The sequence below is a fragment of the Streptomyces galbus genome (assembly GCF_005280195.1).
In the GTDB taxonomy this organism is placed as follows: domain Bacteria; phylum Actinomycetota; class Actinomycetes; order Streptomycetales; family Streptomycetaceae; genus Streptomyces; species Streptomyces galbus.
In genome coordinates this window covers 155524-213194 of record NZ_SZPR01000018.1, presented here as the reverse complement: position 1 = coordinate 213194, position 57671 = coordinate 155524, and the positions used below count along the sequence as shown (strand labels likewise).

Here is a 57671-nt window from a genome sequence, read left to right as displayed (position 1 = left end):
GGCAGGCCCGCCGCCAGGGCTAGTTCGGCGAGGCGCAGGGCCGTCAGGGGGGTCGTCTCGGCCGGTTTGAGGAGGACGGCGTTGCCCGCCGCGAGCGCGGGGGCGGTGCCCCAGGCGGCGATGGGCAGGGGGAAGTTCCAGGGCGCGATGACGCCGACCACGCCCAGCGGCTCCAGGATGGTGACGTCGAGCCCGCCCGCCACCGGGATCTGACGGCCGGTCAGCCGCTCCACTCCCCCGGCCGCGTAGTCGAGCAGGTCGCGGACGTTGCCCGCCTCCCAGCGAGCGTTGCCGAGGGTGTGCCCGGCCTCCCGGACCTCCAGCCGGGCCAGCTCCTCGAGGTGTTCGTCGACGACGGCGGCGAACCGGCGCAGCAGGCGGGCGCGGTCCGCGGGCGCCAGGGCGGCCCACGTCGTCTGCGCGCGGTGCGCCCGGGAGACGGCCGCGTCCACGTCGGCCGCGGTGGCGACCGGGACGGTGGCGAGGACCTCCTCGGTCGCGGGGTTCAGGACGTCGAGGGCGGGTGCGGGGGCGGCGGGCACGGGGGGCCTCACAGGCGTTCGAAGGAGCGGCGCAGCTCCCAGTCGGTGACCGCGGCGCCGAAGGCGTCCAGCTCGACGCGGGCCATGTTGTGGTAGTGGGCGACCACCTCGTCGCCGAACGCGGCCCGGGCGACGGGGCTGCCGGCCCACAGCTCGGCGGCCTCGCGCAGGGTGGTGGGCACGTGCGCGAAGTCGGCGGCGTAGGCGTTGCCGGCGCAGGGCTCGGGCAGCTCCAGCTCGTGCTCGACGCCGTACAGTCCGGCCGCGACCAGGCCGGAGACGGCGAGGTAGGGGTTGACGTCGCCGCCGGGCAGCCGGTTCTCGAAGCGCAGCGAGCGGCCGTGGCCGACCACGCGCAGCGCGCAGGTGCGGTTGTCGTGGCCCCAGGCGACGGCGGTCGGCGCGAACGAGCCGGGCTGGAACCGCTTGTAGGAGTTGATGTGCGGCGCGTACAGCAGGGAGAAGTCGCGCAGGGCGGCGAGCTGGCCGGCGAGGAAGTGCCGCATCACCGGGGACATGCCGTCCTCGCCGTCCCCGGCCATGGCGTTGCGGCCGTCGGCGTCGGCGAGCGAGAGGTGGATGTGGCAGGAGTTGCCCTCGCGCTCGTTGTACTTGGCCATGAAGGTGAGCGAGACGCCCTCCTGGGCGGCGATCTCCTTGGCGCCGGTCTTGTAGAGCGCGTGCTGGTCGCAGGCGACCAGGGCCTCGTCGTAGCGGAAGGCGATCTCGTGCTGGCCGGGGTTGCACTCGCCCTTGGCGGACTCCACGGTGAGGCCGGCGCCGGCCATCTCGTTGCGGATGCGGCGCAGCAGGGGTTCGATGCGGCCGGTGCCGAGGACGGAGTAGTCGACGTTGTACTGGTTGGCCGGGGTCAGGCCCCGGTAGCCGGCGTCCCAGGCCTGCTCGTAGGTCTCCTTGAAGACGATGAACTCCAGCTCGGTGCCCACCTGGGCGGTGAGGCCCAGCTCGGCGAGGCGCTCCAGCTGGCGGCGCAGGATCTGCCGGGGCGCGGCGACGACGGGTGAGCCGTCGCCCCAGGCGAGGTCGGCGACGGCCAGGGCGGTGCCCGGGTGCCAGGGGATGCGGCGCAGCGTGGACAGGTCCGGGTGCAGGGCGAAGTCGCCGTAGCCGCGGTCCCAGGAGGACATCGCGTAGCCGTCGACGGTGTTCATCTCGACGTCGACCGCGAGGAGGTAGTTGCAGCCCTCGGTGCCGTGGTGGAGGACCTCGTCGAGGAAGAAGCGGGCGGCGAACCGCTTGCCCTGGAGCCGCCCCTGCATGTCGGGGAAGGCCAGGACGACGGTGTCGAGCTCACCGCTCGCGACGAGGGCGTACAGCTCCTCGACGGAGAGCGGGGGTGTGCGGTCTGCCACGGGAGGGCCTCCTTCGGGGCTTCGGCTGCTTCCGCCGACCGGAAGCCATAAGGTATGGCGTGGAACCATTGCTTGGGAAGGGGGCGCGGCCGGATGCCCGGGGATGCGGGTGACACGGCGCCGGACCGGTTGACGCCGGTGCTGCGGCCGGTGCGGGCGGGCAACGGCTTCGAGGAGGCACTGGAGCAGATCCTGCAGGTGGTGCGGCTGGGCCTGGTGCCGGACGGCGGGCGGCTGCCGGCCGAGCGGGACCTCGCGGAGCGGCTGGGGATCAGCCGGGTGACGCTGCGGGAGGTGCTGAAGGTGCTCCAGGACCAGGGGCTGGTGGAGTCCCGGCGGGGCCGCTACGGCGGCACGTTCGTGCTGCCGCGCCCCCGGGGCGGCGCGGCGGGCGGCGAGGACGAGCTGCGCCGGCGGGTGGCCGGGGTCGACGTGGAGGACGTGCTGCGGTTCCGCGAGGTGCTGGAGGTCGGCGCGGCCGGGCTGTGCGCGGCCCACGGCACGGACGGGGAGCGGGCGGGGCGGCTGCGGGCGGCGCTCGCCGCGACGCGTGACGCCCCGCTGGCCGACTACCGCCGGCGTGACACCCTGCTCCACCTCACGCTGGCCGGACTGTCCGGCTCGCCGACGCTGGCCGCGCAGTACGCGGCGGTCCGGGCCACGGTGAACGACCTGCTGGACTGCATCCCGCTGCTGGTGCGCAACCTGGAGCACTCGCAGCGCCAGCACGACGCGCTGGTGGAGGCGGTGCTGGACGGCGACGCCGACGGCGCGCGCGAGATCATGCGCGAGCACTGCGCGGGGACGGCGGCGCTGCTCAGGGGGTTCCTGACGTGAGCCGGACGCACGCCGGCGCGGCCGTACGGGACCCAAAGGTTCACGGGCAGTCCATTACGGAGACAGTCGGTGCGGAGACAGTCCGCTGAGGCACCCTCGGGAGAGCGCATGGCCGGGCGACCGTTGATCGGTGTGAGCACGTACCTGGAGGCCGGGACCCGGTGGCGCGTGTGGCAGCTCGAGGCCGCGCTGCTGCCGGCCGGGTACCCACGGCTCGTGCAGCGGGCCGGGGGCCTCGCGGCGATGCTCCCGCCCGACGCGCCCGAGCACGCCGAGGCGGCCGTGGCCCGCCTGGACGGGCTGGTGATCGCGGGCGGTCCGGACGTGGAGCCGGTGCGCTACGGCGCCGACGCCGACCCCCGCACCGGGCCGCCCGCACGGGAACGGGACGCCTGGGAACTCGCGCTGATCGGGGCCGCGCTGGCGGCGCGGGTGCCGCTGCTCGGCATCTGCCGGGGCATGCAGCTGCTGAACGTCGCCCTCGGCGGGACGCTGGTGCAGCACGTCGACGGGCACGCGGAGGTGCCGGGCGTCTTCGGCAGGCACCCGGTCGAGCCGGTGCCGGGCACGGTGTACGCGCGGGTGGTCCCGGAGCAGACCGCGGTGCCGACCTTCCACCACCAGGCGGTGGACCGGCTCGGCCGGGGCCTGGTCCCGTCGGCGTACGCCGAGGACGGCACGGTCGAGGCCGTGGAGTGGGGCACCGGGGAGACGGGGCCGGCCGGGGAGGGCTGGGTCCTCGGGGTGCAGTGGCATCCGGAGATGGGGGACGACGTGCGGGTGATGCGGGCCCTGGTCGACCGGGCGGCCCGCTGGGGCACGCGCGCGTGAGGGCCGGCGGGCTCAGGTGCGGCTGAGGGCCACGCGCGCGTGAAGGCGCCCGCGCTCAGGCGCGGCTGCGGGGCACGCGCGTGGAGGCCGGTGGCGTCACGTGCGCGTGAAGGTTGGTGGCGTCACGTGCGCGTGAGCGTCAGCAGGTCTCGGGCCGGGCCCGTCGGGCGGTGGCCGGTCGGCCAGACCGCCCGCAGGTCCCGGGTCAGGGACAGGTCGGCCACCGGGACCGCCACCAGGCGCCGCACGGCCAGCTCCTCCCGGACCACCAGCTCGCTCAGCACGGAGGGCCCCGCGCCGCCGACCGCCGCCGCCTTGACCGCCGTCGTCGAGGACAGCTCGATCAGGGGACGGGCCAGCCCGCCGAGGGCCGCGTCCAGCACCTGGCGGGTGCCCGAGCCCTTCTCGCGGAGGATCAGGGGCGTGGCGGACAGCTCGGCGGCGGACAGGGGGGATCGGCGGCGGGCCCACGGGTGGCCCGGGGCCGTCACCACGATCAGCCGGTCGTGGGCGACCACGACCGAGTCCAGGCCCGCCGGGACCGTCAGCCCCTCCACGAACCCCAGGTCCGCCTCGCCCGTCAGCAGCCGCTCCGCCACCGCGGTGGAGTTCCCGGCCAACAGGGACACGGCCGTGTCGGGCCGCTGGGCGCGCAGCGCGAGCAGCCAGCCCGGCAGCAGGTACTCGGCGATGGTCATGCTCGCCGCGACCCGGAGCCGTGAGTCGCGCCGGTCGCGCAGCGCCTGGGCGCCCGCGTCGAACGCCTCCGCCGCCTCGACGACCCGCCGCGCCCAGTCCGTGACCAGCGCCCCGGCGTCGGTGAGCCGGGAGCCGCGCGGCGAGCGGTCCACCAGCGCCACCCCGAGCTGCCGCTCCATCGACCGGAGGCGGCTGCTGGCGGCGGGCTGGGTGATTCCCACCTCGCGCGCCGCCGCCCCGAGACTGCCCAGCCGCGCCACGGCCAGCAGCAGCTCCAGTGCGCCGAGGTCGGGGACGCGGTGCGCCAGCGAGCCGGCCGGCGGGCGCCCGGGCCCCGCCGCGCCGCCCGCCGCGGACCGGTGCTCGGTTCCGGCCGCTCCCGCCTGCCCCTCAGTCATAAGACCAGCTTATGCCCTCATAGAGACGTCCTCCCTGGTCGCGGAGCGATCGCGACGGCAGCGTGGAGGCATGGTCACCGCAGCCCAGCCCCTCGCCCCCTCTCCCGGCCGCTCCCCCGCCGTCCGTCCCGCCCCGCGCCTGCCCGCCCTGCGGCACCTCGGCCCGAACTGGTACGCGTGCGTGATGGGCACCGCGATCGTGGCCACGGCCGGCGCCGCGCTCCCCCTGCGGCTGCCGGGGCTGGGCACGGCCTGGGCGGCCGTCTGGGCCCTCTCCCTGGTCCTGCTGGTGGTGCTCCTCGTGGCGCGGGGACTGCACTGGGCCCACCACCGCGACCAGGCCCGCGCCCACCTCCTCGACCCGTCGGCCGCGCCCTTCTACGGCTGCCTCGCCATGGCCCTGCTCGCGGTCGGGGGCGGCGCGCTGGGCGTGGGCCGGGAGTGGATCGGGACCGGACCGGCCGTCGCCCTGGACGCCGTGCTGTTCGGCGCGGGTACGGCCGTGGGGCTCGCGGCCGCCGTCGCCGTGCCGTACCTCATGGCCGTACGGCAGCGGCCCAGGGCCGTCGAGCCGGGGCAGGCGACGCCGGTGTGGCTGCTGCCGCTGGTGGCGCCGATGGTGTCGGCGGCGCTCGGGCCGGCGCTGGTGCCGTACCTCCCGGCCGGGCAGGCCCGGGCGACGCTGCTGCTGGGCTGTGTCGCGCTGTTCGGGCTGAGCCTGCTGGCGACCTTCCTGATGCTGCCGCTGGTCTTCGCCCGGCTGGTCACCCGTGGCCCGCTGCCGCTCGCCCTCACGCCGACGCTGTTCCTGGTGCTCGGCCCGCTGGGCCAGTCCACCACCGCGGTGGGGCGCTTCGCGGACGTGGCGCCGGGTGTCGTGCCCGCCCCGTACGCCGACGGCTTCCGGGTGCTGGCCGTGCTGTACGGCGTCCCGGTGACCGGCTTCGCCCTGCTGTGGCTGGGCCTGGCCACGGCGCACGTGGTGCGGGCGCGGCGGCACGGCATGGGCTTCTCGATGACCTGGTGGGCGTTCACCTTCCCGGTCGGCACCTGCGTCACCGGCGCGGCGGCGCTGGCCCGGCACACCGGGCTGGTCGTCTACGGCGTGCTCGCGGTCGCGCTGTACGCCCTGCTGGTCGGCGCCTGGGGCGTCGCCGCCGTGCGCACCGCGGGCGGGCTGCTCAGCGGCGCGCTGCTCGCAGGGCCGCGCCCAGCACCCGGGGCGCCTCGGTGAGCGAGGGGCCGTACCAGGTCAGGTGCCGACCGCCGACCAGCGCGCAGGGCAGGCCGGGGAACGCCTCGGGCCCGTCGTCGGGGGTGAAGCGGTAAGGCTCGTCGGGGAGGACCACCAGGTCGGGGCGCGCGGCGCGCAGCTCGTCCAGCGGGACCCTCGGGTAGCGCTCCGCGTGGCCGGCGTACAGGTGGTCCACGCCCAGCCGGGCCAGCACGTCCCCGGCGAAGGTGTCGCGGCCCAGCACCATCCACGGCCGGCGCCAGACCGGCACGACGGCCGTCGTGCGGCGCGGGGGCGGGGCGAGGTCCGTCCAGGCCACCTCCGCCTCGTCCAGCCAGCGCGGGCGGCCGCCGGCGCCGCAGGCCCGCAGCACGCGCTCCAGTTCGCGGAAGGCCGCGGGGACGTCGCGCACCTCGGTCACCAGGACGGGCAGGCCCGCCGCGCGCAGGGCGGCGAGGTCGTCCGGGCGGTTCTCCTCCTCGTTGGCCACCACCAGGTCCGGGGCGAGGGCGGCGATGCGGTCGGTGTCGGGGTTCTTGGTGCCGCCGACGCGGATGACGTCGAGGCCGGCCGGGTGGCTGCACCAGTCGGTGGCGCCGGCCAGGGCCCCCGGCAGCGTCACGGCGATCGCCTCGGTCAGGGAGGGGACGAGGGAGACGACCCTCACCGGCGCTTGCGGTCCCGCACCGCCTCGATGTGCTCGGCGACGGCGACGACCACCACCCGGGTGTCCGCCACCGTGGCCCGCCAGCGGTGGCGGACCCCGCCGGTCAGGTACAGGGTGTCGCCGCGGCCCAGGCGGTAGGCGCGGCCCTCGGCCTCGATCTCCACGGCGCCGTCCGCGACGTACATCAACTGGTCGTTGCGGAACTGGAACTCGCGGCCCGCGTCGTGGTCGCCGGTGAACTCGGTGGCGTGCATCTGGTGGTGGCCGCGCACCAGGGACCGGGACTGCGGGTCGGGGCCGGGCTCGCCGATCTCAGCGCGCACGACGTCGACGCTGCACGCCGGGTCGGCGGCCGCGAGGAGTTCGACAGCCGTGGTGCGCAGCGCGTCGGCGACCTTCTCCAGGGACCCGCGGCTGGGGCGCGCCCGGTCGTTCTCGATCTGGCTCAGGAAGGGCACCGACAGGCCGCTGCGCTCGGCCACGACGGCGAGGGTCAGGTCGAGGGCCCGGCGGCGGCGGCGCACGGCCGCGCCGACCCGCAGGGGCTGTTCCTTGTGGTCGCCCATCGCTCCGGCTCCCTCCTTCGCCCGTCGCTGCGCGGTCCGAGTGCCCCGCTGCGCGGGTACCGCCTCTGCTCGGTTGTCTGCACCCTACGCATGTTCGGCAAACCGTTTCATGTGCCCGTCACATCGACGACACGACGGGTGACGTCCCAGCGGCCGGTTCGCGCCAGTGGATCATCCCCGAACGGTCGCCGGGGCGGGAACCCGGCGATGCGGTTGCCCTGATGACTTCAGCGTACGGACGGCTCTCCGTGTTCCGCTCCCGGGGTGCGAACCGCCGTCCGCACGCCCTACGCGCCCGAGTTCGGGTGACGACGTGGCTCTGCGTGGTTGGCCGGATCCTTGCCGTGCTGCCCCCGTACGCACGAGGCGGGCCGCACCGTACGTCGTCGTACGCCACGGCCCGCCTCCGGGCGGTGTCGGGTGGGTCAGGTCACCCGGCCGCCCTGCTGTCGGTCGCGGCCGCCGCCTTGCTGTCGGCCGCGCCCCCGTCGACCGGCGCCCACTTGTCGAGCAGGCCGGGGTGGTCGGCGAGCCAGGCGCGCGCGGCGTCCTGCTCCTTGCCCTTGCCGGCCTGCTGGATCCGGGCCTCGAGGTCGGTGAGCTGCTGCTCGGTCATGGAGAAGTCCTTCAGCCAGCGCCCGGCCTCGGGGTTGTCCTCGGCGAAGCCCCGGCGGGCGACCGTGTGCACGCCGTCGCCCTTGCCCCAGGCGCCCCGCGGGTCCTTGAGCTTCTTCAGGTCGTACCGGGCATAGGCCCAGTGCGGGGACCACAGGGTGACGAGGACCGGCTGCTTCTTGGCGTAGGCCCGCTTCAGCTCGGCGAGCATCGCCGGGGTCGAGCCGTCGACGACCTCGTAGGAGCCCTTCAGGCCGTACTCCTGGAGCACCTTGTCCTTGAGCAGGCCCATCATGCCCGCGCTGGGCTCGATGCCGACGATCCTGCCGTGGAACTCGGCGGACTTGTTCCTCAGGTCGGCCAGGGAGTTCACGTCCTTCACGTACGAGGGGACGGTGAGCTCCAGGGAGGTGGGGCCGTACCACCGGCCGAGGTCGTCGAGCCGCTTGCCGTACTTCTGCCAGTACTCGGCGTGGGTGGTGGGCAGCCAGGCGTCGGTCTGGACGTCGACCTGGCCGGTGGCGAGGCCGGTGTAGAGGGGTCCGGCCGCGTACTGCGTGGTCGTGACCTCGAACCCGCGCTGTTCGAGGATCTCCTTCCACAGGTAGGTGGAGGCGATGCCCTCGTCCCACGGGATGTAGCCGAGCTTGACCTCCTTGCCCCGGCCGACGTTCTCACCGGTGGCCTCGGCGGTGCCGGACGGGCCGCCGAAGACGCCCAGTCCGCCCGCCACCAGCGCGAGGGCGGCGACGCAGGCCACGGCGACGGCCGGACGCGGGCGGTGGGACCACGCGGTCGTACGGGCCTTGGCGGCGGCGCGCCGGCCCAGCGGGGACAGGCGGGTGCCGAGCGCGCCGGTGAGCCGGTCCAGGTAGACGGCGAGGACGACGATGCCCAGGCCGGCCTCGAAGCCGAGGCCGATGTCGAGCTGGCCGATGGCCTCGTTGACCGCGCCGCCCAGGCCGCCGGTGCCGACCATGCCGGCGATGACGACCATCGACAGGCCCAGCATGATCACCTGGTTCACGCCCGCCATGATCGTGGGCAGGGCGAGCGGCAGCTGGACGCGCAGCAGCGTGTCGCGCGGGGTCGTGCCGAACGCCTCGGCCGCCTCGACGAGTTCGGCGTCGACCTGGCGGATGCCCAGCTCGGTCATGCGCACGCCGGGGGCCAGGGCAAAGATCAGGGTGGCGACGACGCCGGCCGGCACGCCCATGCCGAAGAACAGGATGGCCGGGATGAGCAGGACCATCGACGGCATCGTCTGGAGCAGGTCCAGGACGGGCTTGACGGTCGCGCTGACCGCCCGGGACCGGGCCGCCCAGATGCCCAGCGGCAGGGACACGGCGAGCGCGATCAGCGTGGCGACGAGCACCAGGGACAGCGTGGACATCGCCTGGTCCCACAGGTCCAGCGAGTCGATCAGGGCGAAGCCGGCGAAGGACAGCACACCCGCGACGAGGCCGCGCAGCCACCAGGCGAGCACGGCGAGGATGCCCGCGAGCAGCAGTGGCTGCGGGGCGGTCAGGACGGCGTCGATGCCGTCGTACATGCCTTCGACGACGGCCTTGACCGCGTCGAACAGCCAGGACAGGTGGGCGACGAGCCAGTCGACGCCGGAGTCGACCCAGTCGCCGAGGTGGAGCCTAGGCATGCGCGGCCACCTTCCCGTCGGGGGCGTCGCAGGGCACCGGGTCGGCGGGCCCGTCGCCGAGGAAGCCGACCAGCCGCTGCTGCGGGACCACCCCGACCAGGCGTCCCGCCCCGTCCACGACCGAGACGCGGTGGGGCACCCGGGCGCTGATGGCGCACAGCTCGGCGAACGGCGTCGTGGGGCTCGCGGTCTCGCAGCGGCACAGCGGGGCGTCCGCCGTGACGGAGGTGTCCATGACGGCGCCGGCGGTGAGCACCCGGGAGCGGTCGACGTCCTGGATGAAGGAGGCCACGTAGTCGTCGGCCGGGCGCAGCAGGATGTCCTCGGCCGTGCCGTTCTGCACGATGCGGCCGTCGCGCATCACGGCGATGCGGTCGCCGAGGCGCATGGCCTCGTTGAGGTCGTGGGTGATGAACACGATGGTCTTCTTGAGTGTCTTCTGGAGCGTGAGGAGCTGGTCCTGCATGTCGCGGCGGATCAGCGGGTCCAGGGCGCTGAAGGACTCGTCCATCAGCAGCAGGTCGGCGTCGGTGGCGAGCGCGCGGGCGAGGCCCACGCGCTGCTGCATGCCGCCGGACAGCTCGTCGGGCCAGGACGTCTCCCAGCCGGCCAGGCCGCACAGCTCCAGGGCGCGGGCGGCGCGTTTCTCGCGCTCGGCGCGGGGCACTCCCTGCACGGCGAGGCCGTAGGCGGCGTTGTCGAGGACGCTGCGGTGCGGGAAGAGGGCGAAGTGCTGGAACACCATGCTGATCTTGCGGGCGCGGACCTCGCGCAGCTCGCGGTCGCCGAGCGCGGTCAGGTCGCGGCCGTCGAAGCGGACGTGCCCGGCGGTGGGCTCCAGCAGTCCGTTGAGCATGCGCAGCAGCGTGGACTTGCCGGAGCCGGACAGGCCCATGACGACGAAGATCTGGCCCGGGTCCACGGTGAAGGAGACGTCGATCACGGCGGCGGTGGTGCCGTCCGCGCGCAGCTCCTCCCGGTCGGCTCCCGCGCGGAGCCGCTCGACTGCCTCGCCCTGTCGTCTGCCGAACACCTTGAACAGATGGTCGGCCTCTAGCCTGGCGGACACACGTACCTCTCCGTTGGGGGACAAGAAAAGAGAACGGCCGCCTGCCGCACGTGGGGGGAACGTGTGGCCGGCGCCGATCCGACGCCGCGCCTGCCCGAGCGGCCGAAGGGCAAACACACAAGTGAGCGGGGTCACCATCGGACGTGCGCGCCTGTCGGTGCCGTGCGGCATGATGCGAGCGTGACCGGACGACTGATGCTCCTCGACACCGCCTCGCTCTACTTCCGCGCGTACTTCGGCGTGCCCGAGTCCGTGAAGGCACCGGACGGCACCCCGGTCAACGCGGTGCGCGGGCTGCTGGAATTCATCGACCGGCTGGTGCGCGACCACCGGCCCGACCTGCTGGTCGCGTGCATGGACGCGGACTGGCGGCCGCAGTGGCGCGTCGACCTCATCCCCTCCTACAAGGCGCACCGCGTCGCCGAGGAACACCCGTCCGGGCCGGACGAGGAGCAGGTGCCGGACACGCTGTCGCCGCAGGTCCCGGTCATCGAGGCGGTGCTCGACGCGATCGGCATCGCGCGCGTGGGCGTCGCGGGCTACGAGGCGGACGACGTGATCGGCACGTTCACCGCGCGGGCCACCGGGCCGGTGGACATCGTCACCGGCGACCGGGACCTGTACCAGCTCGTGGACGACGCGCGCGGGGTGCGCGTGCTGTACCCGCTGAAGGGCGTGGGCACCCTGCAGATCACCGACGAGGCGGTGCTGCGCGAGAAGTACGGGGTGGACGGACCGGGCTACGCGGACCTGGCGCTGCTGCGCGGCGACCCGAGCGACGGCCTGCCGGGCGTGCCGGGGATCGGCGAGAAGACGGCGGCCAAGCTGCTGGCGCAGTTCGGCGACGTCGCGGGGATCATGGCGGCCGTCGACGACCCCCGCTCGAAGCTCACCCCGGCCCAGCGCACGCGCCTCGCCCAGGCGCGGCCCTACGTCGAGGTCGCGCCGAAGGTCGTCCGGGTGGCCGGCGACGTACCGCTGCCGCCGGTCGAGACGGCCCTGCCGCGCACCCCGCGCGACCCGCAGGCGGTGGCGGACCTGGGCGCCCGCTGGGGCCTCGGCGGGTCACTGCACCGGCTGCTGACGACGCTGGGTGCCTAGCCTTTCCCAGCGCTTGAAGGTCGCGGAGCCCTTCCGGGTGCTAACTTAGGTGAACCTAACCAAAGTTTGGGAGGCCGCCATGGCAGAGCGTCCGGTACGGAAGCCCCGCAAGTCGCACTCCGCGCAGGTCGTCCGCACCGAGCGGCTGACCCCGCACATGCAGCGCGTGGTGCTCGGCGGCGACGGCCTCGCGGAGTTCGGCGCGGGCGACTGCACCGACCACTACGTCAAGCTGCTGTTCGGCGCGGAGGGCGTGACCTACCCCGAGCCGTTCGACCTGGAGCGGATCCGGGCCGAGTTCCCCCGGGAGCAGTGGCCCGTCACCCGTACGTACACCGTGCGCGCCTGGGACCCCGAACACCGTGAGCTGACGCTGGACTTCGTCGTCCACGGCGACGAGGGCCTGGCCGGTCCGTGGGCGGTGCGCGTGCAGCCGGGCGAGACCGTCCGCTTCATGGGCCCCGGCGGCGCCTACGCCCCCGACCCCGCGGCCGACTGGCACCTGCTGGCCGGTGACGAGAGCGCGCTGCCGGCCATCGCGGCCGCGCTGGAGTCGCTGCCGGGCGGTGCCGCGGTCCGCGCCTTCGTCGAGGTGTCCGGGCCCGAGGAGGAGCAGAAGATCGACTCCGACGCGGACATCGTCTGGCTGCACCGGGGCGAGCGCCCGGTCGGCGAGGCACTGGTCGAGGCCGTGCGGGCGCTGGACTTCCCCGAGGGCCGGGTGCACGCGTTCGTGCACGGCGAGGCCGGCTGCGTGAAGGAGCTGCGCCGGCTGCTGCGCGTCGAGCGGCAGATCCCCCGCGAGGACCTGTCGATCTCCGGCTACTGGCGGCTCGGCCACAACGAGGACGGCTGGCAGGCGTCGAAGCGGGAGTGGAACGCGCGCGTGGAGGCCGAACAGGAGCCCGTCGGCGCGACGGCCTCCTGACCGGGCCGCGCAGGGCCGCAGGCCCGCCCCGCGCGCCCTGGACCCTCAGTCCGCCGCGTCCTCACGCACGCGTGCGTGCAGGTGCATGTCGTGCCAGCCGTCCGGGTGCAGGACGGCGCTGCGCTTGGTGCCCTCCAGGGCGAACCCGGCCTTCGTGGCGACGCGGCAGGAGGACTCGTTGGCGGTGGCGTGCATCAGCTCCAGCCGGTGGAAGCCGATCTCGTCGAAGGTCCAGCGGGTGAGCGCGGCCGTGGCACGCACCGCGACACCCCGGCCGCGCGCGTCCGGCGCGGTCCAGTACGCCACCTCGGCCGACCCCTCCCCCAGCTCGATCGTGCGCAGGGCCACCCGGCCCAGCACCCGGTCGGTGTCCTCGTCGGCGACGGCCCACTGGGCGGTGCGCTCGGCGGCCCAGCTCTCCCGCCACTGCTCGATCCAGCCGGCGACCTCCTCCACCGAGTCGGACGACCGGATGTGCCACTGGTGCATCAGCGGGTCCTGGAAGACCGCGTGGACGGCGGGGGCGTCGTCCGCCCGCCAGGGGCGCAGCAGGAGCCCGTCGCCGGTGGCGAGGACGGGCTGCGCGGAGCGGGAGAGGGTGCCCGCGGGCAGGACGGGAGCGGTGGTGAAGGGCATGATCCGTATCCTGCCCACGCCGTCCGGGGCGCCCAAGTGGTTTTCGGCCGCCCCGGCGGGACCCGGCCGGTTCCCGCCACCCCCGTAGGCTGGGACGGTGCGACGCCGTACCCCTCCCCCGCCCTCCCCGCTGCCGCAGCGCGACGGGGTCGACCCGGTGCGGGTGCGGCTGCCCGGCACCGGGGACTGGGCGACCGTGCGGGACCACCTGGTGCAGCGGCTGAGCGGGGCCGGCGTCGGCGTGGTGGAGGCGCTGCTGGACGCCGGGCTGGTCGTCGGGGCCGACGGGACGCCGGTGGCGCCGGACGCCCCGTACCGGCCGGGGGCGTACGTGTGGTTCCACCGGGAGCTGCCCGCCGAGGTGCCGGTGCCGTTCCCGGTGCCCGTGGTGTACCGGGACGAGCACATCGTGGTCGCGGACAAGCCGCACTTCCTGGCCACCACCCCGCGCGGCAGCCACGTGGCCGAGACCGCGCTGGCCCGGCTGCGCCGCGAGCTGGGCGTCCCCACGCTGACGGCGGCCCACCGGCTGGACCGGCTCACCGCCGGGCTGGTGCTGTTCACGGTGCGGCCCGAGGAGCGCGGCGCGTACCAGACGCTGTTCCGCGACCGCCGGGTGCGGAAGGTGTACGAGGCGGTCGCGCCGTACGACCCCGCGCTCGCCCTGCCGGTCACCGTGCGCAGCCGGATCGTCAAGGAGCGCGGCTCGCTGGCCGCCCGGGAGGTCCCCGGCGAGCCGAACGCGGTGACCCGTGTCGAGCTGGTCGAGCACCGCGCGGACGGGCTCGCCCGCTACCGGCTGACCCCCGAGACCGGGCAGACCCACCAACTCCGCGTCCACATGAACGCGTTGGGCGTGCCACTGCTCGGCGATCCGCTGTACCCGGTGGTGGCCGACCCGGTGCCGCCCGGCGACTTCCGGCGCCCGCTGCAACTCGTCGCCCGCGAGCTGGAGTTCACCGACCCCGTCACCGGGGTCGCCCACCGGCTGCGCAGTGCGCGGACGCCCGGTGCCTGGACGGCGTACGCGCGGTGGGCCGGCGACGGGACCGGGCCGGCCGGGCCCGCCTGATCCCGGCCCGCTCCTCACGTCCGAGGGGGCGCCGGCTCAGTGGCCGCGCCACCAGCTCAGGAACCGCTGCCAGGCGTTGGGGCGCGGCTCCGGTTCCGGTGCCGTCTGCGCCGTCTGCGCCGTCGAAGGGGCGGATGCCGCCTCCTGGTGCGACCCGGCGCCCGCCGGACCGGCCACCGGCTCGGCGAGCAGCGGGCCGGCCGGCGGCGGGGTCCCGGTGGCCCCCGAGGAACGCTGCTCGGGCAGCACCCCGAGGCTCGGGCCGAGCACGACCTCCTGCTGCGGCGCGGGCGCGAAGCGCACCGGCAGCGCCACCAGGTGCCGCGAGGCGATGGAGGTCGTCCAGCGCAGCTCGCTCTCCTCCACGGCGAGTTGCACGTCGGGGAGCCGGGTCAGCAGCGCGTCGACGCCGACGTCGGCGATGGCCCGGCCGATGTCCTGGCCGGGGCATTCGTGCGGTCCGCCGCCGAAGGCGAGGTGGGAGCGGTTGCCCCGCATGCTCGCGGACCGGTCGGGCCGGATGCGCGGGTCGACGTTGCCCGGCGCGGGCGCGAACAGCAGGCCGTCGCCCCTGCGGATGCGCTGGCCGCCCAACTCGGTGTCCTGCTTGGCGAAGTAGCCGAGGATCGTGCTGAACGGCGGCTCGTCCCACAGGGACTGCTCCACCGCTTCGGGCACGGTCATCTGGCCGCCGTTGAGCCGCGCGTAGAAGCGGGGGTCGACGATGACCCGGCGCAGCACGTTGGAGAGCAGGTTGACGGTGGCCTCGTAGGCGGCGAACAGCACCAGCCGCAGGTGTTCGCGGACCTCGTCGTCGCTCAGCCCGGCGGGGTCGGTGACGAGGTGGCTGGTGAAGTCGTCGGCGGGCCGGGCACGTCGGCGGGCGGTGAGCCGGCTGAGCGCGTCCATGACGTAGGCGTGGCTGGCGAGGGCGGTCTCGGTGCCCTTGAGCGCGTCGCGGGCGGCGTGCACCATGCGGTCGTCGTACTCCTCGGGCATGCCGAGGACCTGGCAGATCACGGCCATGGGCAGGTGCTCGGAGAACTGGCCGACCAGGTCGGCGTGTCCGTCCTCGCAGAAGTCGTTCACCAGGCGCTGCGTGGCCCGGTAGATGTGCCGGCGCAGGCTGCGGTGGTCGATCGTCGCCAGGGCCGCCTTCACGGCGCCGCGCAGCCGCTTGTGCTCCTCGCCCTCGGCGTGGGAGCAGATGGGCTGCCAGGCGATGTGCGGCATGAGGGGGTGGTCGGGCCTGACCATGCCCTCGGCGAGCGGGGTCCAGACGCGGCTGTCCCGGGTGAACTGCGAGGGGGTGCGCACCATGTGCAGGTTCTCGGCGTGGCCGAGGACCACCCACATGGGGACGTCGTCGTGGAGCAGGACGGGCGCGACGGGGCCGTGTTCCTCGCGCAGGCGCTCGTAGAGCTGGTCGAGGTCCTCGGCGCCGGGGCCGTAGAGCCGCTGGAGCCCGCCGGGGCCGCGGCCGTGGGCGGGGCAGCCGGGCGGCGGGCCGGGGGTGGGGGCGTGCGTACCTGTCGTCGACTGGGGTTCAGGCGTCACGGGGGGTCGCTTTCGAACGGGGTGGACCGGGGTCCGGGACGGGGTCGTACGGCGGCGCGTGCGGGGCGGCCGTACGGCGGGTGCGGGGTGTCAGGTGAGGCTGCCGGTGAGCGTCAGGGAGTGCAGGAACCGCATCAGCGTCATCAGCACGTCCCGGCTGGAGGCGCGGCGGCGCACGTCGCACTCCACGATCGGGATCTCGGGGGGCAGGTCGAGGGCCGCGCGCAGGTCCTCCAGCGGGTACCGCGGGCCGTCGGGGAAGGTGTTGACGCCGACCACGAACGGCACCCCGCGCTCCTCCAGCCGGCCCATCACCTCGAAGCTGACCTCGAGGCGGCGGGTGTCGACCAGGACGACCGCGCCGAGGGCACCCTCGAACAGGCCGTTCCACAGGAACCAGAAGCGCTCCTGGCCGGGGGTGCCGAACAGGTACAGCACGACCTGGTCCGTGATGCGGATGCGGCCGAAGTCCATGGCCACGGTGGTGGCGGTCTTGGACGCGGAGCCGAAGTCGTCGTCGACCCCGACGCCGGCCTGCGTCATGGTCTCCTCGGTCGTGAGCGGCCGGATCTCGCTCACCGAGCCCACCATGGTGGTCTTGCCGACGCCGAACCCGCCCACGATGACGATCTTCGCCGCGGCCTCGGTGGTGGGCGGCAGCCGGTCCTCGGCCCGTGGGCCGGGGATCGTGTCAGAGGCGTTGGAGTCCATGCATCACCGCTTCGAGGAGGGAACGGTCGGGGATCTGCTGCCGGACGATCGGGGCGCGCGCCTGGACCAGCCGCGCGGTCAGCAGGTCGGTGATCAGCACCGTCACCACGCTGAACGGCAGCCGCAGGTACGCGGAGATCTCGGCCACGGACAGCGGGGCGGCGCACATCCGCAGCACCGCGGTCTGCTCCGGGGTGGCGCGGGAGGGGGCTTCGGCGCGCGCCACGATCAGGGTGACCAGGTCGAGCGGCACGCGCTCACCGTCGCCGGAGATGACGAACAGCCGCTCTGGCTGCTTGCCCTCGCCCTCCCGCTCCGCCTCGCCGGCCGGTTCGTCGTCGGCTGCTGCGCCGGGCGGGGGCGGCGGGACCGGTGGCTGGGGTGCGGGGTAGCGCCGTCGGCGTTTCGGAGCGGTCATACGGTCTGCCCGGTGTGCCGGGGCGGGCTGGTCAGGTGCGAGCCGATCCGCACGACGAGGTCGCGCATGTTCGCGCTCATGTGACCGGGTTCGCAGCGCACGTCGGCGAGGACGGCGAGGTAGGCGTTGGCGCCGGCCGCCATGAGGTAGAAGTAGCCGCCGTTCATCTCGATCACCACCAGATTCATCCCGCCGTCGCTGGTGGGGATCTCCTGGGCGACGGCGCTCGCGAGGCTCTGCAGTCCGGCGCAGGCGGCGGCCACGCGGTCGGCGGCGTCGGGGTCGCCGGCGTAGCGGGCGATGCGCAGGCCGTCCGCCGAGAGCACCACGATCATCTCGATGCCCGGGACGCCGTCGTACAGCTCCTTGAGCATCCAGTCGAAGTTGGCGCGCTGCTGGATCACGTGAGGTCCCCCTCGTCGTCGGCCTCGGGTCGGGCCTGCTCGTCGATCAGGTGCAGGTACTTGGTGGGGTTGCGGGTGAAGTCGGTCGGGTGCACACCCGGGTTGTCCTTCTTCAGCCCCTCCCAGAACGCCTCGACCCACAGGCCGGGCGCGGGCCGCTCCTCCTCGGACTGCTGCTCCTTCGGCGACTGCCGTTCCTCTGCTCGGGCCCAGATGTCCTCCTCGCCGCGCTCGGCGGCGGCCTGTGCGGCGTAGGCCTCGGTGATGCGCTGGACGAGGGGGACGGTGGCCTTGCTGCGGCGCTGGGGCAGGCCCTGCGGGGTCCACTCGGTGACCACCGGGACGTCGTCCTCCAGGGACACGTCGGCCGGGACCACCGGGTTGGTGGGCCGGCGCTTCTTCGGCTTGCGCCGGGGGGCCTCCACGTCGCCGAGGTGTTGCGTGGGCAGGGCGGCGGCGCCGATGCCGTGGGCGTAGAGGCTGGTGGGGCCGCCGGTGAGCATCTCGCTGGGGACGATCAGCACCGCGCGGACCCCGCCGTACGCGGAGGCGCGCAGCGCGACCTGCATGTTGAACGCGGTGCACAGGCGGCCCACGACGGCGAGGCCGAGCCGCGGGGTGTCGTTGATGTCCTGCAGGTCGACACCGGCCATGGCGGCCTCGAGCATGCCCTCGGCCTTGGTGCGGGTCTCCTCGCTGAGACTGACGCCGGCGTCCTCGATCTCGATGGCGACGCCGGTCTGCACCTCGACGGCGTTGATGTGGACCTTGCTGGTCGGCGGCGAGTAGCGGGTGGCGTTGTCCATGAGCTCGGCGCAGGCGTGGATGACCGGCTCGACGGAGATGCCGCGGATGTTGACCTTGGCGATCGAGTCGAGCTGGACGCGGCGGTAGTCGAGGATGCGGCTCATGGCGCCGCGCAGCACGCTGTACAGCGGGACGGGCTGGGGCCACTGGCGGCTGGGCCGGCCGCCGCCGAGGACACCGATGGAGTCGGCCAGGCGGCCGATCAGGGCGGTGCCGTGGTCGATGCGCAGGAGGTCGTCGAAGACCTCGGGGTTGCGGCCGTGGTCCTCCTCCATCTCCCGCAGTTCCTTGTTCTGCTGGTGGACGATGGCCTGGATGCGGCGGGCGACGCTGACGAAGGAGCGCTGGGAGGAGTCGCGCAGGTCCTGCTCGTGGTCGACGATCTCCAGGATCCGGTCGAACACGGCCTTCTGGGACTCGTCGAGCCCGCGGAAGCAGGGGTCCGTCCGCTCGTAGTGGGCCTTCACCTCCGAGGGTGTACTTCCCTTGCGCAGGTGCAGCACCGATGCGGGGATGTAGTCCTCGGCGAGCCGCAGGTTCTGCTCCGCGTACCCGGCGACGCGCTGTTCGAGGCGGGTCAGGTGCCGGCTGCGCTCAGCGCGCAGGTCGCTCAGCTCACGGCCGCGGCGCACCGCCTCGGCCGCCGTCGCGACCACCAGGACGGTGGCGACGGCCCCGCACACGGCGACGGCGAGCCGGGCCGCCTCCGGCACCGCGGCGACGGCGGCGGCGCTCGCCGCGGCCATCAGTATCGCGGGGGGCAACAGCACGCGGGCGTAGGGAAGTTCACGGCGACCGGGTGGGGACTGAACACGCACCATGTGGACCCTCTGTAGGGGGAATTGTCCGCATCTTCGGGATCATTGGGAACAAGCGCACGAATACCCATCAACTCGTGCGCTGTGGGGCGAGCTTAGTCCGACCGGATCATCGCTGTGTCATGTTCGGCAACCCCCTGAAACGGGCACCGCGGCAGGAGTAACCTCTTCCCCATTTGCACGCTGGGCCCCCGCTCGCACACCCACGGTGACGGAGTACAGGCATACGAACGCCCCCGCCTCGCGGAGACGGGGGCGTGCGGAGCGACCGGGGCTCAGCCCACGGACGAGTAGGCGACGACGCCCCGCAGGAGCTGGTCGACGGCCTTGCGGGCGGCCTTGGTGACCGTGGTGCCCTCGCCGGGTGCGGCGGCCGAAATCTGCCCCAGCACGTCGATGACCTGCTTGCACCAGCGCACGAAGTCGCCGGCGGGCATCTCCGCCTCGCGCAGCACCTCGTCCAGGCCCTTGCCGGACGCCCACATGTAGGCGGCCCAGGCGAAGCCGAGGTCGGGCTCGCGCTGGCCCACGCCCTCGGTCTGGCTGATCCGGAACTCCTCCTCCAGCGCGTCCAGCCGGCCCCAGATCCGCACCATCTCGCCGAGCGCGGCCTTGGCCTTGCCCGACGGCAGCTTCGGCGCCATCGCGTCGTCGCCGACCCGGGCCTCGTAGACCAGCGCCGAGACGCACGCGGCCAGTTCGGCCGGGCTCAGGCCCTCCCAGACACCGGCCCGCAGGCACTCGCTGGCCAGCAGGTCCAGCTCGCCGTACAGCCGGGCGAGCCGCTTGCCGTGCTCGGTGACCTCGTTGCCGCGCAGGTAGTCCAGCTCGGTCAGCAGGGCCACGATCCGGTCGAAGGTCCGCGCGATGGTGTTGGTGCGGCCCTCGATGCGGCGCTCGAGCTGCGAGGTGTCGCGCAGCAGCCGGTGGTAGCGCTCGGCCCAGCGGGCGTGGTCCTCGCGGTCGTTGCACCCGTGGCACGGGTGGGCGCGCAGCGCGGTGCGCAGCCGGGCGATCTCGCGGTCGTCGGCGGCCTGCGAGCGCTGCTTGCGGTGCCGCTCCGGCGCGATGTGCCCGGCCTTGGTGCGCAGCGCGGAGGCGAGGTCCCGGCGCGACTGCGGGGAGCGCGCGTTGAACGACTTGGGGATCCGCATCCGGTCCAGCGGCTCCACGGGCACCGGGAAGTCCATCGACGCCAGCCGCTTGACCTGCCGTTCCGCGGTCAGTACCAGCGGCCGGGGCCCGTCGTGGTGGTCGACGTGGCGGTGGCCGTCGGCACGCCCGGCGGACAGGCCGGGGTCCAGCACCAGGGCCAGGCCGGCGTACTTGCCGGTGGGCACGTGGATGATGTCGCCGGGCTTGAGCCGCTCCAGGGCGACGGTGGCCTCGGCGCGGCGCTGGGACGCGCCCTGCCGGGCCAGCTCGGTCTCGCGGTCCTTCAGCTCGCGGCGCAGCCGCGCGTACTCCTCGAAGTCGCCGAGGTGGCAGGTCATCGACTCCTTGTAGCCGGCGAGCCCCTCCTCGTTGCGCTGCACCTGCCGGGAGATCCCGACGACCGAGCGGTCCGCCTGGAACTGCGCGAAGGACGTCTCCAGCAGCTCGCGCGAGCGGTGCCGGCCGAACTGCTCGACCAGGTTGACCGCCATGTTGTACGACGGCTTGAAGCTGGAGCGCAGCGGATAGGTGCGGGTGCCGGCGAGACCGGCCAGGTGGTCGGGGTTCATGCCGCGCTGCCACAGCACCACCGCGTGGCCCTCGACATCGATGCCGCGCCGGCCCGCACGGCCGGTGAGCTGGGTGTACTCGCCGGGGGTGATGTCGGCGTGCTGCTCGCCGTTCCACTTGACGAGCTTCTCCAGCACCACCGAGCGGGCCGGCATGTTGATCCCCAGGGCGAGGGTCTCGGTCGCGAAGACGGCCTTGACCAGGCCGCGCACGAACAGCTCCTCGACGACCTCCTTGAACGTCGGCAGCATCCCCGCGTGGTGGGCGGCGATACCGCGCTCCAGGCCCTCCAGCCACTCGTAGTACCCGAGGACGTGCAGGTCCTCGCGCGGGATGGAGGCGGTGCGCTCCTCGACCAGGGCGCGGACCCGCTCCCGCGCGTCGTCGTCGTTGAGCCGCAGCCCGGCGTAGAGGCACTGCTGGACGGCGGCCTCGCAGGCGGCGCGGCTGAAGATGAAGGTGATGGCGGGCAGCAGGCCCTCGGCGTCCAGGCGCTCGATGACCTCCGGGCGGCCGGGGGTCCACACCCGGGAGCGCTGCCGGCGCTCGCGCTCGCGGTCGGCCTCGCGCATCGAGCGGCCCCGGCGCCGGTCCTGGTACGACGGCCGGCTCGCCTCCATGCGGGCCAGCCGGGTCAGGTCCGGGTTGACGGCCTTCTTGTGGCCCTCGGCCTCCTCGAACAGGTCGTACATCCGGCGTCCGGCCAGCACGTGCTGGAACAGCGGCACGGGGCGGTGCTCGGAGACGATGACCTCGGTGTCGCCGCGGACGGTGTCGAGCCAGTCGCCGAACTCCTCGGCGTTGGACACGGTCGCCGAGAGGGACACGAGCGTGACCGACTCGGGGAGGTGGATGATCACTTCCTCCCAGACGGCGCCGCGGAACCGGTCGGAGAGGTAGTGCACCTCGTCCATCACCACGTACCCCAGGCCGATGAGGGTCTGGGAGCCGGCGTAGAGCATGTTCCGCAGGACCTCGGTGGTCATCACGACCACCGGGGCGTCGGAGTTGACGCTGTTGTCGCCGGTGAGCAGGCCCACCTTCTCCGCGCCGTACCGCCGGCACAGGTCGGCGTACTTCTGGTTGGACAGCGCCTTGATGGGCGTGGTGTAGAAGGCCTTGCGGCCCTGCTGGAGGGCGAGGTGGACGGCGAACTCGCCGACGATCGTCTTGCCCGAGCCGGTGGGCGCGGCCACCAGGACGCCCTTGCCCGCCTCGAGCGCCTGGCAGGCCTCGATCTGGAAGGGGTCGAGGCCGAAGTCGTACATCTCGCGGAAGGACGCGAGCGCGGTGGCCTGCTCGGCAGCGCGCCTGCGCGCCGCCGCGTACCGCTCGGCCGGTGAGAGGTCCTGAGTCATCGTGCTTTCGAGCGTACCGGGCCCCACTGACAACAGGACGATCATTATCCGTATCAGCGTCTCGAAACCCGCGGTCCGCGCAGCTCAGGGACGTGGTGGGGCGGACGCCGCGGGCGTGCGCGCCGGAACGCGCGCACGCCGTCAGGTGACGTCGTCGTAGCCGTTCACGCGCTCGGTGCTCGCCTGCTCGGGCAACGCGCGCGGGGTGGACACCGGCTCGACCCTGCCGATGTCCTCGGGGGTCAGGTCCAGCTCGGACGCCTCGTCGTCGGCGGGGGCCAGGGCCTCGCGGCGGCGCCTGCGGCGGTCGTTGAGCAGGGAGAAGGCGACGGCGCCGAAATACAGCACCCAGATCGGTCCGGCCAGGGCCAGCATCGAGATGGGGTCGGTGCTGGGGGTGGCGACCGCGGCGAACACCGTGATGCCGATGATCATCGCCCGCCACCAGCCGGCCATCCGCTTGCCGGTGATGGCGCCGGTGAGGTTGAGCATGACCAGCAGCAGCGGCAGTTCGAAGGACAGGCCGAAGACCACGACCATGCGCGTGACGAGCTGGAGCAGGTCGTCGAGCGGCAGGAGGTTGTCGACACCGTTCGGCGTGAAGTCGATCAGTACCTTGGCGGTGGTCGGCAGGACCCGGTAGGCGAAGTAGGCACCACCGAGGAACAGCGGGACGCCGGTGCCCACGAAGGCGTAGGCGTACTTCCTCTCGTGCTTGTGCAGACCGGGCGCGACGAAGGCCCACAGCTGGTACAGCCAGACCGGCGAGGCGAACACCACACCGGCCATCAGCGAGACCTGCAGCGCCAGGGTGAAGGGCGCGAGCAGGCCGTTGATGGTGATGCGGGCGCACCGGTCGGGATCGCTGGACTGCGCCAGTTCCGCGAAGCTTTCCCTGCAGCCGACGGAGTCGAGGATCGGCTGGGTGAGGAAGTTGATGATGTCGTTGTAGAAGAAGGCGGCGACCACCGCCACCAGGACGATGGCCAGCATCGCCTTCGCCAGCCGGTTGCGCAGCTCACGAAGGTGTTCCGCGAGCGGCATCCGCCCCTCGGGGTCCTTCTCCTTCTTGCGGGCAGGCTTGAGCAACCCACGTTCCCATCTCGTGCGGCGGGCCGGAGGTCACCGGCCCTGCGTCAGCGCTTGGTGGTGTCCGTCGGCTCCGTCACGGGACGGGAGCTGGTCACGTCACCGGGGGACGCCTGGATGGTGCGCTGCACGGGGGGCTGCTCGCCGTTGTTCGGCGGGCCGGCCGGCGTGGTGGTGCTGTTGCCGTCTTCCTTCATCGCCTTGGCCTCGCTCTTGAGGATGCGCGCGGACTTGCCGAGCGAGCGGGCCATGTCCGGAAGCTTCTTCGCGCCGAACAGCAGGATGATGACGACGAGGATGAGAATGATCTCGGGGGCGCCGAGCCTTCCGAACATAAGTCTTTACCTTCTCACCGAGGCTGCGGGGTGGGGTGCTGTCCGATCTGCCGGACAGGTGTCCGAAGGATCGCGTTGACAGCGATCGTAACGCTCAGGGGTAAACGTGGGGCAATCCCTGGGCGTACTCCCGGTCGGCGGTCCGGGCCTCGTTCTCCGGGCCGCGACCAGCAGCGTACCGTCCGCCCCTGTCGGGGCGGGAGGGCGAAGCACCCCACGGCGCGAACGGCGCAGGTCTCACCGCGGGTGCCCGGTGCCCCTCACAGGGACTCCGCCGCCCGGGCCGCGCTCATCGACGCGCGCTCCAGGTCGTCGGCGGCCCGGCCGATCCGCGCGGCCGAGTCGCTCACCTGCCGGCCCAGCCGCTCGGCCTCCACGAACACCCGGACGGCCAGCACGGCCAGCACCGCGAGCCCCGAGAACCCCATCGCCACCGCGAACATCGCCCAGAACATGCCGTCGAGCCTAGACCGTCCCGGCCGCCGTGCCGACCGCGGGCGGGCCGGGCGCCCGCACCGGACCGCCCGGCGCACGGTCCGTCAGCCGGCGTCCTCGCGGTTCGCTACATCGAGTGCAGCCGCAGGGTGCGCACGCCGCCGCCCGTGAGGAGTTCCACGATGCGTTCGCCGGCCGGCTTGCGGACGGCCGCACCGCACTCGGGGCAGGTGAAGGAGTAGAAGGTGGTGCGGCTGGTGGCGCCGATGGCCAGCCGCAGGGCGCTCGCGGCGAGCTCGAAACGGCCCCGGCAGTCCGGGCAGCCCGCCCGGAACACCACCGGAGCCACGCTCCGCATGCCCGCGAACGCGGACGCCACCGAGATGCCCCGCGCACCGGACGTCGCCGATTCGCTCACAGCCCCTGCTCCTGTCCGTCGAACTGCCTGCTCAGCCGCCGCCCCGGCGCCACGCCCGGCACCCCGGGCCCGGCCTCCGCGCCGGCCGCGACGCCGGTGCCCTCACCGCTGCCGGCGGTGGCGCCGCCGACACGCGCGTCGAGGCCGTCGTACGCCGCGAGGGCCTCGCGGGCGGCGCGGCGGGCGCGGTCGGCGAGGTCCTGCGGCGCGACGATCCGGCCGTCGGGACCGAGGCGCAGGGCCAGGCGTCTGAGGGAGGCCGGATCGGGCGTGCGCAGAGTGATACGCAGCCCGCCGTCGGGAAGCTCATCGGCGCTGTCGTGCGGGTAGTACTCGGCGACCCAGCGGCCGCCGGGGCCGACCTCGATGACGACCTCGGGGTCCTCGGCGGCCGGTTGCACCAGCCCCTCCGAGAGGTCCCGCAGCTCCACCTCGGGCGGGGCGGACGGCTCGTCGAGGATCTTGATCTCGGCGACCCGGTCGAGGCGGAACGTGCGGCGCGCCTCGGAGCGGCGGCACCAGGCCTCCACGTACGTGTGCCCGACGCTCACCAGGCGGATGGGGTCGATCTCGCGCTCGGTGACCTCGTCGCGGGCCGGGGAGTAGTAGCGGATCCACAGCCGGCGGCGCTCGGAGATGGCCCGGTCGACGTCGGCGAAGACGCCGCCCTCGGACTCGAAGGTCACCGACAGCCGGGAGCTGGCGCCCGCCGCCTCGCCGGCCGCGGTCTCCACCTTGGCGGTGGCCCGCACCAGCGCCTGCCGGTCGCTCTCGCGCAGCCCGGGCAGCGTGGCCACCGCGCGGGCGGCGACCAGCAGCGCGGTCGCCTCGTCGGCGGCGAGCCGCAGGGGCTCGGCGGCGTCGGCGCCCAGGGCGGCCGGGTTGTGCCACCAGATGCGCTCGCCGTCGGTGTCGATGTCGAGGAGGTCGCCGCCGCGGAAGCTGGTGCCGCACATGGGCAGCACGTCGAGGTCGGAGACCAGCTCGTCCTCGGTGATGCCGAAGGCGCGCGCCACGTCCTCGATGCGCGCGCCGGGCCGCTCCCTGAGGTACGTCACCAGGGAGAGCATCCGCCGGGTCTGGTCGATCGCGTTCGCCGGCCTGACCGGTTTGCCTGCCACTGTCTCGCTCCGCTCCCCCTCAGCCCTTGGCCACGGCCCGCAGCCGGTCGACGACGTCGGCCCGCAGCTCGGCGGGCTCCAGGACGACCACGTCCGGCCCGAACTCCACGAGCCAGGCGTCCAGCCCGTGCCCGTACGGAATCTCCAACTCGTCCCAACCGTCGCCGAGTTCCCGCACGGCGGTGGCCCTCGCCCGCAGGGGGTACCCGGCGCCGCCGCGCAGCCGGATGCGCGCGCTGCGGTCGGCGGTCTCCCCCGCCCAGCCGGCGACGGTCTCGCGGACGGTGACCACGTCGGGCACGGGCGCGGTGAACCGGCCGCCCCGGGAGCGGACCTTGCCGGTGATGCGCGACAGGCGGAACACCCGCTCGGCGCCCCGGTCGCGGTCGAATCCCGCCAGGTACCAGTGGCCGCGCCAGCACTCCAGCGCCCACGGCTCGACGTGCCGGGGCTCGGGGTGGGCGGCGTTGGCCTTGCGGTAGTCGAAGACGACCGGGCGGCGGTCGCGGCAGGCGAGCATCAGCGGCTCGAAGGCCGCCTCGTGCACGGGGATGCGCGGCTCCAGCGCGCCGTGCGCCTCGTAGGGGTCGACGTCCTCGGGGAGTCCGGCCGCGCGCAGCTTCTGCAGGGCGCCGCTGGCGGCTCCGGCGAGGCGGGCCTGCTGCCACACCTTGGCGGCCAGGCCCAGCGCGGCGGCCTCCTCGGCGTCGAGGGTGATGGGCGGCAGGCGGTTGCTGTCGCGGCGGGCCAGGTAGCCGATCTCGCCGTCGAGGCTCTCCACGGTCTCGATGACCAGGCCGAGCTCCCGCAGGTCGTCCTTGTCGCGCTCGAACATGCGGTTGAAGGAGTCGTCGCCCCCCGCGCCCGAGCCGAACGCCTCCACATAGGCCTCGATGGACTCGCGCAGCTCCCGCTTGCTCAGCGGCCTGCGCGTCCCGAGCAGACACAGCGCCAGGTTCATCAGCCGCTCTGCCTTGGCAATGGCCATCGACGCCCTTCGCCTTCCTCATGGTCCTTACGACGGACGACCGTACCGCTCCGCGGTGCCGGGGCAAAGCCGAGGGCCCACGCCCGGACAGGCATGGGCCCCAGGTGATCGGGTCCGGTCGCGGAACGGTCGGCCCCCGGGTGGCGGTCAGACCCCGAGGAGGTCCACCACGAAGATCAGCGTCTCGCCGGGCTGGATGGCCGGGGTGGGGCTCTGGTTGCCGTAGGCGAGGTGCGCCGGGATGGTCAGCTGGCGGCGGCCGCCGACCTTCATGCCCTGCACGCCGAGGTCCCAGCCCTTGATGACCCGGCCGCCGCCCAGCGGGAAGCGGAACGGAGTGCCCCGGTTCCAGCTCGCGTCGAACTCCTCGCCGGTGCTGAAGGCGACACCCACGTAGTGCACGGTGACGGTCTGGCCCGCCTGCGCCACCTCGCCGTCGCCCTCCCAGATGTCCTTGATCTCGAGGTCCGCCGGGGGCTCGCCGCCGGGGAAGTCGATCTCGGGCTTCTCGATGCTCACGTCACTTGCTCCTGCTCGGTGTCGGAAAGGCAACGGGCACAGTCTCGCATCCCCGCACGCTCACATCTTCGCGAGGATGTCCACGGTGAACACCATCGTGGAGTCCTTCTCGATGCCGCTGCCGGCCGGCGGCTGGTCGCCGTAGCCCAGCGACGGCGGGATCACGATGAGGACGCGGCTGCCGACCTTCTTGCCGGTCAGGCCCTGCGCCCAGCCCTTGACGACCTGCTGCAGCCCGAACGACGTCAGCGCGCCCCGCCCGTACGTCGAGTCGAACTCCTTGCCGGTGTTCCACACGACGCCCTTGTACTGCACCAGCACGCTGTTGTCCGCCGCGACCACGTCGCCGTCGCCCTCGATGACGTACTTGGCGACGAGCCCCTTCGGCGGGTCGGCCTTTGGCACCTGCACGGAGGGCGCCTTGCCGTCGGTGTTGGTGCCGACCTTGGGCAGCTTGGCGTCGGTCTGCGGCACGTCCTTGCCCTTGGCGGAGCTCTTGGAGTTGAAGGTCTCCTGCAGGTCGACCACGAACACCAGCGTGTCGGTGCCCTTGATGCCCGCCTGCGCGTTGCCCTGCGCGCCGTACCCCCAGGTGGGCGGGACGGAGAACTCCACGCGGCTGCCGGTCTTCTTGCCGGTCAGCGCGTACCGCCAGCCGTCGATGATGCTGCCCGCGGCGAGCTGGATCACCAGCGGCGTCTTGCGGTCGTAGGAGTTGTCGAACACCTTGGCGGTGTCCCAGACCTGGCCGAGGTAGTTCGCCTGGACGTAGTCGTTCTCCGCGACGGTCTTCCCGCCGCCCGCGATCACCGTCTTCACCGCGAGCTGGTCGGACGGCTTGCCGCTGCCCTTGGCGACGGTCGGCTTCTCACCGAACTTCGTGCCCGCCGTGATGGCCGGCAGCGGCCCGTCGACGATCTTCGGCGCCGGCGCGGCGGACGTCTGCGACGCGGACGGCGACGCGCTGTCGCTCGCCTTGCTCGAGTCGGACTTGTCGTCGCCGCAGCCGGCGAGCGTGACCAGTCCAGCGGGGACGGCGGCGAGGATGAGGGAGCGTCGGCGCACGGTGGGGGCCTCGTAATCGGTCGATCTTGTGATGGCGTGCGCGCAACTCTACGGCGTGAGAAGGGCGCCGTACGGGAAACGTACGGCGCCCGTGTTGCGTTCCGAACTCATCTGCGGACGTCACCCGCAGGGCACGGCCCGGTCACGCGCCCGGCTCACATTCCGGCGATCAGCTTCTCCACCCGGTCGTCCACCGAACGGAACGGGTCCTTGCACAACACGGTCCGCTGGGCCTGGTCGTTCAGCTTGAGGTGGACCCAGTCGACCGTGAAGTCCCGGCGCTGCTCCTGCGCCCGCCGGATGAAGTCGCCGCGCAGCCGGGCCCGAGTGGTCTGCGGCGGCACCGACTTGCCCTCGAAGATCTTCAAGTCGTCGCAGATCCGCGCCGTCTGACCCTTCTTCTCCAGCAGGTAGTACAGACCACGACGACGGTGGATGTCGTGGTAGGCGAGGTCTATCTGCGCCACGCGCGGGTGCGACATCGTCATGTTGTGCTTGGCGCGGTACCGCTCCAGCAGCTTGTACTTGATCACCCAGTCGATCTCGGTGCCGATCCGGTCGAGGTCCTCCGCCTCGATCGCGTCCAGCGTGCGGCCCCACAGCTCCAGGACCTGCTCCACCGTGCCGGTGCGGATGCCCCGGCGCTCACAGAAGTCGACGGCCTTCTCGTAGTACTCGCGCTGCACCTCCAGGGCGGAGGCCTCGCGGCCGCTGGCCAGGCGCACCTTGCGCCGGCCGGTGATGTCGTGGCTGACCTCGCGGATCGCCCGGATCGGGTTCTCCAGCGTCAGGTCGCGCATCACCGTGCCCGCCTCGATCATGCGCAGCACCAGATCGGTGGCCCCGACCTTGAGCAGCATGGTCGTCTCGGACATGTTCGAGTCACCGACGATCACGTGCAGCCGGCGGTAGCGCTCGGCGTCGGCGTGCGGCTCGTCCCGCGTGTTGATGATCGGACGCGACCGGGTGGTCGCCGACGAGACGCCCTCCCAGATGTGCTCCGCCCGCTGGCTGACGCAGTACACCGCACCGCGCGGGGTCTGCAGCACCTTGCCGGCGCCGCACAGCAGCTGCCGGGTCACCAGGAACGGGATGAGGATGTCCGCCAGCCGGGAGAACTCCCCGTGCCGGGCCACCAGGTAGTTCTCGTGGCAGCCGTAGGAGTTGCCGGCCGAGTCGGTGTTGTTCTTGAAGAGGTAGACGTCGCCCGCGATTCCCTCCTCGTGCAGGCGGCGTTCCGCGTCGACCAGCAGCCCCTCGAGAATGCGCTCGCCGGCCTTGTCGTGAGTGACCAGTTCGGTCACGTTGTCACATTCGGGTGTCGCGTATTCAGGATGGGAGCCCACGTCGAGATACAGGCGGGCGCCGTTCCGCAGGAACACATTGCTGCTGCGGCCCCATGACACGACACGGCGGAAGAGGTACCGCGCCACCTCGTCGGGAGACAGGCGGCGCTGTCCCCTGAACGTACACGTGACGCCGTACTCGTTCTCCAGCCCGAAAATGCGGCGGTCCATGACTGAACATTACGCCCGATCCCCCGAGCTGAAACGGGGTTCGACGGCACGGTTCGGATCATTTTCCGACGACACCGCGACCACCGCGTGACCAGCGGGCGCCGCCATTACCCGTCCGGCGGCGACCAAAACCAGCAACGACACGGCACCCGCCGCACCCGGCACCGCGAAGCCCCACTGGGCCCCGCCCGCCTCGACGACCGGACCGGCCACGCCCGTCCCCACCGACGCGCCGACCGTGAACGTCGTCACCAGCCAGGAGAACGCCTCCGTGACCGTGCCGCTCGGCGCGTGCCGGTCGACGATCACGAACGCGCACGCGATGGCCGGCGCGAGGAACACCCCGGCCAGCGCCGTCAGCGCCACCATGGCGGCCGCACCCGGCATCAGCGTCAACGGCAGGTAGCACACCGCCAGCAGCGCCACCAGCACCCGCAGCCGCCGCTCGGGCGCCCCCGGCCAACTCCGCGCACCGTAGACCGAGCCGCCGAGCAGCGCGCCCAGGCCCAGGGCGGCCATCAGCCAGCCGTACACCGCGTCGCCGCCGTGGTCGTCGGCGTACGGCACCGACGCCACCGTGATCGACCCCAGCGCCATCCCGATGAACAGGAACGCGCCCAGCAGCACCAGCAGGCCCGGCGAGCGCAGCGCGCCCAGCCAGTGCGCCTCACGGGGCGCCGACCGCCACGCGCGCGAAGGGGCCGACACCACCACCGACAGCGCGCCGAGCACCCCGAGGACGTTCAGCACCAGCAGCGCCGCCCCGGCGGACCACAGGGACACGCACAGGGTGACCAGCAGCGGCCCGACCGTGAACATCACCTCCTGGGCGATCGCGTCCATGGCGTACGCCGTGTGCACCTGGTCCTCGCGGCGCAGCACCGACGGCCACAGCGCCCGCAGCCCGCCCTCCAGCGGCGGCGTGAACAGGCCGGCCGCGCCGACCGCGGCATAGGCGAGCGGCAGCGGGTCCACACCGGTGAACGCGAAGACGGCCATCGCGACGGCCGAGGCCAGCGCGGCCGGCAACTGCACCCGCGGCTGGCCGTGCAGGTCCACCAGCCGGCCCAGGACCGGCTGGCCGACCGCGTTGGCGACGCCGTACACCGCCGCCAGGGCACCCGCCAGGCTGTAGCTGCCGCCCTCGGCCCGCACGAACAGCACGACGGCGATCGCCGCGGTGGCGTTCGGCAGCCGCCCCACCAGGGTGCCGGCGAGCAGACGCGCGGCGTGTCGCGCCCTGAGGATCTCCAGGTATCCCGCGGCCATGCGGTGCGCCCCCATCGGCTCGACGCGAGTCACGGCGGCCGCCGCACCCACGAGGTTTTACGTATAACTAGACCGTCCATACGTACCATGTGCGCTGTTCACCAGTCCACACGAAAGAGCAGGCCCACGGTGGCACGAGGTAGCACCAGCACGCGCCCCACCAGCCGCGACGTGGCGCAGGCGGCAGGAGTGTCCCAGGCGGCCGTCTCCCTCGTCCTCGGCGACAAATGGCGCGGACGCGTCTCCGAGGCCACCGCCGAACGCGTCCGCGAAGCAGCCCGCCGACTCGACTACCGGCCCAACCTCGCCGCCCGCAACCTGCGCCTCGGCCGCACCCGCACCGTCCTCCTCGTCGTCCCCGCCCTCACCACCGAATTCTTCGCCGGCGTCTACACCGGCGCCGCCCGCGTCGCCGCCGACCACGGCTTCGGCGTCGTGCTCTACCCCTCCCCCGAAGGCATCGGCCCCGCCCGCGACCCCTTCGCCTCCGCCCAGGCAGCGCTCGACGGCGTCCTCGCCTCCTCCATGGCCGCCGACGCCCTCACCGCCATCCGCGGCGACCGGCTCCCCCTCGTCATGCTCGACAGCGACCCCCACGGCAGCCTCGGCGCCGCCACCGTCAACCTCGACATCGCCGACGGCACCCGCCAGGTCGCCGACCACCTCCTCGGCCTCGGCCACCGCCACTTCCTCCACGTCGCCGCCGACATCCCCTCCTGGACCTTCGACGTACGCGCGCGTGAACTCGCCGCCCGCGTACGCGCCGTACCCGGCACCACCCTGCGCACCACCCGCACCCCCATGACCATCGAAGGCGCCCTCGCCGCCGCCGAGACCGCCCTCGACACCCCCGGCCCCCACCCCACCGCCGTCGTCTGCGACGACGACAAACTCGCCGCCGGCGTCTACAAGGCCCTGCGCCGCCGCGGACTGCGCGTCCCCGACGACGTGTCCGTCACCGGCGTCGACGACATCGCCCTCGCCACCGCCCTCGACCCCGAACTCACCACCCTCCGCCTCGACGCCGAACGCTTCGGCGAACACGGCATGCACGCCCTCCTCGCCGTCCTGGAAGGCCGCACACCCGAACAGGGCGACATCCCCGTCCACCTTGTCGTCCGCGGCTCCACAGGCGCCCCCAGGCCCTCCTGAAACGCCCCGTGCCCCGGCCGGAGGATCGGCCGGGGCACGGACAGGGCGAACAGGCAGAACGAGGGACGCGCACGCCCGACGGATCAGTCGTCGTCCGAGGAACTCTCCGCCTCGGTCGACGGCCCACCGGACTGCAGCAGCCGCGACAACTGCGCACCCCCGATCCGCTTGAACTTCCGCTTCTGCGGACGCGTACGGTCCAGCACCGCCACCTCCAGCCGCTCCGCCGGGATCTCCCGCTCGGAACCGTTGGTGTCCCGCGACAGCGCCTGCACCGCCAGCTTCAACGCCTCCGCGAGACTCATACCGTCCCGGTGGCGCTGGTCCAGATAACTGCTGATCTGCTCGGCATTGCCGCCCACCGCGACCGAACCGTGCTCGTCCACGATCGAACCGTCGTGCGGCAACCGGTAGATCTGGTCACCCTCGGGCGTCTCCCCGACCTCCGCCACGACCAGCTCCACCTCGTACGGCTTCTCGGCCGCCGAGGAGAAGATCGTGCCCAGCGTCTGGGCATAGACGTTCGCCAGACCCCGGGCCGTCACATCGTCCCGGTCGTACGTGTAACCCCGCAGATCCGCGTACCGCACACCACCGATCCGCAGATTCTCGTACTCGTTGTACTTGCCGGCGGCCGCGAAACCGATCCGGTCGTAGATCTCGCTGAACTTGTGCAGCGCACGGGACGGGTTCTCGCCGACGAACACGATGCCGTCGGCGTACTGGAGCACGACCAGGCTGCGGCCACGGGCGATGCCCTTGCGCGCGTACTCCGCGCGGTCCGCCATCGCCTGCTGGGGTGAGACATAGAACGGCGTCGACACCGGCTATCCGTCCCTTTCTGTGGAAGTCACTGGATCACCTGACGGAAAACGGCGGCCGACTACAGCAGAGCGGCACGCGGGCCGTCCGGCTGCTCCAGACGGCGCTCCAGGATCGAACGGGCGATCGCGGAGGACTCGTCGTCGGTGAGCCGGCGGAAACCGTCCTCGGTGATCACGGTGACGATGGGGTAGATCCGGCGGGCGACATCGGGACCACCCGTCGCCGAGTCGTCGTCAGCCGCGTCGTACAGGGCCTGCACCACCAACGTGGTGGCCTCGGCCTCACTGAGGTCGTCACGGAACAGCTTCTTCATGGCGCCGCGCGCGAAGATCGAACCCGAACCCGTGGCCGCGTAGCCGTGCTCCTCGGAACGGCCACCCGTCACGTCGTACGAGAAGATCCGGCCCTTGGCCCGGTCCACGTCGAAACCGGCGAACAACGGCACCACGGCCAGGCCCTGCATGGCCATGCCGAGGTTGGAGCGGATCATCGTCGACAGACGGTTCGCCTTGCCCTCCAGGGACAGCTGCGCGCCCTCGACCTTCTCGAAGTGCTCCAGCTCGAGCTGGAAGAGCTTGACCATCTCCACGGCCAGGCCCGCGGTGCCGGCGATGCCCACCGCCGAGTACTCGTCGGCCGGGAAGACCTTCTCGATGTCGCGCTGGGCGATGACGTTGCCCATGGTGGCCCGGCGGTCACCGGCGAGGACCACACCGCCGGGGAACGTCACGGCCACGATCGTCGTGCCGTGCGGCGCCTCGATCACACCCTGCGTGGGCGGCAGTTGCCGGTTGCCGGGCAGCAACTCCGGCTGGTGCTCGGACAGGAAGTCCATGAACGAGGCCGACCCAGGCGTCAGGAAGGCAGCTGGTAGACGCCCGGTGCTACGAGTGTTGGCTTCCACGCGATTCCTTCCACGTAAGCAGCAGCCCGCCTTATGGCATCGGGCCGATCCTTGAACTGCCCCAGTGCGGCATTGCAGCTGAAGCACAGTACGCCACGGACCCTACCCGTCTTGTGGCAGTGATCCACATGCTCCGCCGGGGCGGCGAGACATATGCAGCACACTCCCCGCTGTTCGGCCACCAGCGCCTCCAGCTCCGCCGATGTGAGGCCGTACCTGCGCTTGAAGTAGCTGGCCCTGTTCCGCTCGGCCCTGCACCTCCGGCAGTAGCTCGCCCAGCCGTCCGAAGACGCCCTGTTGCGCTCCCACTCGGCGTGCGGCTTCACCAGCTCGCACTGGGGACACCGCTTGTGCCCCGGCGGCACGGCGACCTTCTCGCGGACCTTCTTCCCCCTTGCCTCCTGGCGCTGCCGGTAGTACTCGGCGGAGCACTTCCGGCAGTACGCCTGGAGACCGTCGGGCATGGACTTGTTGCTCGCGAACGCCTCACGTGGCAGATACGTCTTGCACCGTGAACAGCGTCTCGCTTCCGAGGCTTGTTTCACCCCCGAACCCGACCATCACCTTCGAATGAAAGGCAGCTTCACTCTCCGCCCTTCTGAACGAAGGACCTCACGAAATCCTCGGCGTTCTCCTCGAGTACATCGTCAATTTCGTCAAGAACGGAGTCGACGTCGTCGCTCAGCTTCTCGTGGCGTTCCTTGAGGTCGTCCGTCGCCTGCGCGTCCTGCGCCTGCTCCTCGACCTCCTCGGTGGACCGCGTGGCCTTCTGCTGCCCGCCGCCGGTGTCCTTGGTCGCCATAACCCTCACCCCGCTCAGTTCGCCCGACATGGTCGACAGGTCGGCTTTCCTGCCGATCGGTGATGATCAGACCCTACAAGCCGGGTCCGACATCGGCCCCGCAGTTCGATGATTCCCTGGCGCCGGGGTTTCCACCCCCGGGCCGGGGTCCGGCCGAGTACCCCCTCAGTTGCCCGACAGCACCCTGACCAGGTCTTCCGCGGTGCGGCAGCGGTCGAGGAGCTCCTTGACGTGATTTCGCGTTCCGCGAAGCGGTTCCAGGGTTGGGACGCGCTGCAGGGAGTCGCGGCCCGGCAGGTCGAAGATCACGGAGTCCCAGGAGGCGGCGGCGACGTCGTCGGCGTACTGCTCCAGGCAGCGGCCGCGGAAGTAGGCGCGGGTGTCCTCCGGCGGCTTGGTGACGGCCCGCTCGACCTCGGTCTCGTCCAGGAGCCGCTTGATGCGTCCGCGGGCCACCAGACGGTTGTAGAGGCCCTTCTCGGGGCGTACGTCGGCGTACTGGAGGTCGACGAGGTGGAGCCGGGCGGCGTCCCAGTCGAGGTCGTCGCGGCGCCGGTAGCCCTCCATGAGTTCCCGTTTGGCGACCCAGTCCAGTTCGCCGGCGAGGCTCATCGGGTCGTTCTCGAGCCGGGTGAGGGTGTCCTCCCAGCGGGCGAGGACGTCCTTGGTCTGTTCGTCGGCGTCGGCGCCGTAGCGTTCCTCGACGTACTTGCGGGAGAGCTCGTAGAACTCCATCTGGAGCTGGACCGCGGTGAGTGTGCGGCCGCTGCGCAGGGTGACCAGGCGCTTGAGGGTGGGGTCGTGCGAGACCTGGTGGAGGGTGCGTACGGGCTGGTCGACGGCGAGGTCGACGGCGATGAAGCCGTCCTCGATCATGGACAGGACCAGGGAGGTGGTGCCCAGTTTGAGGTAGGTGGAGATCTCCGAGAGGTTGGCGTCGCCGATGATGACGTGCAGGCGGCGGTACTTCTCGGCGTCCGCGTGGGGTTCGTCGCGGGTGTTGATGATCGGGCGCTTGAGTGTCGTCTCGAGGCCGACCTCGACTTCGAAGTAGTCGGCGCGCTGGCTGAGCTGGAAGCCGTGTTCGTGGCCGTCCTGGCCGATGCCGACGCGACCGGCGCCGGCGAAGACCTGGCGGGAGACGAAGAAGGGCGTGAGGTGGCGCACGATGTCCGAGAAGGGGGTCTCCCGCTTCATCAGGTAGTTCTCGTGCGTGCCGTAGGAGGCGCCCTTGTTGTCGGTGTTGTTCTTGTAGAGGTGGATCGGCTGGGCGCCGGGGAGCTGTCCGGCGCGTTCGGCGGCCTCGGCCATGATCCGTTCGCCGGCCTTGTCCCAGAGGACGGCGTCGCGCGGGTTGGTGACCTCGGGGGAGCTGTATTCGGGGTGTGCGTGGTCGACGTAGAGGCGTGCGCCGTTGGTGAGGATGACGTTGGCCAGCCCGATGTCCTCGTCGGTGAGCTGGGTGGAGTCGGCGGCCTCGCGGGCGAGGTCGAAGCCCCGTGCGTCGCGCAGCGGGTTCTCCTCCTCGAAGTCCCAGCGGGCCCGGCGGGCCCGGTGCATCGCCGCCGCGTAGGCGTTGACGATCTGGGACGAGGTGAGCATGGCATTGGCGTTGGGGTGGCCGGGGACGGAGATTCCGTACTCCGTCTCGATGCCCATTACTCGCCGTACGGTCATGCGGCCCTCCTTGCCCGGCGGCACCCTCGGTCGTGGGCGCCGCTCAAGTACCGCTGGTGCTCCGGTGCCCGTGCGGTGCCCGTCCCCGCACTGCGCGACCCGGCGGTACGGAAGAGCCTAGAACGCCTTTGCGCTGGTGGGGAGATCATTTGCGTCATTGCCTTGCTCGCCTTGTTCCGGCCGTGTCCGGAGAAAAGCGTCGGCTGCGGGTACCCCGTGAGGGCACCCGCAGCCGCCCTTTGTGTTACAGGTACTGTCCGGTATTCGCCACCGTGTCGATGGAGCGGCCGGTGTCGGCGCCCTGCTTTCCGGTGATGAGTGTCCGGATGTAGACGATGCGCTCGCCCTTCTTGCCGGAGATGCGGGCCCAGTCGTCGGGGTTGGTGGTGTTGGGCAGGTCCTCGTTCTCCTTGAACTCGTCCACGCAGGCCTGGAGGAGGTGGGAGACGCGGAGGCCCTTCTGGTTCTTCTCGAGGAAGTCCTTGATCGCCATCTTCTTGGCGCGGCCCACGATGTTCTCGATCATGGCGCCGGAGTTGAAGTCCTTGAAGTAGAGGACTTCCTTGTCGCCGTTGGCGTAGGTGACTTCCAGGAAGCGGTTCTCCTCGGATTCGGCGTACATGTGTTCCACGGCCGTCTGGATCATGTTCTGGACCGTGGCGCCCTTGTCGCCGCCGTGCTCGCCGAGGTCGTCGGCGTGCAGCGGGAGGCGCTGGGTGAGGTACTTGCCGAAGATGTCCTTGGCGGCTTCGGCGTCGGGACGTTCGATCTTGATCTTCACGTCCAGGCGGCCGGGGCGCAGGATGGCCGGGTCGATCATGTCCTCGCGGTTGGAGGCGCCGATCACGACCACGTTCTGCAGGCCTTCCACGCCGTCGATCTCGGCGAGCAGCTGGGGGACGATGGTGTTCTCCACGTCCGAGCTGACTCCGGAGCCGCGGGTGCGGAAGAGGGATTCCATCTCGTCGAAGAAGACGATGACGGGGGTGCCCTCGCTGGCCTTCTCGCGGGCCCGCTGGAAGACCAGGCGGATCTGCCGCTCGGTCTCGCCGACGTACTTGTTGAGCAGCTCGGGGCCCTTGATGTTGAGGAAGAAGCTCTTGCCGGCGGCCTGGCCGGTGACTTCGGCGACCTTCTTGGCGAGGGAGTTCGCCACGGCCTTGGCGATCAGTGTCTTGCCGCAGCCGGGGGGGCCGTAGAGCAGGACGCCCTTGGGCGGGCGCAGTTCGTGCTCCTTGAACAGGTCCGGGTAGAGGTAGGGGAGCTCGACGGCGTCGCGGATCGCTTCGATCTGGTTGCCCAGGCCGCCGATCTGCTCGTAGCCGATGTCCGGGACCTCTTCGAGGACGAGTTCTTCGACCTCGCTCTTGGGCACGACTTCGTAGACGTAGCCGGAGCGGGGTTCGAGGAGCAGGGCGTCGCCGGGGCGGATGGTGACGTCCAGCAGCGGCTCGGCGAGCCGTACCACCCGTTCCTCGTCGGTGTGCCCGAGCACCAGGGCGCGTTCGCCGTCCTCGAGGATCTCCTTGAGGGTGACGATGTCGCCGACGCGCTCGAACTGCATGGCCTCGACCACGTTGAGCGCTTCGTTGAGCATGACTTCCTGGCCGCGCCGCAGTTCTTCGAGCTCGACGCCGGGGCTGACGTTCACCCGGAGCTTGCGGCCCCCGGTGAAGATGTCGGCGGTGCCGTCCTCGTTGGCGGCGAGGAAGACGCCGAAGCCGGCCGGTGGCTGGGCGAGCCGGTCGACTTCCTCCTTGAGGGCCACGATCTGGTCGCGGGCCTCACGGAGCGTGTTGGCCAGTCGCTCGTTCTGTGCGGACACGCCGGCCAGATTGGTCTGCAGCTCGACGATCCGCTCTTCGAGAATCCTCGTGTGCCGCGGAGAGTCGGCGAGCTTGCGTCGCAGGACGGCGATCTCCTGCTCAAGGTAGGCGATCTGCCCGGCCGGGTCGTCGGACCCGCGTCCCGGGCGGATGCCGCGGTTCATGTCGTCGTCGTGGGCTGCCACGGTCCTCACCTCCTCCAAGGGGAGCTGGACGCTTCCAGACCCTACCTGGGTGGGTGTCGATTGAAACCCCTAGATCACAAAGACGGTCGGGGTGTGTCCGATCTTCACCCTTGCGCTCTCCCTCACGCCAGGGGAATACCCATCGAACACGGTTGGAAAGCTGCCCCAGGTAGGGTCGAAGTGTTCAACACCCGTCAGAGCCTGCATCGTTCCCAGGCGGCTCGGCACTAAACGGCAGGGAGACATGAGCGTGCAGCAGGAGGCGTCGGTCGACGGCGAGGCGCTGGAGGTCTGGATCGACCAGGACCTGTGTACCGGTGACGGCATCTGCGCCCAGTACGCGCCGGAGGTCTTCGAGCTGGACATCGACGGTCTGGCGTACGTGAAGGCCGCGGACGACCGGCTGCTCCAGGACAGGGGGGCGACGGCTCCGGTGCCGTTGCCGCTGCTCGCGGACGTGGTGGACTCCGCGAAGGAGTGTCCGGGCGAGTGCATCCATGTGCGGCGCGTTTCGGACAAGGTCGAGGTGCACGGTCCGGACGCCGCCTGACGTCGGAGGGGGCGGGGCGGGCCCGCGGGGCGGGTGCGCTGTCTGATTTCTCACACGCGCGGTGCGCGTCGGCGGCGGGCGGTTCAGACGCTGTGGGCGCCGGCCGGGGTGGAGCGGACGAACCGGTCGTCCTTCCAGCGCCACTGGGCGATGTCCTTGACGTCGGGGCAGCAACTGGGCACGTCGGCGGTCGAGTAGCCGAGGAGCGAGGCGCGTACGGCGCCGTCGACGACGGACACGCGCGTGACCGTCTTGCGTTCCTCGGTGTCGATGAGGGTGGCGACCACGCGCGCGGTCTTCTCGCCGGCGCCCCGGGTCAGGACGTACAGGGCGTCGGGCGGGGTGCCCATGGGGGCGTCGCAGTGGACGACGGCCACGGTCTCGGGCCGGCCGTCGCCGTCGAGGTCGCCGGTGGCCTGGCGCTGCACGAGGGCCCGTACGGGGCCGCACTCGAGGGGGAAGTCGACGCCGGTGGTGGCGGGGGCGGCGGCGGGCGCCGTCGCGGTGTGCGGGCCGGAGGTCTGGGCGGCGGTCGCGGGTCCGGGCTGGACGAGGGAGGAGAGGGCCACGACGCCGGCCACGGCGGCGGCGGTGGCGAGCCAGTGGATGGGCTTGGTGTGGGTGTGGGCCAGTTCCGGAACGGCGGAGTGCTGCACTGGGTGTGTCTCCGTGAGGGCTGTGCCGGTGGGGGTGGCCAGCATCGTGCCACACGTCACAGGTGGGGGGAACGGCGGGGGCACGGTCGGTCGGTGACGGCGCGCGGGGGCTGGTGGGACGTGGAGCGTGGCGCGTCGGGCGCGGGGTCGGTGGTCGGCTCAAGACGACGGCGCCGTGGCCGAGTTCCCGGTGGGTGCGGGGAACTCGGCCACGGCGGTCGTGCGTTGTGTGGGGTGCGGGTGGTCCGGACCGGGTGCCCGGGCCGGGTTCAGCGGCCCATGCCTCCGTCGGCGTTGGGGCCGGCGTAGTCCTCGCCGTAGGCGCCCTTGGCTGGGCGGCGGCGGCGCATGGGCGGCTCGACGCCGTCCGCGAGGCGGCGGGCGGTGAGCAGGAAGCCGGTGTGGCCGATCATCCGGTGGTCGGGACGGACGGCCAGGCCCTCGATGTGCCAGTTGCGGATCATCGTCTCCCAGGCGGTCGGCTCGTTGAAGCAGCCGATCTCCCGGATGGACTCGACGGTGCGGGCGAGCTGGGTGGTGGTGGCGACGTAGCAGCAGAGGATGCCGCCGGGCACCAGTGCCTTGGAGACGGCCTCCAGGCATTCCCAGGGGGCGAGCATGTCGAGGATGACGCGGTCGACGTCGGTGTCGCTCAGGTTGTCCTGGAGGTCGCCGACGGTGAGCTGCCAGGCGGGGTGGGGGCCGCCGAAGTAGCGCTCGACGTTCTGCCGGGCGATGTCGGCGAAGTCCTCGCGCCGCTCGTAGCTGTGCAGCATGCCCTGGTCGCCGATGGCGCGCAGCAGGAAGCTGCTGAGCGAGCCGGAGCCGACGCCGGCCTCGACGACGCGCGCGCCGGTGAAGATGTCGGCGAAGGCGAGGATCTGCCCCGCGTCCTTCGGGTAGACGACGGCTGCCCCGCGGGGCATGGACAGGACGTAGTCGGGGAGCAGGGGGCGCAGCGCGAGGTAGGCGACGTTCCCGGTGGTGCGGACGACGCTGCCCTCGGGTGCACCGATCAGTTCGTCGTGCGGGAAGGAACCCTTGTGGGTGTGGAAGTTCTTCCCGGCCTCGAGCGTGAACGTGTAGTGGCGGCCCTTGGGGTCGGTCAGCTGTACCTGGTCCCCGACCTTGAAGGGCCCGCGCCTGCGGGCGGCACCGGTCGGTTCGGACATGTGACCAGCCTACCGGCGTTTGCGGGGCCCGCCGACCACGGTGTGCGGGCGGGTGCCGGGCCGCGGCCGGCGGGGCGGGAGGGGCGGGGTGGGCTGGGGTGGGAAGGGCAGGGTGGGCTGGGGCGGAAAGGGCGGGGCGGGGTGGGCGGGGTCAGCTGGGGCGGGCCATGGCGCGGACGAAGGCGCGCTCCACGTCGGCCGCGGACAGGACGCCGTAGATCTCGCCGGTCTCCTCGACGACGAGGTACTCGGTGGCGGGGGTGGCGCGCAGGACGTCGAGGAGGTCCTCGCCGGCGAGTTCCGCGGAGACGCGCATGCCGTCGGTCAGGTCCTGGGCGAGGCCGCTGACGGCGACCCAGGGGCGCCGGTGCTCCGGTACGCCGACGATGGCGGCCTCGCGCACGAGGGAGAGGGGTTCGCCGTGGGCGTCGACGACGACCAGGGCGCGGGCGCCGGCGTCGTTGGCGCGGCGCAGGGCCTCGGAGAGCGGGGTGTCGGTCTCGACGGGGACGGCGCGGCGGGTGAGGTTGCGGGCGCGCAGCTCGGGGAGGTGTTCGCGCAGGCGGGCCATGCGCAGGCTGTTGCCGGCGCCGGTCCAGATGATCGCGGCGAGGATGGCGGCCAGCAGGGCGTCGGTGACGGTGTCCAGGCCGACGCTGTCCTCGGCGTGGGAGCCGAGGGCGCCGGACTGGGTGAGCAGCGGCAGGCCGATGAGGACGGTGACGGCGAGGGCGCGGCCGACCCAGGCGGCGGCGACCGTTCCGCTCATGGGCTTGCCGGTGAGCTTCCAGACGACGGCGCGGAGCATGCGGCCGCCGTCGAGGGGGAGGCCGGGCAGCAGGTTGAAGATCGCGACGATCAGGTTGGAGACCATCAGGCCGGCCAGCAGGACGCCGGGGACGGTGCCGGGCTCGACGGGCTGCATGGCGAGGTAGAAGAGGCCGGCGAGGACGAGGGAGAGCAGCGGGCCGACGAAGGCGAGGACGAACTCGCGGCCCGGGGTCTCGGCCTCCTTCTCGATCTCGGAGACGCCGCCGAAGAACTGGAGCTGGATGCGGCGGACCGGGAGCTTGAAGCGGAGCGCGGCGACGGTGTGGGCGAGCTCGTGGATGAGGACGGAGGCGTAGAAGGCGACCGCGAAGAAGAGGGAGACCAGGTAGCGGGCGGCGCCGAGGTCGGGCAGGACGCGTTCGAGCTGTCCGCCGAACACCCAGGTGATCAGTGCGGCGACGAGGAACCAGCTCGGCGCCACGTACACCGGGACGCCGAACGGCCGTCCCATCAGCAGTCCGCCCCGGGGCTCCGGGGGGCGCCGGGGCGGGCGGGGCGTGGCGGGGGGTGCGGCGGGCGTCTGCGGGGTTCCGGGGGCCGTCGGGGTGGCTTCGGTGTGCGCGAGGGTGCGCGGGTGGTGGTCGGCGTGGGGGTGGGGGGTGCCGGCCTCGGTGCGGTGGCCGCCGCCGGGGTGGTGGGTGGTGGGGTCGGTGTGCGGGGCGGCGGGGGGTGCGCCGGGGGCGGGCGCCGACGGGGGCTCCTGGGCGGAGGGGTCCTCAGGCTCGGGGGTCGCGGAGAGCTGCGGCCCGGAGTCGGAGGGGGCGGGGACGGCCGTCGGCTCGGCCGGGGGCGTCGGCTCGGGTGCGGGCTGCCGGGGTGGAACGGGGGCGTCCGGCCGGGTCCGCGCCGTCGGCTCGTCGGGCTGCTGCTCGCCTCGTACGGAGTGCTGGTCATCTCCTGCGGAGTGCTGCTGGCCTCGTACGGGGTCCTGCGCCCCTGTCGGCCGGGCCTCGTCCCGATCGGGGTGCCGGGTGGCGGGGGCCTCGGCGGGCGGCGCCGGGTGCGAGGGCGTGCCGGAGGGCGGAGCCATGGGCTCCGTCGCCTGCTCGGCCCGTTCCTCGTTGGCCGGGCGCGGCCGCCCGCTCCCGCCGCTTTCCACCACGGTGTCCCCTCGTTCGCAGCGTCTTCCGCGCCTGCCGGCCGGAAGGGTCTCGGACCGATGGTATGCGGCCGTCGCGGCGTGTTCCGCCCCGCACCCCTGTGTTTCCCGGGGCGGGGGGTGGTCCGTGGGGGGCGGGACGGGGTGACTGTCGGTGGCGGGCCGTAAGGTCTGTGGTCATGGAGAGCAGCAGCGAGGACGTGACGACAGCGCCGGCCGTGCCGGACGCCCCGGCGGCGGCCGTGGCCACCCCGCCGACCTCGCTGTCGCCGTCGCGTGCCGGTGACTTCATGCAGTGCCCGCTGCTGTACCGCTTCCGGGTGATCGACCGGCTGCCGGAGAAGCCGAGCCCGGCGGCGACGAAGGGGACGCTGGTCCACGCGGTGTTGGAGCGGCTGTTCGACGCGCCGGCGGCCGAGCGGACCGCGCCGCGGGCCAAGTCGTTGATCCCGGCGCAGTGGGACCGGTTGCGCGAGAGCCGCCCGGAGCTGACGGAGCTGTTCGCGGACGACCCGGAGGGCGAGCGGCTGGCGGGCTGGCTCACGGAGGCCGAGGGGCTGGTCGAGCGCTGGTTCAGCCTGGAGGACCCGACCCGTCTGGAACCGGCCGAGCGGGAGCTGTTCGTGGAGACCGAGCTGGACTCGGGGCTGCGGCTGCGCGGCATCATCGACCGGGTCGACGTGGCGCCGACCGGCGAGGTCCGCATCGTCGACTACAAGACGGGCAAGGCACCCCGGCCGGAGTACGCCGAAGGCGCGCTGTTCCAGATGAAGTTCTACGCCCTGGTCGTGTGGCGGCTGAAGCAGGTCGTGCCGCGGCGGCTGCAGCTGGTGTACCTCGGCAGCGGCGACGTCCTCACCTACGACCCGGTCCTCGCCGACCTGGAGCGGGTGGAGCGCAAGCTGCTCGCGCTGTGGGAGGCGATCCGGCAGGCGACGGAGACCGGGGACTGGCGGCCGCGCCCGACGAAGCTGTGCGGCTGGTGCGACCACCGTGAGCACTGCCCGGAGTTCGGCGGCACTCCCCCGCCGTACCCCCTTCCGGTGAAAGTCGCGGGGGCCGGTGCCGAGGGGCCGCCCCCGGTGAGGGCGGCCGAGTCCGGCACGGGCCCGCAGGGCAGAATGGGGCCGGACTAGCGAAGGAGACTCACGTGGCCATCCGCGTCCTACTGGTCGACGACCAGCCCCTGCTGCGTACGGGCTTCCGGATGATCCTGGAGGCGGAGCAGGACCTCGCGGTCGTCGGCGAGGCCGGTGACGGTCTGCAGGCCCTCGACCAGGTGCGGGCCCTGCAGCCCGACGTGGTGCTCATGGACATCCGGATGCCCCGGATGGACGGCGTCGAGGCGACCCGTCAGATCACCGGCCCGGAGCGCAACGGCCCGGCGAAGGTGCTCGTGCTGACCACGTTCGACCTGGACGAGTACGTGGTGGAGGCGCTGCGCGCCGGTGCCAGCGGGTTCCTGCTGAAGGACGCGCCGGCCAACGAACTGGTGCAGGCCATCCGGGTGGTGGCCGGGGGTGAGGCGATGCTCGCGCCGAGCATCACGCGCCGTCTGCTCGACAAGTACGCCACCCACCTCCCGTCCGGTGAGGAGCCGGTGCCGGACACGCTGCACACGCTGACCGACCGTGAGGTCGAGGTGCTGAAGCTGGTGGCGCGCGGTCTGTCGAACGCGGAGATCGCCGCGGACCTGTTCGTCAGCGAGACCACGGTGAAGACGCACGTGGGGCACGTGCTGACCAAGCTGGGGCTGCGCGACCGGGTGCAGGCGGCGGTGTACGCCTACGAGAGCGGACTGGTGCGCCCCGGCGCGCAGTAGGCGGCGGGGAGCGGAGCAGAAAGGGGCGGCCCCCCTCCCGAGGGAGGGGGGCCGCCCCTTGTGCTCGCCGGTGTGCGGTGCTTACTCGCTCACGCCCCGGCCGAGCTCCCAGAGCTGCAGGGAGGAGGCCGAGTTCAGCACGTAGGCGGTGCCGGTGATGTCGTCACGGGCGGCGACGAACTCCTTGCCCTGCCACAGCGGCAGGATCGGGACGTCGTCGGCGACGATGTCCTGGATCTCGGTCAGGCTCTTGTCCGAGGCGCGGTCCGTCTCGCGGCGGGACTCCGGGATCAGCGTGTTGATGATCTTGCTGTTGGAGTACGGCGAGTTGAGGGTGTTGTCCTTGTCGAGGAACGGCGCCAGGAAGTTGTCGGCGTCGGGGAAGTCGGGGAACCAGCCCATGCCGTAGACGGCGTACTCGCCCTTGCGCTCGGCGGGGATGAACGCGTCCCAGGCGGTGCCCTTGATGGTGACGTCGAACAGCCCGCTGTCGTTGAGCTGCTTCTGCAGGACCTCGAACTCCTGCTTGGTGGCGGCACCGTAGTGGTCGGTGGTGTAGTTCAGCGTCAGCTTCACCGGGGTGCTGATGTCGGCCTTCTGCAGCATCGACTTGGCCTTGGCGACGTTCGGGTCGCCGTACTTGTTGTAGAAGGCGTTGGTGTGGCCGGCGACGGAGGCCGGGACGAGCGAGTACAGCGGCTCGGCCTGGGTGCCGTAGACCTCGTTGACGAGCTTGCTGCGGTCGATGACCTGGGCCATGGCCGCGCGGACGGCCTTGCTCTTGACCTCCGGCGCGTCGGTGTTGAACGCCAGGTAGCGGATGCCCAGTCCGGCCACGTCGACCAGCTCGACCTTGCTGTCGGCGGAGGACGGGGTGGAGAGCTTGTCGACCTGGGCCGGCGTCATGCTGCGGGTCATGACGTCGATGTCACCCTTGTCCAGGGCCTTGCCCATGGCGTCGGCGTCCGCGAAGGAGGCCATCTCCACCTTGTCGTTGTTCACCTTCAGCGTCCCCTTGTAGTGGGGGTTCTTGGTGAACACGGCACGGGTCATCTCGTCGCCGTCGGTCTGCGCCTCGAGCGTGTACGGGCCCGAGCCGTCGACCGCGAAGCCGTCGCGCAGCTTGTCCTTGGCGTAGTCGTCGGGGTTGACGATGCCCGCGACCGGGGTGGACAGCTTGTACGGGAAGGTGGCGTCGGCCGTCTTCAGGTGGAAGATGACCTCGCGGTCGCCCTGGGTCTCGATGGTGTCGACGGTCGACATCAGGGCGAAGACGCCGGTCTCGGCCTTGATGGTGCGGGCGCGCTCGATGGAGAACTTCACGTCCGCGGCGGTGATCGGGTCACCGTTGGAGAACTTCAGGCCCTCGCGCAGCTTGCAGGCGTAGCGCTCGTTGCCGGTGTCGGTGAAGCCACAGCTCTCCGCGGCCTCCGGGACCGGCTGGCCGTCGCCCTTGGGCAGCGTCATCAGGGTCTGCACGGTCTGGCGCAGGATGTTCCACGTGCCGACGTCGTAGGCGTAGGCCGGGTCGAGGGGCGCGGGGGCGTCCTTGGTAGCCACGAACCGGTCGGTGGTGCCCACCACGATGGCGTTGCCGCCTCCGCTGCCGCTGTCGGACCCGCCGCACGCGGCGAGCACGGGCGCGAGCAGACCGACGACGGCCGGCAGCACCAGATTCTTGCGGTTCATGCTCGAGTTTCTCCAGAGCGTTCGAGTCCGTGTATCCGGCATGCAGGGGTGTCGCGGCGGAACACGGGGGTAGGTGCGAGGTTCTCGCGATGAGATTAGTCCGCACCGCCACGGACCCCCGCCCGTGGCGGAGTTGAAAGCCCATCACTGAGCGGAACCGGGCGCGGACGGACCGAAAACGCGCCAGCGGAAGGATTCGTGCAGCGGTCCACCAATCGGGACACAAGGGCGCGCCCAGATGCCCCGAACGGGGACGCAGAGCACAACCGGGCCCGCCTGTCGACGCGTCATGGCGTGGGAAACGTCACATCGCGGGGTGGCGGGCACGGGGAGCGGAATTCGGCCTGCGACGAAGATCGGAATTCCCCCGGTGGGGGCGCGCCGAATTCCCTCCCTAACAGCGGCGGGCGCCGGTGGCTAACCGCGGTGCACGCTGGGTGAACACCTATCGCTTTTGTGTCATCAGGCCGCGCAGAAATGTCAGGTCGACCTCTTCGAGCGAGCTGACGACGGTGCGCCGGGCGGCCGGGGCGATGGGGGCGACGGACGGCACGGCGACCACGTGGCAGCCCGCGGCCTCCGCCGAGGCGACGCCGGTGGCGGTGTCCTCGACGACCGCGCACCGGGTCGGGTCGACGCCCAGTCCGGCGGCGGCGAGCAGATAGGGGTCCGGGTGCGGCTTGGTGCGGGCCACCTCGTCCCCGGCCACGCTCAGCCGGAAGTGCTGGGGGCCCAGTGACGCCAGTACCCGGTCGATGATGCGCCGGTGCGAGGCGGAGACCAGAGCCGTGGGCACCTGGTGCTCGGCCAGTTCGGCGAGCAGCCGGGTGGCTCCCGGCATCAGCGGCAGCGCCGTCTCGATGCGCTCCTCGAAGCCCTGGTTGAGCAGGACGCTCAGCTCGGCGAGGGTGATGTCGGCGCCGGTCGCCTCGATGAGGAACCCCGCGCTGCGGGTCATGGGGCCGCCCACCACGACATGGCGCCAGGACTCGTCGAGGGTGTGGCCCAGGCGGGCGAAGACGTCGACCTCGACGTCCCACCAGAAGCCCTCGGTGTCCACCAGGGTGCCGTCCATGTCGAGGAACACGGCCTGGAGGGCCGAACCCTCGGCCGTCCGGGTGTCGAGCGCGGGGACCGTGCTGGTCATCCACGTACCTCCTGAAGGGACGAGCAGGCCGGTTCCCGCGCGGGAACCGGCCTTCGGTGGACCGACCAGTGTACGACGTCCGGCGACGGAACGCCTCGTTCGCCCGGACTGCTCCGTTGTTCCCGGAGCGGGCGTCGAGGGCGGCTCGAGCGCGCGCTCCGGGGTTCGGGTTCGGCGGGCGGCTTCAGCGGGCGTTGAAGTACTTCGCCTCGGGGTGGTGGATCACGATGGCGTCGGTGGACTGCTCCGGGTGGAGCTGGAACTCCTCCGACAGGTGGACGCCGATCCGCTCGGGCTCGAGCAGCTCGGCGATCTTGGCGCGGTCCTCCAGGTCGGGGCATGCGCCGTAGCCCAGGGAGAAGCGGGCGCCGCGGTACTTCAGCTCGAACATGCCCTGCATCTCGTCGGGGTCGTCCCCGGCGAAGCCCAGCTCGGCGCGCACCCGGGCGTGCCAGTACTCGGCGAGGGCCTCCGCGAGCTGCACGGACAGGCCGTGCAGCTCCAGGTAGTCGCGGTAGGAGTCCGAGGCGAACAGCCGCGCGGTCTCCTCACCGATGCGCGAGCCCACGGTGACCACCTGGAAGCCGACGACGTCCGTCTCCCCCGACTCCTCGGGGCGGAAGAAGTCGGCCAGACACAGCCGGCGCCCGCGGCGCTGGCGCGGGAAGGTGAAGCGGGTGCGCTCGTTGCCCCGCTCGTCCAGGACGATCAGGTCGTCGTCCTTGGACACGCACGGGAAGTAGCCGTAGACGACGGCCGCCTCGAGCAGGTTGTCCGTCTGGAGGCGGTCCAGCAGACCGCGCAGCCGGGGCCGGCCCTCCGTCTCGACGAGCTCCTCGTACGTCGGTCCCTCGCCGGTGCGGGCCTGCTTCAGGCCCCACTGGCCCTTGAACAGGGCGCCCTCGTCGAGCCAGGAGGCGTACTCCTTGAGCGGGATGCCCTTGATGATGCGGGTGCCGAAGAACGGCGGCTCGGGCACGGGGTTGTCCGTGGCCACGTCGGAGCGCACGTGCCCTTCCTCGGGGCGCTCCTCGACCTCCACGGTGGCGGCCCGCACCCGGCGCTGCCTGAGCTCGGGCAGCTTGGCCCCGGGCACCCCGCGCTTGACGCCGATCAGGGCGTCCATCAGGCGCAGGCCCTCGAAGGCGTCCCGGGCGTAGCGCACCTCGCCCTGGTAGATCTCGTGCAGGTCCTGCTCGACGTACGCGCGGGTGAGCGCCGCGCCGCCGAGGATGACCGGGAAGTCGGCCGCGAGACCGCGCTGGTTGAGCTCCTCCAGGTTCTCCTTCATGATCACCGTGGACTTGACCAGGAGCCCGGACATGCCGATGACGTCGGCCTTGTGCTCCTCGGCGGCCTCCAGGATCGCGGAGACGGGCTGCTTGATGCCGAGGTTGACGACGTTGTAGCCGTTGTTGGACAGGATGATGTCGACGAGGTTCTTGCCGATGTCGTGGACGTCGCCGCGCACGGTCGCCAGCACGATGGTGCCCTTGCCGGCCTCCTCGCCCTCGACCTTCTCCATGTGCGGTTCGAGGTGGGCGACGGCGGCCTTCATCACCTCGGCGGACTGCAGGACGAACGGCAGCTGCATCTGCCCGGAGCCGAACAGCTCGCCGACGACCTTCATGCCGTCCAGCAGCGTCTCGTTGACGATGTCCAGCGCCGGACGCGTCCGCAGCGCCTCGTCGAGGTCGGCCTCCAGGCCGTTGCGCTCGCCGTCGATGATGCGCCGCTTGAGCCGCTCGTCCAGCGGCAGCGCGGCCAGTTCCTCGGCCCGGCCCGCCTTCAGCGACTTCGCGGTGGCGCCCTCGAAGAGCTGCATGAGCTTCTGCAGCGGGTCGTAGCCCTCGCTGCGCCGGTCGTGGATCAGGTCGAGGGCGGTGCGGACCTCCTCCTCGCTGAACCGCGCGATCGGCAGGATCTTCGACGCGTGGACGATGGCGGAGTCGAGGCCGGCCTTGACGCACTCGTCGAGGAAGACGGAGTTGAGCAGGATGCGCGCGGCCGGGTTCAGGCCGAAGGAGATGTTGGACAGGCCCAGGGTGGTCTGCACCTCGGGGTGGCGGCGCTTGAGTTCGCGGATCGCCTCGATGGTCGCCACGCCGTCCTTGCGGGACTCCTCCTGGCCCGTGCAGATCGTGAAGGTGAGGGTGTCGATGAGGATGTCCGCCTCGCGGATCCCCCAGTTGCCGGTGAGGTCGTCGATGAGGCGTTCGGCGATCTCGACCTTCTTCTCGGGGGTGCGGGCCTGGCCCTCCTCGTCGATGGTCAGCGCGATCAGCGCCGCCCCGTGCTCCTTGGCCAGCCGGGTGACCCGCGCGAACCGCGACTCGGGCCCGTCCCCGTCCTCGTAGTTCACGGAGTTGATCACCGCGCGGCCGCCCAGCTTCTCCAGGCCGGCCTGGATGACGTCGACCTCGGTGGAGTCCAGCACGATCGGCAGCGTGGAGGCCGTCGCCAGCCGCCCCGCCAGCTGCCGCATGTCCGCCACCCCGTCCCGGCCGACGTAGTCGACGCACAGGTCGAGCATGTGCGCGCCCTCGCGGATCTGCTCGCGCGCGATCTCCACGCAGTCGTCCCAGCGGCCCGCCAGCATCGCCTCACGGAACTTCTTGGAGCCGTTGGCGTTGGTGCGCTCCCCGATCGCCAGGTAGGAGGTGTCCTGGCGGAACGGCACCGACTGGTAGAGGGAGGCCGCGCCCGGCTCGGGCTGCGGGGAGCGTTCGGCGGGGGCGGCGCCGCGCACCCGCTCGACGAGCCGGCGCAGGTGTTCGGGGGTGGTGCCGCAGCAGCCGCCGACCAGGTTCAGGCCGTAGTCGCGGACGAAGGTCTCCTGGGCGTCCGCCAGGCCCTCGGGGTCGAGCGGGAAGTGGGCGCCGTCCTTGGTGAGGATGGGCAGACCCGCGTTCGGCATGCACAGCAGCGGGATCCGCGCGTGGCGCGTGAGGTAGCGCAGGTGCTCGCTCATCTCGGCGGGGCCGGTCGAACAGTTGAGGCCGATCATGTCGATGCCCAGCGGCTCCAGCGCCGTCAGGGCGGCGCCGATCTCCGAGCCGAGCAGCATCGTGCCGGTCGTCTCGAACGCCATCGACACCAGCAACGGCACCTCGACGCCCGTCGCCTCCATCGCGCGCCGGGCGCCCAGCACCGATGCCTTGGTCTGCAGCAGGTCCTGCGTGGTCTCCACGATGAGGGCGTCGGCGCCGCCGGCCAGCAGGCCCTCGGCGTTCTGCTGGAAGCCGTCGCGGATCGTGCCGTAGGGGACGTGGCCGAGGGTGGGCAGCTTCGTGCCCGGGCCGATGGAGCCCAGCACCCAGCGCTGGCGGCCGTCGCGGGCGGTGTGGTCGTCGGCCGTCTCGCGGGCGATGCGGGCGCCCGCCTCGGACAGTTCCTCGACGCGGTCGGCGATGTCGTACTCGGCCATGGCCGCGTGGTTGGCGCCGAACGTGTTGGTCTCGACGCAGTCGACCCCCGCCTCGAAGTACGCCTCGTGCACCGAGCGCACGATGTCGGGCCGGGTGACGTTGAGGATCTCGTTGCAGCCCTCGAGCTGCTGGAAGTCCGCCAGGGTGGGCTCCTGGGCCTGGAGCATCGTGCCCATCGCCCCGTCGGCGACCACCACACGGGTGGCGAGGGCCTCACGGAGCGCGGACACACGGGCCCGGCTGTCGGCGGAAGGGGTCGGCGGCACAGAGGCCATGGAAGGGCTCCCTCGGGTGCGACGGCTGTCGGCTTTGCCTCTCCCAGGATGCGTGCACGACGGCTCGCGGGGAGAGCGCACGCCGTCAGAGTAGCCGGGACGGAGGGCATATCGTCAGGGCGTCCACGGGACGGACGCCGATGACGGCCGGGCCACTTCCGGGGGGCGGACGTCGGAACGCATGTCGTCAGACCATTGGCGGGAGGTCGGCATGGACCGGTAGTGTTCGGCATTGCCGAACGGTGACAGCACGCGCTGCGCGCACTCGGGCGGACGCCCGCCGGAGCGCCCGCGCGGACAGGCGGGACGGCCGCGGGCCGGACGGTCGAAGGGGACGGAGGCAGGACGGCGATGGCACGGAACATCCAGTCGCTCGAACGGGCGGCCGCGATGCTGCGGCTGCTCGCGGGCGGTGAGCGGCGGCTCGGCCTGTCGGACATCGCCTCGTCCCTGGGCCTGGCCAAGGGCACCGCCCACGGCATCCTGCGCACGCTCCAGCAGGAGGGGTTCGTGGAGCAGGACGAGGCCTCCGGCCGCTACCAGCTCGGCGCCGAGCTGCTGCGCCTGGGCACCACCTACCTGGACGTGCACGAGCTGCGGGCCCGGGCCCTGGTCTGGACGGACGACCTGGCCCGCTCCAGCGGCGAGAGCGTCCACCTCGGCGTCCTGCACCAGCAGGGCGTGCTGATCGTGCACCACGTCTTCCGCCCCGACGACAGCCGGCAGGTACTGGAGATCGGCGCCATGCAGCCGCTGCACTCCACCGCCCTGGGCAAGGTGCTGTCGGCGTACGACCCGGTGGCGCACAGCGAGGCCCTGGAGGCCGACCGCAAGGCGTTCACCGACCGCACCGTGTGCGATCTCGACGACTTCGAGCAGCTCCTGGACATCACGCGCGCGCGGGGCTACGCGGCCGACGTGGAGGAGACCTGGGAGGGCGTCGCGTCCATCGCCGCCCCCATCCACGACCGGCGGCGCATGCCGGTCGGCGCGGTCGGCATCACCGGCGCCGTGGAGCGCCTGTGCCGGCCCGACGAAGAGGGAGCACTGCGGCCCGAGCTGATCGCGGCGGTGCGGGACTGCGCCCGCGCGGTGTCGCGGGACCTGGGCGCCGGGCGCTTCTGAGCGGTTCCCCCGGGCGTTGCCGCGGGGAGCCGGACCACCGTCCCCACCGGGACGCCTGGCAGGCGTTCCGGTTTTTATCTACCCTGCACCGGACAAAAAGGGTGACCCGTCGGACGGACCCGCGGAGATCGATAGCACAGGGCGATCAATAACGATCGTGCTTTCGATAACAGGACTCTTGACGGGTGCGTAACGCCACAGCAAGACTCCCGTCCATCGGTCGGCATTGTCGAACACCTACCGGCAATACGCGCTAGAGTGTGACAACGCCAAGGGCCGGCATCGCTCTCATCACCGAGGGCGCCAGATCCCCGGCGGGACCCGGGGATCGGCTTCCCTGGACGAAGGACAAAGGAGTCGCGGGTGTCCAGCTCCGACATCTTCATCGGCGAGACCATCGGTACCGCCATACTCATCCTGCTCGGCGGCGGTGTCTGCGCCGCCGTCACGCTGAAGGCCTCCAAGGCCCGCAACGCCGGTTGGCTCGCCATCACCTTCGGGTGGGGCTTCGCCGTGCTCACCGCGGTCTACACCTCGGCACCCCTGTCGGGCGCCCACCTCAACCCGGCCGTGACGCTCGCCCTCGCCATCAAGGACGGCGACTGGAGCAACGTGCCCGTGTACTGGGGCGGACAGATCCTCGGCGCCATGATCGGCGCGACCCTGGTCTGGGCCGCCTACTACGGCCAGTTCCACGCGCACCTCACCGACCGGGAGATCGTCGGCGGCCCGGGTGCGCAGGCCACGGCGGCCAAGGCCGTCGAGGCCCAGGAGAAGGGCGCCGGCCCGGTCCTGGGCGTCTTCTCCACCGGCCCGGAGATCCGCAACGCGGTGCAGAACCTCGCCACCGAGATCATCGGCACCGTGGTGCTGGTGCTGGCCGTGCTCACGCAGGGCCTGAACGACAAGGGCAACGGCCTCGGCAACCTGGGCGCGCTGATCACCGCGCTCGTGGTGGTCTCCATCGGCCTGTCCCTCGGCGGACCGACCGGCTACGCGATCAACCCGGCCCGTGACCTCGGTCCGCGCATCGTGCACTCCCTCCTGCCCCTGCCCAACAAGGGCGGCTCCGACTGGAGCTACGCCTGGGTCCCCGTGGTCGGCCCGCTGATCGGCGGCGCCCTCGCGGCAGGCATCTACAACGTGGCTTTCGCCTAGTCACCGAGTTTCGGCAGCGCGCTTCGCCCGTCCGGGTGAGGAGCACGAAACTCCCGGCGCACGCCGTACGTACAAGCCCTCAAGACCACGGAACCCTCCCAGGAGCACACAGTGACCGACGCCCACACCGCCGGCCCGTTCATCGCCGCCATCGACCAGGGCACCACCTCCTCGCGCTGCATCGTCTTCGACCGCGACGGGCGCATCGTCTCCGTCGACCAGAAGGAGCACGAGCAGATCTTCCCCAAGCCCGGCTGGGTCGAGCACGACGCCACCGAGATCTGGACCAACGTCCAGGAGGTCGTCGCCGGCGCCGTCGAGAAGGCCGGCATCACCCGCGACGACATCAAGGCCATCGGCATCACCAACCAGCGCGAGACCACCGTGCTGTGGGACAAGAACACCGGTGAGCCCGTCCACAACGCCATCGTCTGGCAGGACACCCGCACCGACGGCCTGTGCCGCGAGCTCGGCCGCAACGTCGGCCAGGACCGCTTCCGCCGCGAGACCGGCCTGCCCCTCGCCTCCTACTTCGCCGGCCCCAAGGCCCGCTGGCTGCTGGAGAACGTCGAGGGCCTCCAGGAGCGCGCCGAGGCCGGCGACATCCTGTTCGGCACCATGGACAGCTGGGTCATCTGGAACCTGACCGGCGGGGTCGACGGCGGCCGGCACGTCACCGACGTCACCAACGCCTCCCGCACCCTGCTGATGAACCTCCACACGATGGAGTGGGACGAGCGGATCGCCGAGTCGATCGGCGTGCCGCTGCAGATCCTGCCCGAGATCCGCTCCTCCGCCGAGGTCTACGGCGAGATCAAGGGCGGCAAGCTCGGCGACCTGCTCGGCGGCATCCCGGTCGCCTCCGCGCTCGGCGACCAGCAGGCGGCCCTGTTCGGCCAGACCTGCTTCTCCGAGGGCGAGACCAAGTCGACGTACGGCACCGGCACCTTCATGGTGATGAACACCGGCGAGAAGATCATCAACTCGTACGCCGGCCTGCTCACCACCGTCGGCTACAAGATCGGCGACCAGGACACGGTCTACGCCCTGGAGGGCTCGATCGCCGTCACCGGCTCGCTGGTGCAGTGGATGCGCGACCAAATGGGCCTGATCTCCACCGCCGCCGAGATCGAGACGCTCGCGCTGTCGGTGGAGGACAACGGCGGCGCCTACTTCGTGCCCGCCTTCTCCGGCCTGTTCGCCCCGCACTGGCGCTCCGACGCCCGCGGTGTGATCGCCGGCCTCACCCGGTACGTGACCAAGGCGCACCTCGCGCGGGCCGTCCTGGAGGCCACCGCGTGGCAGACCCGGGAGATCGCCGACGCCATGGTGAAGGACTCCGGCGTCGAGCTGGTGACCCTCAAGGTCGACGGCGGCATGACCGCCAACAACCTGCTGATGCAGACCCTCTCGGACGTCCTGGACGCGCCCGTGGTGCGCCCGATGGTCGCCGAGACCACCTGCCTCGGCGCCGCCTACGCCGCCGGCCTCGCCGTCGGCTTCTGGAACAGCACCGACGACCTGCGCGCCAACTGGCGCCGGGCCGCCGAGTGGACCCCCCGCATGGACGCGGAGACCCGCGACCGTGAGTACAAGAACTGGCTCAAGGCCGTCGAGCGGACCATGGGCTGGATCGAGGACGAGAGCTGAGCTGCCTGCCCCCGCGACAGCTCTGACGAGGAGTAAGTACCCGACATGACCACTCAGTCCACCCTGCAGTCCGTGCCTGCCCTGGGGACGCACCCGTCCTCCGGCTCCGCCCCGAGCCGAGCCGAGACCCGGGAGCAGCTCTCCAAGGCGCAGTACGACCTCCTGGTGATCGGCGGCGGCATCCTGGGCATCTCCACCGCCTGGCACGCCGCGCAGTCCGGCCTCAGGGTGGCCCTGGTCGACGCCGGCGACTTCGCCGGCGCCACCTCCTCGGCCTCCTCCAAGCTGCTCCACGGCGGTCTGCGCTACCTGCAGACCGGCGCGGTGAAGCTGGTGGCGGAGAACCACTTCGAGCGCCGTGCGGTCTCCCGCCAGGTGGCCCCCCACCTGGCGAACCCGCTGACCTTCTACCTCCCCGTGTACAAGGGCGGGCCGCACGGCGCGGCGAAGCTCGGGGCGGGCGTGTTCGCCTACTCCGCGCTGTCCGCGTTCGGCGACGGCGTCGGCCACCTGCTCTCCCCCGCCAAGGCGGCGCAGGACGTGCCGGAGCTGCGCACCGAGAACCTCAAGGCCGTGGCCGTCTACGGCGACGACCAGATGAACGACGCCCGCATGGCGCTGATGACGGTCCGCGCGGCGGTCGAGTCGGGCGCCGTGGTGCTGAACCACGCCGAGGTCACCGGCCTGCGCTTCACCCGGGGCCGGGTGACCGGCGCCGAGCTGCGCGACCGGATCTCCGGCGACGAGTTCGGCGTGAACGCCCGGCTGGTGCTGAACGCGACCGGCCCGTGGGTCGATCACCTGCGCAGGATGGAGGACCCGAACGCGGCGCCGTCGATCCGTCTGTCGAAGGGCGCGCACCTGGTCCTGAAGCGGACCTCCCCGTGGAAGGCCGCCCTGGCGACCCCCATCGACAAGTACCGGATCACCTTCGCCCTCCCCTGGGAGGACATGCTGCTGCTCGGCACCACCGACGAGGAGTTCGAGGGCGACCCGGCGGACGTCTCGGTCACCGAGAAGGACATAGCCCAGATCCTGGACGAGGCCGCGTTCTCGGTCCGGGACCAGCAGCTCTCCCGTGACCTGATCACGTACTCGTTCGCGGGTCTGCGCGTGTTGCCGGGCGGCCCCGGTGACACCGCCAAGGCCAAGCGGGAGACGGTCGTCACCGAGGGCCGCGGCGGGATGCTGTCCGTCGCGGGCGGCAAGTGGACGACGTTCCGGCACATCGGCCGCACGGTGATGAAGAAGCTGGAGGCGCTGCCCGGCCACCCGCTCGGCGACGACTTCGAACCGATCGCCTCGCTGCCGAAGAAGCTGCCGCTGCCGGGTGTCGCCAACCCGCGCGCGGTCGCCCACCGGCTGCTCGTCGACAACCCGGCGCCCGGCCCGCGCATGGCGGCCGACACCGCCAGGCACCTGGCGACCCACTACGGTTCGCTGGCCTTCGACATCGCCCGCCTGGCGAACGAGGACCCGGAGCTGGGCCGCCGCGTCCACCCCGACGCCCCCGAGATCTGGGCCCAGGTCGTCTACGCCCGGGACCACGAGTGGGCCGAGACGGCGGACGACGTGCTGCGCCGCCGGACGACGCTGACCATCCGGGGCCTGGCGACCGACGAGGTCCGCGCGAAGGTGCAGGACGTGCTCGACGGGAAGTGACCGGCCCGGCAGGACGCGAAGGGGCGGCTCCGCACCGGCGGAGCCGCCCCTTCGGGGTGTCCGGCGCGCGTCGTCGATCTTCGCGCCCCGGTGGGTGTTCACCGGTGGGGAACGGGGCAGTGATCCGTTCGTCCCCGGTGCAAGGGGGCTGCGGGCGCCCCCGCCGCACGCCGTAAGGTTGGGTGGTCAGGCGAGGGCACGTCGGAAGGAGGCGCTGGGTGATCGAGCTCGAGGGGGTTCCCGAGCTGATCGACCCGGTCATGGTGGCCGCGTTCGAGGGCTGGAACGATGCCGGCGACGCCGCCTCCACCGCGGTCGCGCATCTCGAGAGGGAGTGGAAGGGCGAGGTGTTCGCGGCGCTCGACGCCGAGGACTACTACGACTTCCAGGTCAACCGTCCCACGGTGTGGATGGACGCGGGCGTACGCAAGATCACCTGGCCGACGACGAGACTGTCGGTGGTGCGGGTCGGCGGCGAGAAGCCGCGGGACCTGGTCCTGGTCCGCGGCATCGAACCGTCCATGCGCTGGCGCTCGTTCTGCAACGAGCTGCTGGGCTTCGCGCACGAGCTGGGCGTGGAGCTGGTGGTCATCCTGGGTGCCCTGCTCGGTGACACCCCGCACACCCGTCCGGTCCCGATCAGCGGCACCACGTCCGACCCGGACCTGGCCCGCCGGATGGACCTGGAGGAGACCAAGTACGAGGGGCCCACGGGCATCGTCGGTGTCCTGCAGGAGGCGTGCACGCACGCGGGCGTGCCGGCGGTGAGCCTGTGGGCGGCCGTGCCGCACTACGTGTCGCAGCCGCCGAACCCGAAGGCCACGCTGGCCCTGCTGAACCGGCTGGAGGACCTGATCGACGTGCGCATCCCGCTGGGCGAGCTGCCCGACGACGCGCGCGCGTGGCAGGTGGGCGTGGACCAGCTCGCCGCGGAGGACAGCGAGGTCGCCGAGTACGTGCAGACGCTGGAGGAGGCCCGGGACACCGCGGAGCTGCCGGAGGCGTCCGGGGAGGCGATCGCCCGCGAGTTCGAGCGGTACCTGCGGCGCCGTGACGGCGGCCCCGCCGACGGCGACACGGGCCCGGGCACGCCGCCCTACCGGCGGGAGAGCCCCGGGGAGCGCACGCGTCCCCCGAAGCCGCCGAAGGCGGGCGGCGACGACGACGGCACGTCGGGGGACCGGCCGACGGAGGACTGACCGGGGTCCGCCGTGACGCTGTCCGGCGGCCTCGACACACCGAGGGGCGCGCTTCCCGCGG

At 72.2% G+C, this 57671-nt stretch carries 51 protein-coding genes (1 of these 51 running past the window's edge); 15 read left to right on the top strand and 36 right to left on the bottom strand.

What is annotated here, in order from left to right; translation table 11 throughout:
* Positions 1-542, bottom strand: partial view of an aldehyde dehydrogenase family protein gene (locus tag E4U92_RS22140; RefSeq protein WP_137302186.1) — the start only. It extends 829 nt beyond the left edge of the window; 542 of the gene's 1371 nt are visible here — the first part of the coding sequence; the start codon lies at positions 540-542; its stop codon lies off the left edge, out of view.
* Between the two features lie 8 nt (positions 543-550).
* Positions 551-1915, bottom strand: a complete 1365-nt coding sequence (locus E4U92_RS22135; protein ID WP_137302185.1) for a glutamine synthetase family protein — start codon at positions 1913-1915, stop codon at positions 551-553.
* A gap of 93 nt (positions 1916-2008) precedes the next feature.
* Between E4U92_RS22135 and E4U92_RS22130 the strand changes: the two genes are divergently transcribed.
* On the top strand, positions 2009-2752 hold the full coding sequence (locus E4U92_RS22130) for a FadR/GntR family transcriptional regulator (protein ID WP_137302184.1): 744 nt from the start codon (positions 2009-2011) through the stop codon (positions 2750-2752).
* Positions 2753-2860: 108 nt separating this feature from the next.
* On the top strand, positions 2861-3583 hold the full coding sequence (locus E4U92_RS22125) for a gamma-glutamyl-gamma-aminobutyrate hydrolase family protein (protein ID WP_137302183.1): 723 nt from the start codon (positions 2861-2863) through the stop codon (positions 3581-3583).
* Between the two features lie 122 nt (positions 3584-3705).
* Here E4U92_RS22125 and E4U92_RS22120 read toward each other — a convergent pair whose 3' ends face one another.
* On the bottom strand, positions 3706-4680 hold the full coding sequence (locus E4U92_RS22120) for a LysR family transcriptional regulator (protein WP_229862675.1): 975 nt from the start codon (positions 4678-4680) through the stop codon (positions 3706-3708).
* Between the two features lie 70 nt (positions 4681-4750).
* Between E4U92_RS22120 and E4U92_RS22115 the strand changes: the two genes are divergently transcribed.
* A complete protein-coding gene (locus E4U92_RS22115) occupies positions 4751-5914 on the top strand; it encodes a TDT family transporter (RefSeq protein WP_137302182.1) in 1164 nt (387 codons plus the stop codon).
* Here the strand turns inward: E4U92_RS22115 and E4U92_RS22110 are convergent.
* The 4 genes from E4U92_RS22110 to E4U92_RS22095 all read right to left on the bottom strand — a co-directional run bounded on the left by E4U92_RS22110 (position 5862) and on the right by E4U92_RS22095 (position 10485).
* Positions 5862-6581, bottom strand: a complete 720-nt coding sequence (locus E4U92_RS22110) for a helical backbone metal receptor (protein WP_137302181.1) — start codon at positions 6579-6581, stop codon at positions 5862-5864. The two genes, E4U92_RS22115 and E4U92_RS22110, sit on opposite strands and share 53 nt — an antisense overlap.
* The gene (locus tag E4U92_RS22105) at positions 6578-7147 is read right to left on the bottom strand and encodes a helix-turn-helix domain-containing protein (protein WP_137302180.1); all 570 of its coding nucleotides are present in this window, start codon (positions 7145-7147) and stop codon (positions 6578-6580) included. The genes E4U92_RS22110 and E4U92_RS22105 overlap by 4 nt, the downstream gene beginning before the upstream one ends.
* 430 nt (positions 7148-7577) lie before the next feature.
* Complete coding sequence (locus E4U92_RS22100; RefSeq protein ID WP_137302179.1) at positions 7578-9416, bottom strand: ABC transporter permease/substrate binding protein; 1839 nt, start codon at positions 9414-9416, stop codon at positions 7578-7580.
* Entirely contained in the window at positions 9409-10485 is a 1077-nt protein-coding gene (locus tag E4U92_RS22095) for a quaternary amine ABC transporter ATP-binding protein (protein WP_174863973.1), read from the bottom strand. Before E4U92_RS22095 ends, E4U92_RS22100 begins: the two co-directional genes overlap by 8 nt.
* Positions 10486-10665: 180 nt before the next feature.
* On the opposite strand from E4U92_RS22095, the gene E4U92_RS22090 reads away from it, so the two are divergent.
* Complete coding sequence (locus E4U92_RS22090) at positions 10666-11586, top strand: 5'-3' exonuclease (RefSeq protein ID WP_229862672.1); 921 nt, start codon at positions 10666-10668, stop codon at positions 11584-11586.
* 79 nt (positions 11587-11665) lie between these two features.
* On the top strand, positions 11666-12514 hold the full coding sequence (locus E4U92_RS22085; protein WP_137302178.1) for a siderophore-interacting protein: 849 nt from the start codon (positions 11666-11668) through the stop codon (positions 12512-12514).
* A 45-nt stretch (positions 12515-12559) separates the two neighbouring features.
* Here E4U92_RS22085 and E4U92_RS22080 read toward each other — a convergent pair whose 3' ends face one another.
* Positions 12560-13150: a GNAT family N-acetyltransferase gene (locus E4U92_RS22080; protein ID WP_137302177.1), complete on the bottom strand. Its 591-nt coding sequence runs from the start codon at positions 13148-13150 to the stop codon at positions 12560-12562.
* 97 nt (positions 13151-13247) lie between these two features.
* On the opposite strand from E4U92_RS22080, the gene E4U92_RS22075 reads away from it, so the two are divergent.
* Positions 13248-14222, top strand: a complete 975-nt coding sequence (locus E4U92_RS22075) for a pseudouridine synthase (RefSeq protein WP_137302176.1) — start codon at positions 13248-13250, stop codon at positions 14220-14222.
* A 36-nt stretch (positions 14223-14258) separates the two neighbouring features.
* Here E4U92_RS22075 and E4U92_RS22070 read toward each other — a convergent pair whose 3' ends face one another.
* From E4U92_RS22070 to E4U92_RS21995, 16 genes are all read right to left on the bottom strand, one after another.
* Positions 14259-15779, bottom strand: coding sequence for a cytochrome P450 (locus E4U92_RS22070; RefSeq protein ID WP_137302175.1), 1521 nt, complete (start codon positions 15777-15779; stop codon positions 14259-14261).
* Between the two features lie 90 nt (positions 15780-15869).
* Positions 15870-16490, bottom strand: coding sequence for a GTP-binding protein (locus E4U92_RS22065; RefSeq protein WP_137302174.1), 621 nt, complete (start codon positions 16488-16490; stop codon positions 15870-15872).
* Positions 16471-16908, bottom strand: coding sequence for a DUF742 domain-containing protein (locus E4U92_RS22060; protein ID WP_137302173.1), 438 nt, complete (start codon positions 16906-16908; stop codon positions 16471-16473). Before E4U92_RS22060 ends, E4U92_RS22065 begins: the two co-directional genes overlap by 20 nt.
* Positions 16905-17312 (bottom strand): roadblock/LC7 domain-containing protein, encoded by a 408-nt coding sequence (locus E4U92_RS22055; protein WP_137302172.1) that lies wholly within the window; start codon positions 17310-17312, stop codon positions 16905-16907. Before E4U92_RS22055 ends, E4U92_RS22060 begins: the two co-directional genes overlap by 4 nt.
* Complete coding sequence (locus E4U92_RS22050) at positions 17309-18940, bottom strand: histidine kinase (protein ID WP_174863971.1); 1632 nt, start codon at positions 18938-18940, stop codon at positions 17309-17311. Before E4U92_RS22050 ends, E4U92_RS22055 begins: the two co-directional genes overlap by 4 nt.
* 272 nt (positions 18941-19212) lie before the next feature.
* On the bottom strand, positions 19213-22065 hold the full coding sequence (locus E4U92_RS22045; RefSeq protein WP_137302170.1) for a DEAD/DEAH box helicase: 2853 nt from the start codon (positions 22063-22065) through the stop codon (positions 19213-19215).
* A 96-nt stretch (positions 22066-22161) separates the two neighbouring features.
* Positions 22162-23109 (bottom strand): twin-arginine translocase subunit TatC, encoded by a 948-nt coding sequence (gene tatC, locus E4U92_RS22040; RefSeq protein WP_137302169.1) that lies wholly within the window; start codon positions 23107-23109, stop codon positions 22162-22164.
* Between the two features lie 47 nt (positions 23110-23156).
* Positions 23157-23444 carry a Sec-independent protein translocase subunit TatA gene (gene tatA / locus E4U92_RS22035; protein WP_137302168.1) on the bottom strand — a complete coding sequence of 96 codons (288 nt, stop codon included), beginning with the start codon at positions 23442-23444 and terminating at the stop codon, positions 23157-23159.
* 260 nt (positions 23445-23704) lie between these two features.
* Entirely contained in the window at positions 23705-23899 is a 195-nt protein-coding gene (locus E4U92_RS22030) for a hypothetical protein (RefSeq protein ID WP_137302167.1), read from the bottom strand.
* A 107-nt stretch (positions 23900-24006) separates the two neighbouring features.
* Positions 24007-24297, bottom strand: coding sequence for a hypothetical protein (locus tag E4U92_RS22025; protein ID WP_137302166.1), 291 nt, complete (start codon positions 24295-24297; stop codon positions 24007-24009).
* Entirely contained in the window at positions 24294-25418 is a 1125-nt protein-coding gene (locus tag E4U92_RS22020) for a helix-turn-helix transcriptional regulator (protein WP_229862669.1), read from the bottom strand. The genes E4U92_RS22025 and E4U92_RS22020 overlap by 4 nt, the downstream gene beginning before the upstream one ends.
* A gap of 19 nt (positions 25419-25437) precedes the next feature.
* Positions 25438-26406 (bottom strand): helix-turn-helix transcriptional regulator, encoded by a 969-nt coding sequence (locus E4U92_RS22015; protein ID WP_137302165.1) that lies wholly within the window; start codon positions 26404-26406, stop codon positions 25438-25440.
* 147 nt (positions 26407-26553) lie between these two features.
* Positions 26554-26925, bottom strand: coding sequence for an FKBP-type peptidyl-prolyl cis-trans isomerase (locus tag E4U92_RS22010; protein WP_137302164.1), 372 nt, complete (start codon positions 26923-26925; stop codon positions 26554-26556).
* A 60-nt stretch (positions 26926-26985) separates the two neighbouring features.
* Positions 26986-27990 carry an FKBP-type peptidyl-prolyl cis-trans isomerase gene (locus tag E4U92_RS22005; protein ID WP_137302163.1) on the bottom strand — a complete coding sequence of 335 codons (1005 nt, stop codon included), beginning with the start codon at positions 27988-27990 and terminating at the stop codon, positions 26986-26988.
* 155 nt (positions 27991-28145) lie between these two features.
* Positions 28146-29507, bottom strand: a complete 1362-nt coding sequence (gene pafA, locus E4U92_RS22000) for a Pup--protein ligase (RefSeq protein ID WP_137302162.1) — start codon at positions 29505-29507, stop codon at positions 28146-28148.
* A gap of 9 nt (positions 29508-29516) precedes the next feature.
* Positions 29517-30776 carry an MFS transporter gene (locus E4U92_RS21995; RefSeq protein ID WP_137302161.1) on the bottom strand — a complete coding sequence of 420 codons (1260 nt, stop codon included), beginning with the start codon at positions 30774-30776 and terminating at the stop codon, positions 29517-29519.
* An 87-nt stretch (positions 30777-30863) separates the two neighbouring features.
* Here E4U92_RS21995 and E4U92_RS21990 point away from each other — a divergent pair, with 87 nt between their 5' ends.
* Positions 30864-31928 carry a LacI family DNA-binding transcriptional regulator gene (locus tag E4U92_RS21990; RefSeq protein ID WP_137302160.1) on the top strand — a complete coding sequence of 355 codons (1065 nt, stop codon included), beginning with the start codon at positions 30864-30866 and terminating at the stop codon, positions 31926-31928.
* An 83-nt stretch (positions 31929-32011) separates the two neighbouring features.
* Here the strand turns inward: E4U92_RS21990 and prcA are convergent, their stop codons facing one another.
* From prcA to arc, 6 genes are all read right to left on the bottom strand, one after another.
* On the bottom strand, positions 32012-32752 hold the full coding sequence (prcA, locus tag E4U92_RS21985; protein WP_137302159.1) for a proteasome subunit alpha: 741 nt from the start codon (positions 32750-32752) through the stop codon (positions 32012-32014).
* A gap of 59 nt (positions 32753-32811) precedes the next feature.
* Positions 32812-33657: a proteasome subunit beta gene (prcB, locus tag E4U92_RS21980; protein ID WP_137302158.1), complete on the bottom strand. Its 846-nt coding sequence runs from the start codon at positions 33655-33657 to the stop codon at positions 32812-32814.
* On the bottom strand, positions 33609-34121 hold the full coding sequence (locus E4U92_RS21975) for an endonuclease VII domain-containing protein (RefSeq protein WP_137302157.1): 513 nt from the start codon (positions 34119-34121) through the stop codon (positions 33609-33611). The genes prcB and E4U92_RS21975 overlap by 49 nt, the downstream gene beginning before the upstream one ends.
* A gap of 119 nt (positions 34122-34240) precedes the next feature.
* Entirely contained in the window at positions 34241-34459 is a 219-nt protein-coding gene (locus E4U92_RS21970) for a ubiquitin-like protein Pup (protein ID WP_121888496.1), read from the bottom strand.
* Positions 34460-34624: 165 nt separating this feature from the next.
* Positions 34625-36136: a depupylase/deamidase Dop gene (dop, locus tag E4U92_RS21965; RefSeq protein WP_338326448.1), complete on the bottom strand. Its 1512-nt coding sequence runs from the start codon at positions 36134-36136 to the stop codon at positions 34625-34627.
* Positions 36137-36380: 244 nt separating this feature from the next.
* A complete protein-coding gene (gene arc / locus E4U92_RS21960) occupies positions 36381-38147 on the bottom strand; it encodes a proteasome ATPase (RefSeq protein ID WP_137302156.1) in 1767 nt (588 codons plus the stop codon).
* Positions 38148-38391: 244 nt separating this feature from the next.
* Between arc and E4U92_RS21950 the strand changes: the two genes are divergently transcribed.
* Positions 38392-38697, top strand: coding sequence for a ferredoxin (locus E4U92_RS21950; RefSeq protein WP_137302155.1), 306 nt, complete (start codon positions 38392-38394; stop codon positions 38695-38697).
* A gap of 83 nt (positions 38698-38780) precedes the next feature.
* Here E4U92_RS21950 and E4U92_RS21945 read toward each other — a convergent pair whose 3' ends face one another.
* The 3 genes from E4U92_RS21945 to E4U92_RS21935 all read right to left on the bottom strand — a co-directional run bounded on the left by E4U92_RS21945 (position 38781) and on the right by E4U92_RS21935 (position 42458).
* Positions 38781-39353, bottom strand: a complete 573-nt coding sequence (locus tag E4U92_RS21945) for a hypothetical protein (protein ID WP_137302154.1) — start codon at positions 39351-39353, stop codon at positions 38781-38783.
* Positions 39354-39622: 269 nt separating this feature from the next.
* Positions 39623-40525, bottom strand: coding sequence for a tRNA (adenine-N1)-methyltransferase (locus tag E4U92_RS21940; RefSeq protein ID WP_137302153.1), 903 nt, complete (start codon positions 40523-40525; stop codon positions 39623-39625).
* Positions 40526-40676: 151 nt separating this feature from the next.
* Positions 40677-42458, bottom strand: a complete 1782-nt coding sequence (locus E4U92_RS21935) for a site-2 protease family protein (protein ID WP_137302152.1) — start codon at positions 42456-42458, stop codon at positions 40677-40679.
* 176 nt (positions 42459-42634) lie between these two features.
* Between E4U92_RS21935 and E4U92_RS21930 the strand changes: the two genes are divergently transcribed.
* Both E4U92_RS21930 and E4U92_RS21925 read left to right on the top strand, forming a co-directional pair.
* Positions 42635-43591, top strand: coding sequence for a RecB family exonuclease (locus tag E4U92_RS21930; protein ID WP_168372376.1), 957 nt, complete (start codon positions 42635-42637; stop codon positions 43589-43591).
* A gap of 14 nt (positions 43592-43605) precedes the next feature.
* Complete coding sequence (locus tag E4U92_RS21925; protein WP_067235162.1) at positions 43606-44277, top strand: response regulator; 672 nt, start codon at positions 43606-43608, stop codon at positions 44275-44277.
* Between the two features lie 81 nt (positions 44278-44358).
* Here E4U92_RS21925 and E4U92_RS21920 read toward each other — a convergent pair whose 3' ends face one another.
* The 3 genes from E4U92_RS21920 to metH all read right to left on the bottom strand — a co-directional run bounded on the left by E4U92_RS21920 (position 44359) and on the right by metH (position 50816).
* The gene (locus tag E4U92_RS21920) at positions 44359-45966 is read right to left on the bottom strand and encodes an ABC transporter substrate-binding protein (RefSeq protein ID WP_137302151.1); all 1608 of its coding nucleotides are present in this window, start codon (positions 45964-45966) and stop codon (positions 44359-44361) included.
* A 445-nt stretch (positions 45967-46411) separates the two neighbouring features.
* Positions 46412-47113, bottom strand: a complete 702-nt coding sequence (locus tag E4U92_RS21915; RefSeq protein ID WP_137302150.1) for an HAD family hydrolase — start codon at positions 47111-47113, stop codon at positions 46412-46414.
* Between the two features lie 184 nt (positions 47114-47297).
* Positions 47298-50816 carry a methionine synthase gene (gene metH, locus E4U92_RS21910; protein ID WP_137302149.1) on the bottom strand — a complete coding sequence of 1173 codons (3519 nt, stop codon included), beginning with the start codon at positions 50814-50816 and terminating at the stop codon, positions 47298-47300.
* Between the two features lie 351 nt (positions 50817-51167).
* Between metH and E4U92_RS21905 the strand changes: the two genes are divergently transcribed.
* The 5 genes from E4U92_RS21905 to E4U92_RS21885 all read left to right on the top strand — a co-directional run bounded on the left by E4U92_RS21905 (position 51168) and on the right by E4U92_RS21885 (position 57610).
* Entirely contained in the window at positions 51168-51941 is a 774-nt protein-coding gene (locus tag E4U92_RS21905; RefSeq protein WP_067235156.1) for an IclR family transcriptional regulator, read from the top strand.
* 363 nt (positions 51942-52304) lie between these two features.
* Positions 52305-53099: an MIP/aquaporin family protein gene (locus E4U92_RS21900; protein WP_137302148.1), complete on the top strand. Its 795-nt coding sequence runs from the start codon at positions 52305-52307 to the stop codon at positions 53097-53099.
* Positions 53100-53210: 111 nt separating this feature from the next.
* Positions 53211-54749, top strand: a complete 1539-nt coding sequence (gene glpK / locus E4U92_RS21895) for a glycerol kinase GlpK (RefSeq protein ID WP_137302147.1) — start codon at positions 53211-53213, stop codon at positions 54747-54749.
* 45 nt (positions 54750-54794) lie between these two features.
* Positions 54795-56411 carry a glycerol-3-phosphate dehydrogenase/oxidase gene (locus E4U92_RS21890; protein WP_137302146.1) on the top strand — a complete coding sequence of 539 codons (1617 nt, stop codon included), beginning with the start codon at positions 54795-54797 and terminating at the stop codon, positions 56409-56411.
* A 218-nt stretch (positions 56412-56629) separates the two neighbouring features.
* On the top strand, positions 56630-57610 hold the full coding sequence (locus E4U92_RS21885; protein WP_137302145.1) for a PAC2 family protein: 981 nt from the start codon (positions 56630-56632) through the stop codon (positions 57608-57610).
* Positions 57611-57671 lie beyond the last annotated feature (61 nt).

Coding starts and splice junctions, on each gene's coding strand:
- E4U92_RS21890 (WP_137302146.1), top strand. CDS start 54,795: ATGACCACTCAGTCCACCCTGCAGTCCGTGCCTGCCCTGGGGACGCAC.
- E4U92_RS21920 (WP_137302151.1), bottom strand. CDS start 45,966: ATGAACCGCAAGAATCTGGTGCTGCCGGCCGTCGTCGGTCTGCTCGCG.
- E4U92_RS21950 (WP_137302155.1), top strand. CDS start 38,392: ATGAGCGTGCAGCAGGAGGCGTCGGTCGACGGCGAGGCGCTGGAGGTC.
- E4U92_RS22115 (WP_137302182.1), top strand. CDS start 4,751: ATGGTCACCGCAGCCCAGCCCCTCGCCCCCTCTCCCGGCCGCTCCCCC.
- E4U92_RS21975 (WP_137302157.1), bottom strand. CDS start 34,121: ATGCCCGACGGTCTCCAGGCGTACTGCCGGAAGTGCTCCGCCGAGTAC.
- pafA (WP_137302162.1), bottom strand. CDS start 29,507: ATGGACCGCCGCATTTTCGGGCTGGAGAACGAGTACGGCGTCACGTGT.
- E4U92_RS22030 (WP_137302167.1), bottom strand. CDS start 23,899: ATGTTCTGGGCGATGTTCGCGGTGGCGATGGGGTTCTCGGGGCTCGCG.
- E4U92_RS22015 (WP_137302165.1), bottom strand. CDS start 26,406: ATGGCCATTGCCAAGGCAGAGCGGCTGATGAACCTGGCGCTGTGTCTG.
- E4U92_RS22065 (WP_137302174.1), bottom strand. CDS start 16,490: ATGGACTCCAACGCCTCTGACACGATCCCCGGCCCACGGGCCGAGGAC.
- E4U92_RS21915 (WP_137302150.1), bottom strand. CDS start 47,113: ATGACCAGCACGGTCCCCGCGCTCGACACCCGGACGGCCGAGGGTTCG.
- E4U92_RS22045 (WP_137302170.1), bottom strand. CDS start 22,065: ATGATCGTCCTGTTGTCAGTGGGGCCCGGTACGCTCGAAAGCACGATG.
- E4U92_RS21905 (WP_067235156.1), top strand. CDS start 51,168: ATGGCACGGAACATCCAGTCGCTCGAACGGGCGGCCGCGATGCTGCGG.
- E4U92_RS22085 (WP_137302178.1), top strand. CDS start 11,666: ATGGCAGAGCGTCCGGTACGGAAGCCCCGCAAGTCGCACTCCGCGCAG.
- E4U92_RS21970 (WP_121888496.1), bottom strand. CDS start 34,459: ATGGCGACCAAGGACACCGGCGGCGGGCAGCAGAAGGCCACGCGGTCC.
- tatA (WP_137302168.1), bottom strand. CDS start 23,444: ATGTTCGGAAGGCTCGGCGCCCCCGAGATCATTCTCATCCTCGTCGTC.
- E4U92_RS21930 (WP_168372376.1), top strand. CDS start 42,635: ATGGAGAGCAGCAGCGAGGACGTGACGACAGCGCCGGCCGTGCCGGAC.
- E4U92_RS22105 (WP_137302180.1), bottom strand. CDS start 7,147: ATGGGCGACCACAAGGAACAGCCCCTGCGGGTCGGCGCGGCCGTGCGC.
- E4U92_RS22060 (WP_137302173.1), bottom strand. CDS start 16,908: ATGACCGCTCCGAAACGCCGACGGCGCTACCCCGCACCCCAGCCACCG.
- metH (WP_137302149.1), bottom strand. CDS start 50,816: ATGGCCTCTGTGCCGCCGACCCCTTCCGCCGACAGCCGGGCCCGTGTG.
- E4U92_RS22130 (WP_137302184.1), top strand. CDS start 2,009: ATGCCCGGGGATGCGGGTGACACGGCGCCGGACCGGTTGACGCCGGTG.
- E4U92_RS21990 (WP_137302160.1), top strand. CDS start 30,864: ATGTGCGCTGTTCACCAGTCCACACGAAAGAGCAGGCCCACGGTGGCA.
- E4U92_RS22050 (WP_174863971.1), bottom strand. CDS start 18,940: ATGGTGCGTGTTCAGTCCCCACCCGGTCGCCGTGAACTTCCCTACGCC.
- dop (WP_338326448.1), bottom strand. CDS start 36,136: ATGACCGTACGGCGAGTAATGGGCATCGAGACGGAGTACGGAATCTCC.
- E4U92_RS21940 (WP_137302153.1), bottom strand. CDS start 40,525: ATGTCCGAACCGACCGGTGCCGCCCGCAGGCGCGGGCCCTTCAAGGTC.
- E4U92_RS21995 (WP_137302161.1), bottom strand. CDS start 30,776: ATGGCCGCGGGATACCTGGAGATCCTCAGGGCGCGACACGCCGCGCGT.
- E4U92_RS22100 (WP_137302179.1), bottom strand. CDS start 9,416: ATGCCTAGGCTCCACCTCGGCGACTGGGTCGACTCCGGCGTCGACTGG.
- E4U92_RS22120 (WP_229862675.1), bottom strand. CDS start 4,680: ATGACTGAGGGGCAGGCGGGAGCGGCCGGAACCGAGCACCGGTCCGCG.
- E4U92_RS22125 (WP_137302183.1), top strand. CDS start 2,861: ATGGCCGGGCGACCGTTGATCGGTGTGAGCACGTACCTGGAGGCCGGG.
- E4U92_RS22080 (WP_137302177.1), bottom strand. CDS start 13,150: ATGCCCTTCACCACCGCTCCCGTCCTGCCCGCGGGCACCCTCTCCCGC.